Raw genomic sequence first — 51,245 nt, 5'->3', positions numbered from 1 at the left:
TACTCCTGCGACATGGACTACGTGCCCGGCGACTTCGACTGGCCCACGGCCGACCACCCGCCCGAAGACTCGTTCTACGCCTGGGGCCCGAAGGTGCCCGAGGACTTCGTGACCAATTTCCAGACCGAAGCCGCAGCCTGAGCCCGCTTCATCCCTTCTTTTTTACCCGCATCACAAGGATCTTTCCCATGCGTCTCCTCGCCTTCAACCACAACGGCCAGCCCGCCCTCGGCCTGCGCCTCGAGCAGGAAGTGGTCAACCTCACGGCCGAAGGCCTGCCCGCCACGCTCGACGAACTGCTGCGCGGCGGCCCCGACGCCCTGGCGGCGGCCAGGAAGGCCGGCGCCGCCGCGCGCACGCGCCTGCCGCTTGCCGGCATCGACTGGCTGGCGCCGGTGCAGTCGCCCTCCAAGGCCATCGCGGTGGGCCTCAACTACATCGACCACGCCGCCGAAAGCAAGTTCGACCCGCCGACCTACCCGGTGCTGTTCCATCGCTTTCCGTCGTCGTGGGTCGGCCACAACCAGCCGATCGTGCGCCCGCACGTGTCCACGCAGTTCGACTACGAGGGCGAGCTGCTGGTGGTCATCGGCAAGGCCGGCCGCTACATCAAGAAGGCCGATGCGCTGAACCACGTGGCGGGCTACTCGGTGTTCAACGACGGCTCCATCCGCGACTACCAGTTCAAGTCCGCGCAATGGATGATGGGCAAGAACTTCGACCGCTCGGGCTCCTTCGGCCCCGAGTTCGTCACCGCCGACGAACTGCCCGCGGGCGCCACCGGCCTGAAGCTGCAGACGCGCCTGAACGGCACGGTGCTGCAGGACGCCAACACGCGCGACATGATCTTCGACGTGGCCACGCTGGTGTCGGTGTGCTCCGAGCCCTTCGCGCTGCAGCCGGGCGACATCATCATTGCCGGCACCCCCTCGGGCGTGGGCCTGGCGCGCAAGCCGCAGGTGTTCATGAAGGCGGGCGATGTGTGCGAGGTCGAGATCGAAGGCGTGGGCCTGCTCTCGAACCCGGTCGTCGACGGCGACTGACGCGCGGCTGTTTCCACGCCGCGCAGACCATAACTATTCCGGAGACAAAAATGAGCATCGATCGTCGTTCCTTCGTCGCAGCTGTCGGTGCCCTCGGCACCGGCGCGCTGTTCAGCGGCAGCGCCGCCGCCCAGGCCCCGGCGGGCAAGCCCATTCGCGTGGGCGGCACGCTGGCGCTCACCGGGCCGCTGTCGGCCACGGGGCTCGTGCACAAGCTCACGGGCGAGATCTACGTGGAGTCGCTCAACCAGCGCGGCGGCCTGCTGGGCCGGCCGGTGGAGTGGGTGCTGAAGGACGACCAGTCCAAGCCCGACCTCGCGCGCACGCTGTACGAGCAGCTGGTCACGGCCGACAAGGTCGACCTGCTCATCGGCCCGTACGCCACGGGCGCCATTCTTTCGGCCATGGGCGTGGCCCAGCGCTACAACAAGACGCTGGTGCACCACACCTTCGGCATTCCCAGCCTGGCCAAGTACGACCAGCAGTTTCCGGCGTGGTCGCTGGGCCCCGACCCCGAGAAGACGATGCCGGCCATGGTGCTCGACGCACTGGCCACGTCGCCCAAGCCGCCGAAGACCATCGCCATCGTCACCAGCAAGTTCCCGTCGGTGCACTTCGTGGCGCTGGGCGTGCGCGAGGTGGCCAGGCAGCGTGGGCTGCAGGAGGTGCTGTTCCTGGAATGGGACTTCGGCAACCGCGACTTCGGCCCCATTGCCGGCCGCCTGAAAGAGGCCAACCCCGACTTCATCTGGAACGGTGCCATCGGCCTCGAAGGCAACCAGCTGCTCGATGCGATGAAAAAGATCGACTACGCGCCGCTGCACCACTTCTATCACGTGCCCGCGCCCGCGCCCATGCTGAAGGCGCCCGAGGCCAACGGCGCGCTGGCCACCACCATCTTCGAAGACCACTCGCCGTTCACCGACAACCCGACCGCCGCCGCCTTCGTGAAGACCTACCGCGAGCGCGCGGCCAAGGCCGGCCTGCCCGACACGGCGGTGGAAACGCAGGCCGCGGCCTCGTTCTCGGCCTGGCAGATCATCGAGGCGGCCGTGGTCGCCACGCAGGGGCTGGACGACAAGGCCATGGCCACCTGGCTGCGCGCCAACAAGGTCGACACCATCCAGGGCAAGCTGCGCTTCAACGAGCGCGGCAACTTCGGCGACGACCTGGGCAAGGTCAAGCAGGTGCAGAACGGCAAGTGGGTGGTGGTGTGGCCCAGGCAATGGGCGGCCCCCGGCGCGAAGCTGCAGACGCGCGGAGTGGCCAGCTGATGAGCTTCCCCAGTGCGACGCTGCTGGCCCAGGCCGTCCTGGCGGGCCTGTTCACCGGGGCGCTCTACGGCTTGCTGGGGCTCGGCCTCAGCCTGTCGTGGGGCATGCTGCGGCAGATCAACCTTGCGCACTTCGCGCTCGCCTTCCTCGGCGCCTACCTCACCTACGAACTGTCGAGCCACCATGGCGCCGACCCGCTGCTGACGCTGGTGGTCATCGTGCCGCTGTTCTTCGTGCTGGGCGTGGCACTGCACTGGGTGCTCACGCGCTTCAGGGTGAGCCCCTTCAATTCGCTGCTGGTCACCTTCGGCATCACGGTGATCATCGAGGCGCTGCTGCAGTGGACCTGGACGGCCGACTACCGCAAGCTGGAGTCGAGCTACGCCGAGCACAAGCTGCAGATCGGCACGCTGTACCTGCCGCTGCCGGAGCTCATCACGCTGGGGCTGGGCGTGGGCATTTCGCTGGCGGTGTGGCTCGCGCTGCGTCGCACCGACCTGGGCAAGGCCATGCGCGCCGCGGCCGAAGACGCGCCCATTGCCGCCGCTTTCGGCGTGAACCAGAACGCGCTGGCGCTGATGCTCTCGGGCCTGAACGCGGCGCTGGCCGGCGTGGCGGGCGTGTGCATTGCGCTGGCGTACACGCTGTCGCCCTCGCAGATCTACGCGTGGATCGGCGTGGTGTTCGCGGCCGTGATGCTGGGGGGGCTGGGGCGCCCGCTCGGGCCGCTGATTGCCGGCTGCATCATCGGCGTGACCGAGGCCGTGACCATGACCGTGACCGCTCCCTCGTGGGCACCGCTGGTGTCTTTCTCGCTGCTGATGTTCGTGCTGCTGGTGCGCCCGGGGAGGGTGGCATGAAGCGCTCGTTCCTGCTGATTCTTGCGGCCGGCGCGGGCCTGGCCGTGGTGCCGTGGCTCGGGCTGCCGGCGTTCTACGAATCCATTCTCTATCTGGTGCTGCACTGGGTGGCGCTGGCCACGTCGTGGAACCTGCTGTCGGGCTACTCGGGGTATTTCTCGTTCGGGCATGGCGCGTTCTTCGGCATCGGCATGTACACCACGGCCACGCTGGCGACGCGCTTCGACATTCCGTTCCTGTGGACGCTGCCGGCCGCCGCCGTGGTGGCGGCAGCAGTGGGCACGCTGCTGGGCGCGGTCGCGTTCCGCGTGCAGGCGGTGCGCGCCGAGCTGTTCTCGCTGCTCACGCTGGCGGCCACCTTCGTGGTGGCGACCATCATCCTGAACACGCCCATCGACGGCGGGCCGGGCGTGTACATGAGCGCGGTGGCGGTGCCGCAGATCGGCCCGAGCGCCTCGGGCACCTTCTACCTGCTGGCGCTGGGCGTGGCGGTGCTCACGGTGCTGGCCTCGCTGGCGGTGTACCACTCGCGCTTCGGCACGGGGCTGTTCGCCATCCATGACGACGAGGACGTGGCCGAGGTCATGGGCGTGCCCACCTACCGCTACAAGCTCGGCGCCTTCGCGCTCTCGTGCGGGCTGGCGGGCGTGGTGGGCGGGGTGCATGCGCTGTTCATCTCGTACGTGACCACGGGCGACACCTTCACCATCGCGATGCCGCTCACCGTGGTGCTGATGGCGGTGCTCGGCGGCACGCGGCACTGGGCCGGGCCCATCGTGGGCGCGACGGCGATCACGCTGCTGCTGTACGCCTTCACGGGCGGCGACAGCGCCATCGTCGGCAAGGGGCTGACGGGCGTGGTGCTGATCGTGGTGATCCTGTTCATGCCCGAAGGCGTGCTGGGGCAGGCGCTGAAGTGGTGGAAGGCGCGGCGGGGCGCGCCCGCGGCTTTGTCGGCTCCTGCCGCCGTGGCCGTGGCCGCAGAAACCCCTGCGAGCGCGAAGGCCGCCCCGATCACCGGCGAGGTGCTGCTGCGTGCCGAAGGCGTGCGCAAGTCCTTCAAGGGCGTGCATGCGCTGCGCGGCGTGAGCCTGGAGGTGCGGCGCGGCGAGATCCTCGGGCTGCTCGGGCCCAACGGCTCGGGCAAGTCGACCTTCATCAACGTCGCGAGTGGCCACTACGCGGTGACGGCGGGGCGCATCGAGTTCGCCGGGCAGCGCATCTCGGGCGTGCCGGCGCACCGCATCGCGCAGGGCGGCATCGCGCGCACGTACCAGATCCCGCGGCCCTTCGCGCACCTGACGGTGCTGCAGAACGTGGCGCTGCCCGCCATGTTCGGCGCCGCCGCGCTCGACCGGCAGACCGCCGAGGCCGAGGCCTGGCAGTGGCTGGCCTTTACCGGGCTGACCGAGCGCGCGCACGCCTTGCCGGCCGAGCTGAACCTGCACCAGCGCAAGTTCCTGGAGTTCGCGCGGGCGCTGGCGTCGCGTCCGCAGGTGCTGATGCTCGACGAGGTGCTCTCGGGCCTCACGCCGTCGGAAATCGACGAGGCGGTGGCGCTCATTCGCCGCATTCGCGACCAGGGCGCGACCATCGTCTTCGTCGAGCACGTGATGCGCGCGGTGATGGCGCTGTGCGACCGCATCGTGGTGTTCAACCGCGGCGAGGTGCTGGCCGAAGGCGCGCCGCACGACGTCATGCAGCGCCCCGAGGTGGTCTCGGCCTACCTGGGGCAGGCGATGGCGCACGAAGCGCCGCCGCAGCACGCACCGCCGGCGGCAGGCGTCGAAAGGGAGCTGGCCCATGCTTGAACTCGAAGCCATTCGTGTCGCCTACGGGCAGGCCACCGCACTGTGGGACGTGTCGCTGTCCATCGGCAAGGGCGAGCTGCTGTGCATCGTCGGCCCCAACAGCGCGGGCAAGAGCACGCTCATCAACGCGGTGGCGGGGCTGCACCGCATCAGCGCCGGGCGCATGCGCTTCGAAGGGCAGGACATTTCCCGCCTGGCGCCGCACCGCTTCTGCGCCCAGGGCATCGCGCTGGTGCCCGAGGGGCGACGCCTGTTCACCGAGATGACGGTGCGCGAGAACCTGGAGCTGGGCAGCTACCTGCGCGCGGCGCGGCGCGAGCGGGCGCGCTCGCTGGAACACGTGTGCGCGCTGTTCCCCGCGCTGGAAGAAAAGCTGGCGCAGCCGGCCGGCTCGCTCTCGGGCGGCCAGCAGCAGATGGTGGCCATCGGCCGCGCACTCATGGCGCGGCCCAAGCTGCTGCTGCTCGACGAGCCCTCGCTGGGGTTGGCGCCGAGCATCGTGCTGGACATGTTCACCGCCATTCGCCGCATCCATGCCGAAGGCATCGCGGTGCTGCTGGTGGAGCAGAACGTGGGCATGGCGCTGGACGTGGCCGAACGCGCGGCGGTGCTGGAAGAAGGGCGCATCGTGGCGCTGGGCCGGCCCGAGGAGCTGATGGCGCGGCCGGAGCTGCGGCGTGCTTACCTGGGAATAGAGGACGCTGAAGACGTCTTGCTTGAAGGCGCGGGTGCTGCGCCAGGCGCTTAGTCAGGTGCTAAGTCAGGTGCGACGGCGCCGGGTGCCCTGGCCGGCGCGGGCGGCGCAGCGCCAGCCACCACAGCAGCGCGGCATTGACCGCCCAGCTCACGGCCAGCATCAGCAACGCGGTGCTGGCCACCCCCGGCGACAGGCCCAGCGTGAGCAGGCTCAGCGACCAGGGCAGCCCGCCCGCGATGGCCACCAGCATGCCCACGTCGCTGTCGGGCACGACCGCCATCGCCAGGATGCACACCACGCCCGCGACCGTGTAGGCCAGGGCGGCGGTGCGCCATCCGTTGCGTGGGCTGGGCTGCGAATTGGCGGTGGGCATGGCATGAGCATCGCCTATTACGCATGCCGCCGTGAAGGCTTGTTACGCGAAGAAGCGTAGTGTTTTGGCGACGCCAGCCTCAGCCGTTTGCCAACTTCTGCACGGTATGTGAAACAGGTGCTGGCGGCAGGGCGCGCTCGACCCCGAGCGCCAGCGCCAGAAGCGCCGTGTCGGTGCCCGGCGCGCCGGTCAGTTCGAGCCCGGCGGGCAGCCCGTTCGACGCCAGGCCCATCGGCAGGCTCAGTGCTGGCAGGCCCGCCATGCCGGCCGGGCCGGTGTTGCGGATGTAGGTGGAAAAGGCCGGCACCGGGCGCCCGCACAGCGTCACTTCCACGTCTTCGCCGAGGCGCGCCGCGGTCAGCGGGCTGGTCGGGAACACCAGCGCGGCCAGGTCGTGCCGGGCGAAGCAGTCGCGGTAGAGCGCCTGCATGCGCGGGCGCAGCGTGTGCAGCGCGTGGTCGTAGGCCTCGGGCGTGATGGCGGTGGCGCCGAACAGGCGCTCGAAGAGCGGGCGCACGTCGGGGCTCGCCACCGCGTCGGTGAGCGCGCGCGCGTCGAAAGGCCGGCCGTGGCGCGCGAAGTAAGCGGCCAGCGCCGGGAGTATTTCGAACAGCGAGATCGACATGGCGCCCTGCTGGAACAACGCACCCACCTCGCCCAGCTCGCAAGGCACCAGCACCGCGCCCGCCTCGCGCAGCCGCTGCAGGCTTGCGCGCGCCAGCTCGGCCACGGGCGGGTCGACGTCTTCCCAGAAATACGCCTCCGGCACGCCGAGCCGCACGCCAGTCAAAGACAAGGGCGCGATGCGCAGCGGTCCGCCGGCCACCGCGTGGTCGACGAGCACGCAGTCGTCCACGCTGCGCGCCATCACGCCGGCGGTGTCGAAGGTGGGCGATATGGGCACCAGCCCTTCGTCGGGCCAGCGGTGCACGCTCGGGCGAAAGCCGACCAGCCCGCAGTGCGCCGCCGGCACGCGCACCGAGCCGCCGGTGTCGGTGCCGATGGCGGCCGCCACGCCGCGCAGCCCGAGCAGCGCCGCGTTGCCGCCGCTGGAGCCGCCCGTGATGCGCGCCGGGTCGAAAGGGTTGCGCGAGGGGCCGAAGGCATGGTTGTGCCCGGTCACGCCTTGGGACCATTCGTGCAGGTTGGTCTTGCCGAGCACGAGCGCGCCCGCGTCCAGCAGGCGCTGCGTCACGCCCGCATGAAGGCGCGGGCGGTGGTCGGCCATCCAGGGGCTGCCTGCGGTGGTGGGCATGCCGGCGACGTCGATGTTGTCCTTGAAGGCCAGCGGCACGCCGTGCAGGGGCCGCGTCCCGAGTGGCGTGTCTAACAAATGGCGCGGCGCTGCGTCGAGCGCGGCGGCCGAGGCCAACAGCGCGTCGGGCTCGACGTGGAGCAGGGCGCCGAAAGACACGGTGGCCTCGGCGCGGTCCAGCAGCGCCTGGGCGTAGTCGACGGCGCGCAGCTCCCCGCTGGCCATCTGCTCGGCGGCCTGGCGCGCGGAAAGATCGGTCAGCGCATGGATTCGGTTCATGAGGGTTCGAAATTGGGGCAGGAGCTGCACTCGGGTGCATGTTTCGGGCCAATCAGCGGTGTTTGCGCCGGTCGGAGCGCCCAAAACACCCAGAAATTGCCTGGCATGGATACTGCTTAAAGAGTTTTTTGTATTCAAGAGGCTTTCAACATGTCTTTCAAGTCCTTGCGTCTCCTGGCTGCCGTCGCCGCGTCGATGGCTCTCCTGTCGGCATTGCCCGCATCCGCCGCCGAGAAGGTGTCGTTGCGCCTGAAGTGGCTGGCGCAGGCGCAGTTCGCCGGCTTCTACGTGGCCAAGGCCAAGGGCTTCTATGACCAGTCGGGCCTCGACCTGACGATCAACCCCGGCGGCCCCAACCTCAACGTCGAGACGCTGGTGGCCTCGGGCAACGACACCTTCGGCCTGGCCGGCGGTACGGAAACCGTGCTGCTCGCCCGCGAGAAGGGCCTGCCGCTGGTGTGCATCGGCGTGACCGTGCAGAAGACGCCGTTCACCTACGTCACCTACAAGGACTCGGGCATCACCAAGGTGCAGGACTTCGCGGGCAAGAAGGTCGCCACCTGGTTCACCGGCACGCAGTACACGCTGTACTCCATGCTCGCCGCCGGCGGTGTGAAGCAGAGCGACCTCACCATCGTTCCGCAGTCGGGCTCCATGGCCCCGTTCGTGGAGAAGCAGTTCGACGTGGCCGCCGCCACCTACTACAACGAGCTCAACACGCTGAAAGAGCAGGGCCTGGGCGACAAGCTCACGCTCATCAAGCCCGACGACTACGGCGTGGTGGTGCAGCAAGACACGGTGCTGGTGTCCGAGAAGTACCGCAACGAGAAGCCGCAGCAGGTGCAGGCCTTCATGAACGCCACCATCAAGGGCTGGAAGTACGCGCTGCAGAACAAGAAGGAAGCCATTGACATCGTCATGGCGGCATCGCCCAGCCTGAACCGCGCGCACCAGGAAGCCATGCTCGACGAGTTCGAGAAGCTCGTGAAGGCCGGCAAGGGCGGCACCGACGGCATCCTGGCCATCGACCTGCCCACCGTCGAGAAGATGCAGACCCAGCTCGTGGGCTACAAGGCGCTGAAGGCACCGGCCGACCTGTCGAAGGCGTACGACGCCAGCTTCTGGACGCAGGTGCCCGCGGCCGACAAGAAGTTCTGAGCCGCATCCGCATCCGCAACTGCATCCGCACCTCACACGCCATGAAATTCATGCCTCACGAAGTGATGCCGCCGGCAGTGCCCGACACGGCGCCGCCCATGCTCGAACTGGTCAACGTGTGGAAGCGCTTCGGTGAAGCGCAGGCCCAGACCGTGGCGGTGTCGGGCGTCAACCTGCGCATCGCGAAGAGCGAGTTCGTCACGCTCGTGGGTCCCTCGGGTTGCGGCAAGTCGACGCTGTTCAACATGATCGCGGGGCTGCTGCCGCCCGACGACGACGGCTCGCTGCTGTTCGGCGGCGCGCCGCAGCGCGACGGGCAACTGCTGGGCAAGGTGTCGTTCATGCCGCAGCGCGACCTGCTGTTTCCGTGGCGCACCGTGCTGGACAACGCCATCCTTGCGCTCGAGGTGGAAGGCACGCCGCGCAAGGAGGCGCGCGAACGCGCCCGCGCCATGCTGCCCGAGTTCGGCCTGGCCGGCTTCGCCAACCACTACCCGCACCAGCTCTCCGGCGGCATGCGCCAGCGCGTGGCGCTGATGCGCACCTTTATGTTCGAGCGTGACCTGATGCTGCTCGACGAACCCTTCGGCGCGCTCGACGCGCTCACCCGCACCCGCATGCAGCACTGGCTGCTGGAGCTGTGGGCGAAGCACCGGCGCACGGTGCTGTTCATCACGCACGACATCGACGAGGCCATCCTGCTCGGCGACAAGGTGCTGGTGATGACGGCGCGCCCCGGCACGGTGAAGAGCGAGACCGTGATCGACCTGCCGCGCCCGCGCGACCCGTCGGTGGTGCTCACGCCCGAGTTCATCGGGCTCAAGCAGCGCCTGCTCGCCGAGATCGAGGAAGAGAGCCAGAAGACCTTCGCGCAGGAGGGCACTGCCTCGTGAACGCACAGCTGCAGCGCGCCTTGCGCTCGCCCGCATTGGCCTTCGTGGGCCTGGCGCTGGTGTGGGAGCTGTGCGTGCACGCCTTCGCGCCGTCGCCGCGCTACCTGCCGGCGCTGAGCGCCATTGCGCAGGACGCCTGGTCGGTGTGGCCGCAACTGATGCGCGGCTTTGGCCGCACGCTGCTCGAAACGGTGCTGGGCTTTGCCATGGGCGCGGTGTTCGGCTGCCTGTGCGGCACGGTGTTCACCTATTCGCGGTGGATGGAGCGCTCGGTGTTCCCGCTGTTCGTGGTGTCGCAGACGGTGCCGGTGGTGGCCTTCGGGGCGCTCATCGTCATCTGGTTCGGCAACTCGCTGCTGGCGAAGGTGATGACCGCCTTCTTCCTGACCTTCTTTCCCGTGACGGTGAACACGCTGCGCGGGCTGAAGTCGTGCGACCCGCAGCGCATGGCGCTGATGAAGAGCTTCGGCGCCAGCCGCTTCACGATGTTCTTCAAGCTGGCCGTGCCCTCGGCGCTGCCGCAGGTGATGGTGGGGCTGCGCGTGGCCATCGGCCTGAGCCTCATCGGCTCGGTGGTGGGCGAGTGGTTCGGCGAAACCGTGGGCCTGGGCGTGATGCTGATGGAGGCGATGAACGCCGACCTGGTGGTGCGCCTGTGGGTGGTGATGTTTGCCTGCGGGCTGATGGGTGCGCTGCTGTACGGGCTGCTCACCTTCGTGGAAAGGAGGCTCGTATGGTGGCGCAGCGAAAGTTGATGCCTTCCGCCAAGGGGAAGTCGATGGTTTCCGCGAAGGGGAAGTTGCTGGCCTCGCCGGTCGTTCCGGTGGTGCTCGGCGTCGCCGTGCTGCTGGTGGTGTGGCAGGGCGCGATCTGGCTGTTCAAGATTCCGCCGTTCGTGCTGCCCAGCCTGGGCTCCATCGTGCAGCACGCCTTCACCGACACCGGCCGCCTCATGGCCGCGCTGCTGGCCACGCTGGGCGAGGCGCTCGGCGGCTATGCGCTGGGCAGCGTGCTCGGGCTGCTGCTGGCCGTGGCGCTGTTGCTGGCGCCGCCGCTGGAGCGCATCGTGATGCCGCTGGCCGTGGCCGTGAACGCGGTGCCCACGGTGGCCTATGCGCCGCTGTTTCTCATCTGGTTCGGGCTCGGTGCGGCTTCGAAGATCGCGCTGGTGGCGCTGGCGGTGGGCTTCACCATGCTGGTGAACGCGCTGCACGGGCTGAAGCAGGCCGACCAGGCCGCGGTGAACCTGATGCGCAGCTTCGGCGCGGGGCAGATGAAGATCGTGTGGCGCCTGCGCCTGCCGGTGGCCATGCCCTCGGTGGTGACGGCCCTGCGCATCGGCGTGCCGCGCAGCATGATCGTCGCGATCGTCGGCGAGATGCTGGGTGCCTACGCGGGGCTCGGGCGAATGATCTATGAATCGACCCAGCAGGTCGACCTGCTGAGCGTGTGGTCGGCGGTGCTGGTCGCGTCGGTGGCGAGCATGGTCTTCTACGGCCTGCTGGTGTGGATCGATCAAAAACTGGTGTGGTGGCGCTGATGGAAAAAACCAACCCTGCGGCGTACCCGCAAACCGAAGCCGCGCTGCGCGTGCAGCTCGCCGCGTGCTACCGGCTGGTGGCGCACTTCGGCATGGACGACCTCATCTACAACCACATCTCGGCGCGCGTGCCGGGGCCGGAACATCACTTTCTCATCAACCCGTACGGGCTGCTGTTTTCTGAAGTGACGGCTTCTTCGCTGGTGAAGATCGACCTGGACGGCCGCAAGGTCGACGACACCGACGCCGAGGTGAACCAGGCCGGCTTCGTGATCCACAGCGCCATTCACGCGGGCCGGCCCGACGCGCTGTGCGTGCTGCACACGCATTCCGACGCGGGCACCGCCATTGCCGCGATGCCCGACGGCCTCTCGCCCCTGAGCCAGTTCGCGATGCGCTACCAGGGCCACACCGCCTTCCACGACTACGAAGGCGTGGCGCTGGAAACGGGCGAGCGCGAGCGGCTGGTGCGCGACCTGGGCCCGCACAACACCCTGGTGCTGCGCAACCACGGCATCCTGACGGTGGGGCGCACCATTCCGGAGGCCTTCATCCTCATGTACTACTTCGAGAAGGCGGCCAAGGTGCAGCTGCTCGCGCAGGGCGGCGTGGCGCCGGGCCAATCGCTGGTGTACCCGCAGCCCGAGGTGAGCGCGTTGGCCGCGCGCCAGTTCACCGAATTCGCCGGCGACATCCTGCCGCCCGGCACGCGCGAGTGGCCGGCGTTCCTGCGCATGCTGGAGCGCACGCAGCCCGACTACAGGCTCTGAGAGCCGTTCTTTTCACTCCACGTCATTCCTCTTCATTCTTTTCAAGAGACCCGTTTCGACCATGCAACTCGAGAACCTCACCTCCTTCATCGGCACCGAAGTCAAAGGCATCGACCTGCGCGAGCCCGTGAGCGATGCCGACTTCGCCGTGCTGCGCGACACGCTCAACCAGCGCTCGGTGCTGCTGTTTCGCGGCCAGGGCATCGACGAGTCGCAGCACGTGGCCTTCTCGCGCCGCTTCGGCCCGCTGCTGGGCCACGTGCTCACGCAGTTCCTGAAGAAGGAGCACCCCGAGGTGTACGTGCTGTCGAACGTGTCGGAAAACGGCAAGCCCATCGGCAACCACAAGGAGGGCTGGAACTGGCACTCCGACCTGTCGTACAAGGCCGAGCCCTCGATGGGCGCTTTGCTTTACGCGCTGGAAGTGCCGCCGGTGGAAGGCGACACCTTCTTCGCCTCGATGCACGCGGCCTACGACGCGCTCGACGACGACACCAAGGCGCGCATTCGGCCCATGACGGCCACGCACAGCTACGCCAACTACTACGGCAAGGCCTTCGCCGACCGCAACCCGCTCACGCCCGAGCAGCTGGCCGCCACGCCCGACGTGGTGCACCCGCTGGTGCGCACTCACCCCGAAACGGGCCGCCTCTCGCTCTACGTGGGCGAAGACGTGGTCAAGCAGATCGACGGCCTGCCCGCCGAAGAAAGCGCCGCGCTGCTGGCCGAGCTGAACGCGCACGCCATCTCGCCCGCGTTCAGCTACCGCCACAAGTGGCTCGCGGGCGACCTGCTGGTGTGGGACAACCGCTGCACCATGCACCGCGCCACGCCGTACGACGACAACGTGTACCGCCGGGTGATGCACCGCACCACCGTGGCCGGCGACCGGCCGTTCTGATTTTTCCGCGTCACCGCACACACCTGCACACCCACGCACCCGCGCCGCACAGGCCCCGCGTTTGAAGACCGACAAAGACAAGCACAACAAGGAAGGCAACACCATGGAACCGAACGAACCCGAAACGACGGCCGAACCCGCGGCACTGCGCGGACGCGAGCGCCAGCGCGGCAAGGGCGCCACGCTGTCCGACGAGCTGAAGGACACGCTGGAAGACCTGATCGTCAGCGGCGTGATGAAACCCGGCGCGCGGCTGGACGAGGCCGAGCTGGCCGAGCGCTTCAAGGTGTCGCGCACGCCGGTGCGCGAGGCGCTGAAGGCGCTGGCCGCCACCGGCCTGGTCGACCTGCGCAGCCGCCAGGGCGGCGTGTGCGTGGCGCGCATCTCGCTGCCCATGCTCATCGAGATGTTCCAGATGATGGCGGTGATGGAAGGGCTGTGCGCCAAGTTCGCCGCGCGCCGCGCCACCGAGGCGCAGAAGGCCCGCATGGGCGCGCTGCACGACGAGCTGACCAGCATCCTGGCCTCGGGGGACCACTCGCGTTTCTACGACGTGAACCAGGACTTTCACGACGCGTTGTACGAGGCCTCCAACACCCACTACCTGGCCGAGCAGACGCGCGCACTGCGCAAGCGGGTGCGCGTGTACCGCCGCTACGTCACCTTCCAGCCCGGGCGCATGACCGCGACCATCGGCGAGCACGGCGCCATCCTGGACGCCATCCGGCGCAACGACCCGGGAGCCGCGTTTTCGTCGGCCATCGACCACGTGAGCCTGCTCGAGGACGACATCGTCGACCTGATCGCGGCGCTGTCCGAGCAGGACGGCGGCGCGCCCTGAGCCCTTCTCCCGTTTCTCTTTTTCAACGCCCCCTTTTCAGCACGCATCCCTGAACGCATTCCAGGACATCACTTCATCATGAAACTCGAACTCGAAGGCAAGACCGTACTCATCACCGGCGCCTCCAAAGGCATCGGCCTCGCGGCCGCCCATTCGTTCGCAGCCGAAGGCTGCCACCTGCAACTGGCCGCGCGCGACGGCGTGGCGCTGGCCGCGGCCAAGGAAGAGATCGAGAAGATCTACCCGATCAACGTGCGCATCCACCCGATGGACCTGGCAGCGCCCGGCGCCATGCAGCAGCTGGCCGAGGCGGCGGGGCATGTCGACATCCTGGTGAACAACGCGGGCGACATTCCGGCCGGCCCCATCGAGTCGCTGGACTTCGCCGTGGTGCGCCGCGGCTTCCAGCTGAAGGTGCTGGGCTACATGGAGCTCACGCAGATCTACTACGCGCGCATGAAGGCCGCGGGCGGCGGCGTGATCGTGAACGACATCGGCAACTCCGGCGAAAACTGGGACGCCAACTACATCGCCGGCTCCACCGGCAACGCGGCCGTGATGGCCTTCACGCGCGCGCTCGGCGGCGTGAGCCTGGACGACGGCATCCGCGTAGTGGGCGTGAACCCCGGCCCGGTGGCCACCGACCGCATGGTCAAGCTCATGAAGCGCCGCGCCTTCGACACGCACGGCGACGAAGGCCGCTGGGAAGAGCTGTTCGACAACTACCCCGGCGGTCGCCCTGCCACGCCCGAGGAGGTGGCCGAGCTGATGGTGTTCCTGGCCTCACCGCGCGCGGGCTACATCACCGGCACGGTGGTGACCATCGACGGCGGCATCGCGGCACGCGGCTCCATCATCAAGACCAGCAAGAAGGTGGTCGAGGCCGAACAGGCCCGGAGGCTCGCGGCATGAACGCGGCGCTGAACCCCGCAGCCGTGGCGCCCGCAGTGCCCACCGTGACCAGCGACGCCGAAACCCGCAACCAGTATTTCGACCGCCTGTTCACCAACCCCGAGCTGATGTGGCTGGGCCAGAACACCAACCACTTTCCGCTGCACCCGGCCGTGAAGAAGGCGCTGCACGACGCCATCGACGACGAGAGCTTTCACGCCTATGCGCCGCCGCTGGGCATGGAAGCATTGCGCTCGGCCATCGTGAGCGACCTGGGCGTGCCGAACCAGTCGGCGGTGGTGACCGACGGCGCCGTGTCGGCGCTGGCGCTGGCCTGCCGTGCCTTCTGCGTGGCGGGCAAGGGCTTTGTCACCACCGACCCGGGCTGGAAGTGGCCGCTGCAGTTCGCGGCCAAGGCCGGCTCGGCGATCACCGAGATTCCGATCTACGGGCCCGAGTACGGCTTCAAGCTGTCGGCCGAGGCGCTGGCCGCGTCCACCGACGCGAACACCGCCGTCATCTACCTGGTCGACCCCAACAACCCGCTGGGCACCACGTACACCGAGGACGAGATCCGCGCCTTTGCAGACCGCGCGAGGGAAATCGGCGCCGTGCTGATCCACGACTGCACCTACCGCGACTTTGCCGACAGCCACACGCTGGCCTCGCGCTTCTACCCGGAAGGCACGGTGACCATCGTGAGCTTCTCGAAATGGCTGGGCCTGGCCGGGCTGCGGCTGGGCGCGCTGGTGGCCTCGCCCGAGTTGCTCGCGCGCATCCTGCCGCACTCGCAGGCGCCGCTGGGCGCCAGCGTGCTGGCGCAGCGCGCGGCCATCGCGGGCCTGGCCGTCAAGGACGAATGGATGGCCGAGGTGATCACGCAGCAGCGCGAAAACCAGCAAATGATCGTCGACGCCTTCGCCAAGATTCCCGGCTTCGAGGTGCCGGTGTTTCCGTCGCAGGCCAACTTCATCGTGGTCGAGTGCAGCAAGGCGGGCGTGACGCCCGAGGCGCTCGTGAGCGCGCTGGGCGAGCACGACGTCATGGTGCGCCAGGGCACGTACCACACGCCGCGCTTCGGCCACCGCTTCATCAAGATATCGACCACCGTGCCCAGGGCCTGGGCGCAGGCGCTGTGCGACGTGCTGCCGCAAGCCGTGGAGCGCGCGCGCGGCCTGCCGGCCACGGCGGCGCTGTTCTGAGGAGAAACGCAGCATGAGCTTTGCCACCACCCCCGACGGCACCCGCCTGTACTACGAGACCGCCGGCAGCGGCACGCCCATCGTGTTCGTGCACGAGTTCGGCGGCGACCACCGCAGCTGGGAGCCGCAGATGCGCTACTTCGCGCGGCGCCACCAGTGCGTGACCTTCGGCGCGCGCGGCTATCCGCCGTCGGACGTGCCGGCCGACGTGGAGCGCTATTCGCAGGCCACCGCGGCCGACGACATCGTGGCCGTGATGGACGCGCTGAAGCTGGAGCGCGCGCACATCGTGGGCCTGTCGATGGGCGGCTTCGCCACGCTGCACTTCGGCCTGCGCCACGCGAAGCGCGCGGCCTCGCTGGTGATTGCCGGCGCGGGCTACGGCGCGGAGAAGGAACACGAGGACTACTTCAAGGGCGTCTCGCTCGAGGTCGCGAAGCAGTTCGAGGCGCAGGGCTCCGAGAAATTCGCGCGCACCTATTCGCTGGGCGCGAGCCGCGTGCAGTTCCAGAACAAGGACCCGCGCGGCTGGCAGGAGTTCGCGACCTGGCTGGGCGAGCACGACGCCGTGGGCGCCGCCAACACCATGCGCGGCGTGCAGGCGCGGCGCCCGTCCATCTACGACCTGGAAGGCGAGCTGCGCGCGATGGCCGTGCCCTCGCTGGTGGTGGTCGGCGACGAGGACGACCATTGCCTGCAGCCCGGCATCTTCCTGAAGACGACCGTGCCGGCCTGCGGCCTGGCGGTGATGCCCAAGACCGGCCACACGCTGAACCTGGAGGAGCCCGCCGCGTTCAACGCCTTGCTGGCGGAGTTCTTCGCGCAGGTCGAGGCCGGCCAGTGGAAGCCGCGCGACCCGCGCGCGCTGCCCAGCCAGATCATGAAGACCGACTGATGAACGCCGAAGCAGCCACGGTGGTGCCGGTGACCGACCAGGCCGGTGAGCACGCCGGTGAGCACACAGGCATCTGGCGCATCGACGCCGACCGCCTCTGGGACCGCCTGATGACGCTGGCCCGCATCGGCGCCACGCCCGGTGGCGGCGTGGACCGGCAGGCGCTGAGCGCGGAAGACATCGCGTCCTGGCACACGATGATCGACTGGGCGCTGTCGGCCGGGCTGGAGCCTTCGACCGACGCGGCCGGCAACCTGTTCATCGCGCTGCCCGGCGCGGACCGCGACGCACCGCCCGTGCTGGCCGGCAGCCACCTCGACAGCCAGCCCGGCGGCGGGCGCTTCGACGGCGTGTATGGCGTGGCCGCCGCGCTGGAGGTGCTGACCACGCTGTCGCAGCGCGGCGTGCGCCCGCCCGTGGACATCGTGTGCGTGGCGTGGATGAACGAAGAGGGCTCCCGCTTCGCGCCCGGCATGATGGGCTCCGAAGCCTTCGCCGGCGTGCGCAGCCTGGAGGCCGTGCGCGCGGTGCGCGATGCCAAGGGCATGTCGGTGGCCGATGCGCTCGACGCGCTGCACGCGGCGTTTCCGGCGCTGCGCAGGCGGCCGCTCGGCTTTGCGCTCGCGGCGTATGTCGAGGCGCACATCGAGCAGGGCCCGATCCTGGAGGCCGAGCAGCGCGTGATCGGCGTGGTCACCGGCATCCAGGGCAAGAAGACCTTCGACATCGTCATCGAGGGCGAGCGCGGCCATGCCGGCACGCTGGCCATGGCCGACCGGCGCGACGCGCTGGAGGCGTTCTCGCGCATGGCGATGGTGCTGTACGCGCAGATCGGCGGCTACGACGAGGCGGTGAAGTTCACCATCGGGCGGGTGCTGGTCGAGCCCAATGCGCCCTCGGTGGTGCCGGAGCGCGTGTCGCTGCGCATCGACCTGCGGCACCCCGACAACGCGGTGCTCGAGCTGCTGGGCGAGCGCCTGGCGGCGTCGTGCGAGCTGTTCTCCATGCCGTGCCGGGTGACGGTCACGCCGCTGGTCGATGCGCCGTCGAACGACTTCGACCCCGCGCTGCAACGCGCCATTGCGCAGGCGGCCGAGCGCATCGGCGAGCCGCACATGCCCATTCTTTCGGCTGCCGGCCACGACGCGCGCCACATGGCGCCGCTGTGCCCGAGCGCGATGATCTTCATTCCCTGCCGCGACGGCGTGAGCCACGCGGAGCACGAGTGGGCCGAGCCCGCGCACGTGACCGCGGGTGCGAACGTGCTGCTGCGGGTGCTGCTGCCGTATGCCGTGCCCGGCGCAGACACGGGCACAGCCACAGCCACAGCCACAGCCACAGCCACAGCCACAGAGGAGGGCGATGCGCCATGAATGCCACTGTCTTGAATGCCCCTGTCGACATGGCCGACCTGCCCATGCAGCATCCGCGCGCGCCGGCCAGCGCGGCGCAGGCGCGGGCGCGCTTCTTCAACTCGGGCAACGCCTTCAACGTGAAGCTGCCCGAGGTGCCCGCGCGCCTGTTCTCCGCGCCGCCGGAAGACCGCTTCGGCGTGTTCGACTGCGACCAGTCGCGCGCCCTGGAGTGCGGCTTTGCGGCTACCACGCCGCTGATGCTGGCGCGCTATGTGCGCATTGCCGCGCGCGACGCGCTGCTGCCGCTGGACGTGGGCGCCACCGGCTCCGTCTGGTACGTGATTGCCGGCAGCGGGCGCCTGTCGGGCGGCGCGGACGGCTTTGCGTTCGGCACGGGCGACGTGTTTCTGCTGCCCGGCGCGCGCGGCTACCGGCTCGAGGCCGGCGCGCAAGACCTGCTGCTGTGGACCGTGGGCAACGAGCCGCAGCTCGCCTTCGAGCGCGCGCAGCCCGCGCCCCTGGCGCAGGCGACCATCGATGCGGTGCACTACACGGCCGAGGAAATCGAGCGGCAGTTCGCGCTCATCTTCGCCAGCGGCACGCGCGACGACACCTCGGGCCGCGCGCTGATCTTCTCGTCGGACCGGCAGGCCGCGGCACGCAACCTCACGCCCACGCTCACCCTGAGCTTCAACACGCTGCAGCCGCACACGCACCAGCGCACCCACCGCCACAACTCCGCCGCGGTCACGCTGGTGGTGCAGGGCGAAGACTGCCATTCGGTGGTCGGCGACGCGCAGTGCCCGTGGGCGCCGTGGGCCACGCTGGTCACGCCGCCGGGGGCGCCGCACTCGCACCACAACGCGGGTTCGCAGGGCGCGCGCTTTCTGATCGTGCAGGACGGCGGGTTGCACTATCACGCGCGCACGATGGGGTTCGAGTTCCTGGAAGGCGTGGCGTAGGCGTCGAACAGCACGCGAAACAGCGCGTTGAAAGAAGGCGTCACGGGGCTTTCGTCGATTTGTAATTTGCGCAGGCCACCATGCGTGCATGGCAGGCCAACTCATCTCCATCGCACTGACCGTCGACCAACACGACGGCGGCGACTATTTCTGGGTGCTGCTCGAGTCCTTCGACAATTCGATGGAGTTCGAGCCGCTGATGGAGGCCGCCAAGGGCTTCCATACCTACGCCGAGGCGTTGCAGGCGGGTTATGCGGTGCTGCGCGGGTTGTCTGAAGACCTGAACGTGGGGCCGCGTGAAGACGCGGATGGGGGCGAAGGCGCGGACGATGCCGATGTGCCGGGGCAACGCGAAGACAGCGCGGTTCGCGAGCTCGAGTAGCGCTGCCCGGCATGCAGGGGGCGGTCGGGTCGACGAGCTTGCCTCCTTAGGCCAATCGGCAGAACCTCCTCGACGTGCATCCCGGCCACCCGGCGGATGTCCAAAGGCTTTCAGCAAGCGTAGGCTCTGGCCGACATGCTTCGCCATGGCCGGGCGGGAAATTCATGGCTTGCAGACTCAGGTGCCGCTTTCGGCATCCATTGCAGGCCGGTGAATTCGTACTTCGGCCGATCCGACAAGAATCGGGGAGCCCAGATGGTCGAGTATTTCCGGGTAGGCCTGCCCTACATCCGTGTGCGTTTCAAGGTGCCCGCGCGACGCGGCGGGCGCATCGAGTTGCATGGCAAGTTCGGCGTGATCACAGGCGCCAGCGGCGAGTACCTGCTGGTGAAGTTCGATGGCGAGCCCAGCGCGGTCATCGTGCATCCGGTGGAGCCGAACTACGTGGAGTCGGGCGAGGCCACCGAGCCGCCGCCCGCGTTGCCGGAGGACGGTGCGCGGCCGTGTGCCGAGTAGCAGGAGGGCGTGCCTGAATGCGGGCTTATGCTCGTGCCAGTTTTTTTGCGCGACGCGAACCTCCATGAAGAAATCCAAAGCCCCGGCCAAGCCGGCTCCCTACGACATCAAGAAGCAATGGCATTGGGGCCGTGCCATGCGCGAACTCGTCATCGCCGATTTCCTCAAGGACGGCAGGGTGCTGGTGCCCGGCGAGTACACGGGCGAGGGCCCCGCCACCGACGACGGCACCGGTGCGCTGCGCACCGTGGGCGGCATCCAGGTCGGCGCGGCCGACTACGCGGCCGGAACCATGTGGGTGGGCCGCAAGCTGCGGGAAGGCGACTTGCCCGCCGGGCCTGGCGCAAAGGTCGAGGCGAAAGGCACCGAGTCAAAAGCCATCGAGGGGAAAGCCGGCGGCGCACCTTCGGCTGACTAGGGTAAATCCCCGCGATTTTTATCTCCCGGAGGTCTAAGTTGCATTTGTGACCCACTGTTGGAGACAAACATGTTGATGGTTGCAAAGGTAGTGGCGGTCGGCGCGACCGCCCTCGTGATGGGCGGCACGCCCGCACCGGCCAGCGACCGCGACGGCGCTGCGCTTTCGGCCTCGCCCGTCGCCTCCGCCGAGCTGAATTCCACCCAGACAGGCCCAGCATGCCCGAGCGGCTGCAATGTCTGGCGAATGATCTACGACGGGCGGCGCTGAGAGCGGGCGCATCGGGCTTGAGCGGCCTCGCGCGGGCCGCGGGGGCGGCTTGCACTGTCTCGCTCGCAGCCTCCGCGAGACATCTCATTGACACGGCATTTGCACGGGCTGGTTTACTGTGGTCAAAAACTGTATATTCATACAGTCTTTTTTGGCAACAGGCCTTTCACGGGCGCGCCATGCGCTGGAGGCGATGAACCATGAACCAGTTTGAGCTTTTCTTTCCACGGGCTGTCGCCGCGACGGCCATGCCTGCGGCCATGCCGCGTCATGCGCCCGCCGTGACGCGGCACGTGCCTGTGACGGCTCGTCCGATGGCAACGGTGACAGCGATGGCCGCAGTGGCCGAGCCACCCGCATCCATGTCGCCGCCGCCTTCGCGGGCAGCGCGTGAAGCGCCGTTCCGCTTCGAGGACATCGAGGTCGAGCCGCGTGTCACGTACACCGTGCGGCTCGCCGACTACGCGCACCCCGCAGCCGACGCCTCGAAGGTCGCCGAGCAGCGCTTCCGGCGCGAGATCGACCGGCAATTGGGCGACGACGTGGTGCCGGCGCTGCGCGCCTTCCAGAACGCCAGCGAGTCCAGCGAGAGCGACTTGTCGAAGGCCGAGATCGCCATGGCCAAGCGCTGGGCCAAGGCCTACGACGCGGCGCGCACCGCGGGCTTTCGCGACCTGGGGGACACCGACGAGGCCTTCTTCGACGTGCGGCCGGTCTGACCGGCAGACGCGCGCTCGACCGGGCAACGAATCCGTTTCGGGCGGGGCTGCGTAAAGCAGTCTGGAAGGCCCGGTTGCTAGGCGGTGCGTCTGCTTGCAAGACGCCCGCGTCTCCGCATGGCCGTTTCTGTACTCCCCCGATGCTGGAGAAAGCCATGGCGACCTACGAGAAAGTGATCCGCGAAACCGGCCGGTTCCACGTGGTGGATGCCGACGACTGCGAGGGCACGGTCGTCGAGTACACGACCTACTTCCTGCGCCTCAGCCTTCACAAGTCCTACAGCCCGAAGGTCGCGGATGTCTCGTACCGCCTGCTCGACGGGCAACTGGTGAACCGCACGCGCGCCGGGCACTTCGACACGGGCAACGGGCTTTGCAGGTTCTTCGCGGTCGAAGAGGGCGTGCACTGAGGGCGAGCGCCCGGATGCCGGTTTGCCGCGCGCGATCGCTTTGCGCGATGAGGCGTCAGGGCTTTTGAGGTTGCAGGTAGCCCGAGTAGCACTCGGGGCTGTTCTCGCTGCCCTGCGTGCAGTCGGAGAAGCGGTACAGCGCTTCGATCTCGATGACGGGAACCGGCTTGTTCAGCACCGTCTGTTGGCCGGCCACGCGGCCTTCGAAGCTCGCCAAGGTGAACTGGGCGACGAGCTTGCTGTCGTAGTACCCCGCGCCGCAGGCGACGAACTGCTGCTCGTCGCGCGGCCACTGCAGCACGCCTTGCGCGTCGGAGGTGGCATGCAGCAGCGTGAAGCACTGGCGGCCGGGCTCGCGCGTGTCGATGACGTTGATGCCGCCAGTCCATTTCACGCGCTGGCCTTGGGCTTGGGGTGCCAGGGCTTGGGCAGGGGAGAGATTGGCGGCCGGGCTTTTCGGTGTGCGGCCAGGTTGATTGGTTTCGCGGCTCGCGGCGAGTGCTGCGCTTTGCGACGGGGGCGTGTCGTTGGGGGAGGGCGTTGCGCAGGCTGCGAGGAGGGCTGCGGCGCAGAGCGTGGCGGTGATGCGTCGGTCGGGGGAAGAGGGCATCGGTGCAATGTACTGCGGGGGATGCGGGGGACGATGCAGGTGGTCTGGACCGTCGAGGCGTTCGGTGTTGGGCCGAGCAACTGAAGGTTAGAGGAATCGAGATCGGTTGGAGACCGAAATGGCCTGCCCGGAGGGGATCGAACCCCCGACAACCTGCTTAGAAGGCGGCTGAAGATCAATGGCGACAAAGACTTAGCGTTCTGCGACCCGTTTTCGCTACCCGATGAGGCGCGGAAGCTCGGGGCGAAGCCGAGTTCGGCCGCTGTTTGCTGCTTTGCGCCGCCCCGGAGGGGCCGTGAAGGCATGCGCGGCGTCCGGTAGCACCGGGGCCGGTGCACGCTCTGGTGCGGCTCTCAGATTGGCCAGGGCCTGAACGCGCAGGGCCTCGATCAGCGCATCCTCGGGAAAGAGCCAGGCGCGACCGTACTGGACTCCGGGCAACCGGCCGTCGCGCGCGGCGATTTCCACTGTCTGGACTGTGCACTGCAGCAGTTCTGCCACCTGTGCCGCCGTCAAGAGCCGGACACCGCATTCTGCGATGGGGGAGGGGTGTGCTGTCATTGGGTAATACTCATTGCATGGGCAAACCGACACGCACAGCACGCCAGTTGCAGGAAATTCTGATCGAGCGCATTGAAGCGCTGCCGGGCTTGGCCGGCCAGGTCACCGACGTGCACCTCGGCGGCGTGCGGTGGATGAATGGGGGCGAGGGCGGCCCGACGTGGACGGTGCCGATCCTTCGCGACCGCGATCAACACCGGCCCGACATTGCGCGCGTCATCAAGCAAGCGCAGATGGAGTTCGATCTCGATGAAGATTGAGGTCATGCCGTGTCCGTTTCCCGGGAGGCCGCCGGCTCGGGATCGCCGCAGATCCACACCAGCGCGTCGCGCGGCAGCGTGCGCTCGGCCGGGAATGGCCAGCCCGGCGTATGGGTGCGAAGTCGCACGAGGTCGCCGGTGCGCTCGAGCTCGACTCCGAACTCGTCCTCGCCTTTGACCTTGTAGATGCGCGTCATGCCCGGGCCGCCCAACCGGAAGGCTCGTGCAGGCTGCGGATACGGCTGCGCTTCGCGTACAGTGCTGCGCGCGTGAGCGGGGGCCGCGGCATGTTGATGCCCGGGCCTGCGAAGTAGATTGCGACGGGCTTTCCGCCACGCGCTTGGCGCAACCAGTCGCCGATGTGGGCTTCTCGGCCGACCATCACCATCACGCCCAGTTCAACGCTCACGGTCTTGATGCTGCGCTGCACGCGCTGGGCGAGCTGCGCCTGAGTGCCAGGCATCGCGGCGACGAGGACGTCGCGGCAACTCACGGGCGGCCCTTCGCATCGTTGCGTGCGTCGATCGCGCGGCAGACCTCGATGCGGTCGTCGCTCTGCAGCACCGGCTTGTCGATGCCTTCCACGGTGCGCCAGTGGCCGAGCTTCGAGCCGACAGCTCGGCGGCTGTCGAACACGATGGTCTCACCGCAGTAGGTCCAGCGGTTCAACTCCCCGGGCACGGGCTGCATCACATAGCGCGCGGCGTCCGGGTTCGGCTGGCGCACGGGCGCTGGTGCCGACACCGCAGTCGGCGCGGAGGCTTCGAAGAGGTCGAAGGTCATTTCCGCAGGTCCCCGATCAACGCGATGGCTTCCTTGCGCGATTCGGTCTCGCGGATGGCCTCGATGGCCGCCGTGAGGGCGGCGTTGTGCGCCGCAACAAGATTGGGTGCCAGTGCGCCCCCGGACGGCTGGCCGATAGCCTCTTGTGCGGCAGCATTGGGCAGCGTGGTTGTGAGTTCGTAGGTCGCGGCGAAGATGTCGGGCTTGCAGGGATAGAACTCCCCCTTCACCCCCTTGATGATCCAGTCGCACGGCTGCGCCGTCATGGTGCCCTCGAGCGTTTGGATTTCCAGCGTTTCATCGCGACCGGAGGTGAAGTTCACGAAGCCCACTCGCTCGCACCAGTGGTGAAAGGCATCCGGCACGTCCACGCCGGCGGCGGGCAGCTGGAACGCCTCGATTACGACGGGCCTCTTGCGGAAGAGGGTGTTCGGTTCGGTGCTCATGCGTTTTCCTTCTGGTGTTGAGCGATCCACTGCTGCACCGCATGCGCGGCGTCCATGTAGGCATCGCTCGGCGTCTTCGTGATTTCCTGGCCGGGCCGGTACGTGCGCCAGATGTCGTCGCGCAGCGCCTTGGGCAGGGTGAACCAATGCTTACGGCAGCCCCACATGGCCGGGGGCACCTCGGTGGCGCAGCCAGGCCAGTGGCAGGTATGCGCCGGTGCCGGCCGCGGGTAGATGCGCTTCAGGTGCGCGATGAGGTTCTTGACGCCCCGGCCTTCGACTCCGCGCTTGCGGTCCTTCCACAGGCCCGTGCCAGGCCAGAAGTCAGCGACCTCGCGACCGATGCGGATGTGGGCGCCGTCGTTGTGGATGGTGTGCTTCACGCCGGCTTCGGCGAGCAGCTTGGGCGCGTGCTCGCGGTGCGCGGCACGGCGCTCTTGCGATTCCTCTCGCGTGGCCTTGAAGCCGTCGACCATGCCGTCGTCGTCTTCGTCGTTCATGGCTTGACCCTTTTGAATTCGACGACCCAAACCCACGGGTTGGCGGCCCAGTTGCCAGGGACCCGCTGCCTTTCGCGATGCTTTTCACGATCGGCGGAATAAAGCTCGCGGCGTCGAGCGTTCACTGCATCGCGATTGCGCTCGTTCCAAGTCGGCCGTTCCTTCACCGCTGACGGGAAGGGCTTTGTGCTCACGACTTCAGGCGGCGCCATGGGGCACCTCGCGCATACTTTGATTCCATGTTTGGAAGGAGCAGTGATGAAAAAAGAGTTTGGGATCTCGATCGAAAGGGACTTCAAGCCCTTCCCAGTGCTTTGGCATGCATCCGCCTGTCTCCGAGACATCCGGGAAGACGGCGGGACAGGTAGCTACTGGGCAGGGTTGGGTGCGCTTGTCACCTTGGCCTTTGCGATCGAGGGCTTTTGCCAAACAGAAGGTCCGCAGGTGTTCGAGGGCAACTGGCTGAGTGGAAAAAAAGTTGAGCGAGAGCCTGTTTATGAAAAGTTCAAGCTGATCGGTAAGGCCGTGGGGGCGAACGTGAACTACGGAGCCTTGCCATGGAGTGACGTCCGCCGAGTTCTCAGGGCCCGCGATTCGCTGGCGCATCCACGACCGGCGAAAAGACAGGGGTCGGCCCGGTTGGCCATCTCTCCAGATGAACATCCAATCGATGCGGCAGCCCACCTCGTCATGGAACCTTGGGAGCATCTCCTCGAGCTCAAGGCGGCGAAGAAAATCGCTGACAACGTTGACAGTGCGATCAAGCAGATTTGGTCCAGGATGGGCCGCAAGCCTTGGGACCTTCACATGCATGGAACCACGAGCTACGTCATGTCCACTGTGACGAGTGAGTAGAGGCCGCCTGCGCACGGCGCGCTCGCGCTCAGAAGAGGTGTCGAGGAGGTTCAAAATGCGTCTCCTAACTATTTGGGGGAAGCGACATGGGAAAAGCCGAGCCGAATGTGGTCCGACTTGAAATTGAGTGGGGTGCGCAACGAGCCTGCGTGGTGATGCATCAGGACGGGGAGGCAGTCACGATTCAATCGATCGAGCGTCCTGGCCTCGGCCCTCTTCCGGGTGACGGCGAGGCGTATCGCAGCATCACAGAGGCGCACAACCAAGCCTGGTGGCAGTGGAAAGATTCGCTGAAGAAGTAGGTCAACGTAGTGCCCAAGCCCACCCGCACCGCCACCCAGTTGAAGGCCATGCTGATTGCGCGCATCGAAGCGCTGCCGGGCCTGAAAGGCCAGCAGACGGACGTTCACCGCGGCGGGGTGATCAGAATGCCGTCGGAGGAGGGCGGGCCGAACTGGACCGTGCGCGTCGTCACCGACCGCGGCACGCACCGCAATGACATTGCGCAGCTCATTCGCACGCTGCAGGGGCAGTTCGACCTCGAGGACTGAGACCCGCGATACTCCCGCTACCAAACAACAGAGGAGCCGGGAATGTTCGACGGGCCGTGGGGGACCTGCATGCTTGTGCGCGGACTGAATCCGAGCGAGTGCGCGTCTTGGGTTCAGGCGTGGGGTTCGATAGGAGCCATCCTTGCTGCCGTGATGGTTGCCTTTGTCCAGCACAGGCAAAACCTTCGACAGCAGCGCTTGGTCGCAGAGTTGGCGCGCCGGCAGGCAATCGCGGCTCACGTTGCCCGTGGTGAGGCGATGAGCAGTGAACTTGCGGCAGCGACTCCGCTTGCCGTGAGTCCGGCGACTGCGGAATGGGTTTCTGTACTCGGGCACACACAGCGTGTAATGACAGAACTCGGCGTCTTCGACTCGTTGCCGGTGAACAGCTTGCCGGACGGCGAAGCTATCAACGCAGTTCGGCAGATCTCTCGGCATGTGGCTGAGTGGAATGGAGCGCTGCAATACGCCTACGCAGCGCGCAGCGCGGGGCACGATTTGGCCGAAGTCCGCCACCAGTTCGAAATGAAAATTGCGGAAGCTTCGGAGCAACTCAGGCGAGAACTTCAGATCCTGAAAAGCAGTGCCCTTGACCCGGATTAATAGCATCGGTCCGATCGGCGTGGCATGCGCTGAGCCGAAGCGGTCTCGGCCGAGCGCGTTTGCCGCTGCGATGGACATGCTCGCGGCCGTGCTCATGCTGGGTTGCTCGCGACAGTCTCGACGACCTCGCGCACGGCCTCGGGCGTGATGCCCAGGGCCTGCGCGGCGGCGCACGCGGCTGCTTCGCGTTCAGGGTTCAGCTCGAGGGCACGCGCGAAGGCGGCCTTCACTCTCTCGATGGGGTAGACGGTGAAGTCCATCAGGCAGCCTCGGGAGCCTTGAACTTCTTGAACCGCAGCGGCTTGATGTGCTTGCCGAAGTAGCCGCCGATGGAGTCGGCCGCCATCAGGTCGGCGTACACCTTCGCGTCCACGTTCGGGTACTGGTAGACGGTGCCAGGGCCGCGCGTGAAAGTGGCGGCGAGGGTCTTGCTCGCGGCGTCGTAGCCGATGGAGGCCAACTGGCTCGAGTTCACCGGCTGCATCGCGATGACGATCAGGTCGGCGTCGGCGGTTGCAGCCGAGGAGGCGGAAGAGGGTTTGGACATGGATGCTCCCGTCGGTGGTGATCAGGCCGCGAGCGGCTGCAGATGCGCGGCCTTGGCCTCGGCGGCGCGGCGCGCGAGGGCGTCGCAGATTTGCGGGAACTGGTGCTCGTGATAGAGCGTGGCGCCGCGCTCACGAGAGGCGGGTTCGATGCCCAGACCGCGCAGGTGCTCGGCGGTCAAGGCGAATCCGAGCCGCTCAGCGATGACGCCGATGCGCAGCGTGGGTGTGCCGTGGTCGGCGGATTCATTGGCGGCGGGCACAACCGGAAGGGCCTGCTGGATCGGCGCCGGCGCAGCAACCGGTGCGTGCACCGCACGGCGCACGGAGTAGCTGGCCAGCGTCGGCCGCGGGCGTACCGGCTCGGCCTCTTGGCGCTGCTCTTCGTCCTGCGCGGCTGGCGCTTCGGTCGGCTCTGCTGCGGGCGCAGCGGCGGGCTGCTGGCGCTTGAGTTCGTCGAGCTGGGCCTGCAGCCGTTCGTTCTCTTGCCGCAGTTCCTCTGCTGCGGCGCGCTCGCGCGCTTCGGCGATCATCTTTTCCAGAGCGCGAATGGTCGCGTCCTTCTGTGCCGAGGCGCGCACTGCGAAGTCCGCGAAGACCTCCGCGCTCACGTCGATGTCCCGCACGTAGGCCAACCCGGCTTCGATGCGTTCGATGGGCAGCCCCTCGGCCATGGCGACGTAGCCCTCGATCTTGGCGATGGCGTCCAGGTGCTTCTGCTTGCGCTCGGCTTCGATGCGCTCGCGCTCGGCCTTCTCCTCGGCCAGCTTCTTCTCGTGCGCCTTGATCTGGCCGTCGATGAAGGTTTCGACGGGCTCCACGATTTTGATCAAGCGCGTGGCCTCGTCTTCGATGACCTTCTTGCAGTCGTTGAGCTGGTCCTTCGTCTTGTCGCGCAGGCGCTGAACCGCGAACCGACCGGACTCGCGCAGCTCCAGGCGCGCGTCCTTGGCGGCCTTGAAGCCCTTGGGCGTGCTCATGTCGAAGACGACGTTGCGGTGGCGATCTGCCAGCGTGGTGACATCGGTCTCCAGTGGGGAGAAGAGAGCCAGGGCCGCCTGGGCGATGGAGTGCGGCTTGACGGCTACTTCGTTGGGGGTGGGGGTGGATACCTCGGACATAGGGCCTCTCAAAAGGGGTTGTCGACAACTGCATGGCCGCGTGCGGGCGCGGTGGGCTCGGGGAAGAGGGAGGACGTGGGTGCGGGCGCCGGAGCTGGCGCAGCGCTCGCTGCGGGTGCCGCGGGTGCATCCGCCGGCGCGACCTTGGGAGCTCCGGACATCTTTGTGGGCGTGCGCAACACCTCGAGGTGGCTGTCCACCAGCCGCATGAAGCCGATCAGGTCCGCTTCGAGGGCGGTGATGGCGTCCTCGTTGCGGTAGATGCGCTTGACGAACAGGTCCTTGCCGACCGGTTCCAGCCACGGGCAATACACCACCAGGTCGCACCACTGGCGCCCGGTGATCCAGAGGCCGCCGTTGATCTGGTCGATGTATTCGAGGTGTGCGGTTTCAGGGCTGGCCCAGACCTGCCCCAGCTTGTCGCACGCGAACGGACATTTGATTTCGACCATGCCGTCGTCGTCGATCAGGCCGTCGGACGAATACCCGAATCGCTCGTCATCGGTCAGGATCAGGCTGACTTCTTCGACGAGCGCGCCCGTGCGCTTCTCATAGACCACGCGTGCCCTGGGTTCGAGGTCCCGCCCGCGGCGCATCGCATACGTGACGAACGTGTCATCGAGCGGCTCGCGGCTGATCGTTTCGAAGGCCACGAGCCAGGCGTACTTGATCGCCGCGGCGCCGGGCTCTTCAGTCGGCTCGCCGTTCAGCGCCTTCGCGATGCCCCCTGCCACCGGCTTGGTCTTGTAGCCGGCCTTGGCGCGCGCATCAGGCTCATCCATGCCCAGCTGCAGCGCTTCGACATAGACGCGCTGCTGGTCGGTCAGGCCGCCAACCTTCTCGCGCGCCTCGCTGAATCGGGAGGCCGTGGCCACGCCGCAGCGCGCGCGCAGCCAGTCTTCGCTGCCTTGGGTGTAGTTCAGCAGGATCACGACGGGCGACCTCCTGCCTTCAGCTTCCGGCGGTGAGCGATGACCGCGTCCTTGAACTCGGTGTACAGGTCGCGGCGCTTCGTATCCGCCAGCGCGACGCAGCCTTCTGCCCACAGTGCCGCGGCTTCGCCATCGGTCTTAGTGCCCTGGAGGCGATGGAACAGCGAATCGGCGAGGCGATCCGCATCACTGACCTGTCTCGGGTCGTTGGGGCTGGGGCCCGCCCCATTGCCATCGTCGTCGTTTTCGCCGATGGCCACGTTGAAAATCAGCTTCAGCAGGTAGCGCTGGCCGTAGGTCATGGCCGAGCCGGAAGCGTGGGTTTTGGTCATGACGTCGCCGCCCTTGGCGCCCTTGCCGTCGGCGGGCATGTCGCACTTGTAGGTGCGCATGTGGCCGGCCGCGTGAGAGACGTAGCAGAGGATTCGGACGTGGCCCGCCTGGTCACTGGTGGCGGTGTCGAAGCTGAGCGCGAAGCCGTTCTTCGTGTAGATCGGGCGCAGGGCGCGGTTGAGCTGCGCGTAGCTGGCGTAGGTGCTGCGAGTCTGCGGATTGACCGCGTCGGCCGAGATCGGACCCATGGCCGCCTGCGCCTTGGTCATCGCCGCATTGAACTTCTGCTCATTGGCGCGGGCGTGCATGCGCTCGTGCATGCTCAACAGCCGCTCCATCTTGTCAATGTCGACGTTCGGGTCGTTGGCAGCGGCCGTGATGGCGTGCATGACGGTCGCAATCTCGTTGCGCGGCGGGAGGACAACCTGCGATTGCGGCGCGAGAACCTCCGGCTCTGGGCGGGCGAGTGCGGCTGTCACTTTGCGGTGCCCCAGAGAGCGAACCAGGAATCGCGCGGGCCTTCGCCGTACATGGCGAGCAGCACGGCTGCCAGGATCAGCAGGAGCACCAGGGCGGCGACGATCAGGTAGTCGCGACCGGTGGAGGGGAACCAGAGGCCTCCCATGGCCTCATCGTTGGCCGCCGGCGGAAAGCCGGTCGGTGCGGTGGCGCCGGCGTGCGGGCGCGGCGGATGGACAAGGCGAACGCTCACGATGCGATCCTTTCGTAGAGGAGGAGGGCGATGACGAAGAGGCCGGCCAGTGCGCAAGCGGCGGTGACCACCTTGTGCGGGTCGGCGAGGAGGGTGCCGAGGCGGGCGCGGCTCATCGCGTGCCTTTCGTGGCCGCGCGCTCGGCGGTGCGATCGTTGGAGCCCGCGGTCGAGGAGCGCAGCGCGGCGGTTTCCGACTGCTTGCTGTCCATCCAGGCCATGAGCATCAGGAGGACGATGCAGGCGAGGGTGCTCAGGGCCCAGTCCACGGCGTGCTGAGTGAAGGTGCGACGGGCAGTGCTCATGCCGCGCACCATTCGAGCGGAGCCATGGCGCGCTCGCGGCGCACGTCGGCGTAGCGGCGCCGCATAGCGGCGCCGCATAGCGGCGATCTGGCGCTGGATCTCCAGCAGTTGGGCTTGCAGGACTGCCTTCATGCCAGCCTCGCCGCGCGGTTGTGGGACAGATCGAGGTTGACCGCGGCCGCGACCTGCAGTCGGACTAGCGCGCCGGTGTCCTTGGCGACCGCATAGGCGCGGTCGAAGGCGATCAGCTGTTCTTCAGTGAAGTCGTGGCCGGTAGGTGCCACCGCGGTCGGCTTGGCGTGGGCAGTTCGCCCCGGGTTGTTGTGCATTTGCGCTCCTCGCAGCCGAAATGGCCATGGAGTGCATTATGCAGAACTGCATTGCTGTGTCAATGCATAAGTGCATTGTGCTGGCGATCTTGGCTACGACGGACAAGAAAAAGCCCGCTACGAGCGGGCGATGTCTTCCGGATACATGCAGCTTGGCCTAGTAGCCTCGACAGGCAGTCTTGTTCACAGTGAAGTCGTCTAGAAGATAACCGTCGAGGTTCACGTAGCGGTACCTGATCTGGAAGCCGCTCTTGAAAAACTCGTCAGCCCTGAGCATCGAGCAGACTTTTGGAAGTAAGACGCCTCGATTGAAGTCGCGCCAAGTTGCGAGCTCGTGGTTTGGCAGGTTAGGGTTCACCGCCACCACTAATTCGTGAACAAGCGTCGACCCATCCGCATAAGCTCGTCCCGATTGGGCAACTTTGCCAGGCGCCCTCTTGGAAAAGTCGTCGTTGGATACCTTGGCCTGTTCAATGGCATGCTGCTCCGTAGGTGTTGCCGCGTGAATGTTGCCCAGTGAGATCAGCAAAAACGTAGCAACGAGGATTGTTCGCATCAGTATTGCTCGCTCTTCCAGACAGTCAGGATCTTGCCAATGATGTGAAGGTGTGGGTTCTTGGGCGAGATGTCGTAGGGGGGGAAATCGTCCTTGTTTTTGGAGATCACGCGCAACACAAAGCCGGGCCCGTTGAACTCGGGGACGCGCTGCAAGATCTTGATGTAGCCTTCATCGCCCACACGGAAGAAGTACACACCTTCGTGATCGACGCGATTCACGCCGCGATCCATCAGCAGCGGGTCCCCGGGATTGAACATCCCCTTCATCGAAGGGCCGAACCCTGTGACGATACAGAGGTTCGCCAAGCTGGTGTACGAGCGAACATTCAGCTGCAGCCACTCGCGATCCACGCGCCAGCTCTTGATGATGCCTGGCGGTTCAGCCTCGAGCAGCAGCTTTCCCCGGGTGTCCATGCCGCCGCTGACCTCGTACTGGACGATTACCACTTCCCCCGCGTCAACGTGTGGTGCAGGCGCGGGTGGGGTACTGCGAGGCGCTTCTTCCGTTGCATATCCTTCGATCCGCGCCCACTCGCGCTCGGCCAGATCTTCGTCATAGAAAGCGAGCGCATCGACACCCAGAAACCGCGCAGCCAAGTCGAAGCTTTCCGTTCGCCGGGGTTGCTTGATGTCGCCCTTTTTGAATCGGTCGAAGCCCGACTGAGCAGTCGGGCGCTTGATAGCGGCAGCTAGCGAAGTCGGGTTCAGTCCGCGTTTCGCCAAGAGCTTGTTGAAGAGGGTGACTCCGTCCATGCCTCGACTATGCAGAAATACGTAATGCAATACTGCTTGAAATAACAATGCAGAAGTGCATAATCGTCGCATGACCCAAATTCAAGCGGTGATCCGACAGCTTCGCGCCACGCTGTCGCAGTCCGAAATTGCCAGGCGCACCGGCATCGCGCAATCCAAGATTTCGCGCTGGGAAGCAGGGAGGGTGGCGGCTGGCGCCGAAGAGGCTCTCAAGCTGGCGGCACTCGCGCAGCAACTGCCCACGGCGCGATCGAAGAAGGCTGCGTGATGCACGTCAAGCCTCTTTCGTCACTGAGCCACACCGAAGTGGCCGACCTCGCCACCCAGGCTGCCGAGCGGGGCGAAGAGCTCCCCCTGGCGAACCCGTTCCCCGAGGGCGGCTGGCGCCACACCGTCTTCCGCGACGTGTTCGCTGCCCGCGTCGCCGACCTGCAGCCGATCGGCTGACCACTTCACCCCCACCACGAGTTCGAGATGTCCACCATCGACCAAGACCAAGAGCCGGCCTTCGCCAGAGGCATCGCCGGGCCACTCGGAAAGCTGACCGAGGACCTGAAGACCAAGGTTGACCAGACGACTGACGAGGTATTCCGTCGTCATTGCGCTCTGAGCAACACCGACACGGCCACGCTGCTGCGCGACTTCATTTACCTGACCTGCTACGGCAAGACGTGGCGACAAATGGTTGCGGAGAAGTTGATTCATGACGGGGAGCGTACCGACGCGATGCGCAAACTGACAGGGCCTTTTGAGGGCCCCGAATTCGCGCAGCGGGGAGGGCACGCCTGATGGCCCAGATGCAGCTCGATGCTCTGACGACCCAGGCATTGGACGAACTTGTTTCCGGCGCGCGCGCGCCTGAGGCCGCGTCCGCCCCGACCGTCGACAAGGTGACCACGTCAATGGTGAATGCCTACATGGCGTCCGTCTACAGCGAAGCCAATGGCTACGCCTGCCTGTTCGAGGTTGCCAACGGCACCGGCTCGAACGCATCGCGCTCCGCCGACATCGTGGTGCTGAACCTCTGGCCTTCCCGCGGCATGGACTTCAACGGCTACGAGGTGAAGACCGCGCGCTCCGACTGGCTGCGCGAGCTCAAGCAGCCGGAGAAGGCTTGGCCGGTGATGCAGTACATGGACCGCTGGTGGCTCCTCGCCGCGCCCGGCGTGGCCAAGCTCGACGAGATCCCCTCGAACTGGGGCTTCATGGAATTCACCGGTGTGAAGTCTCGCGTCTTGAAGCCGGCGCCGAAGCTGGAGCCCAAGGCCGTGACCAAGACATTCCTCGGCGCGCTGCTGCGCAAGCCGGTGCGCGACATCGAAGGCATGGTGAACCGCGCCAAGAACGCGGCGCTGGCCGAGGTCGATAAGACCGTTGAAGAGCGAATCGCGAAGGAGATGCGCCGGCGCGGCGAGAAGCATCAGGAACTGGTCGACAAGCTCACCAAGCTGCACGACGAGACCGGAATTGACCTACTCGGATGGCAAGCCACCGAGAGCCAAGTGCAGGCCATCAAGTTCGCGCTGAAGGCCGACCCCATGTCTTCGTGGCGCGGCCTGCCCGGCGCTGTAAGGAACGTGGAGCAGGCGCTCGACGCGCTGCGGGAGCTGGAGGGGAAGGTGGCCGAGCAATGACCGTTGCAGAGACCTCCGCCGAAGCCTATCGCTCGCGGTCCCCGGCGCTCTACCTGTCGCCGAAGGAACAGCAGGTCATGCGCCTGTTCCGTTCCGGCGTATCGCTGAGCCGCCAGCAAATCAGCCAGAAGGCGCGCATGCCGATCAACGGCGTGTGCGGCCGCGTCGATTCGCTGCTGGCTGCCGGCCGGCTCGAGGAGCGCGGCTTTCGCATCGATCCCAACACCAACAAGCGCCAGAAGCTGCTGCGCATCCCGCAGCCCGATCAGGCCCAACTATTTCCAAAGGTTCCATGAATGTGGCTCTACATACCATCGAGCTGTGCGCCGGCGTGGGCATGCTCGGAGAAGGACTGCGAGCCGGGCTCGGACATCTGGGCATCGAGACTCGCGCCGTCTGCTACGTTGAGCGGGAAGCTCACGCTGCCAGCGTCCTGGCGGCGCGCATCGAAGAAGGAAGCCTGGACCCGGCTCCTGTCTGGTCCGACATGCTCTCCTTCAACGCTCGAGCGTGGCGCGGCGCAGTGGATTGCGTCGCTGCAGGCTTCCCGTGCCAAGACCTCAGCCTTGCAGGCCGCCGTGCTGGGCTCGACGGCCAGCGCTCCGGACTCTTCTTTCGAGTGGTCGACATCGCTGACGATTGCGGTGCGTGGCTCCTCGTTCTGGAGAACGTCGCAGGCATCGCTTCTGCCACCGCCGCCGCTGTGGACGAAGCCGAGGGTGATGTTTTCGAACGCGCCGCCTCCAGAGTCGTGGGAGAACTGGCCGACCGCGGGTGGCACGCGGAGTGGATCACTCTTTCCGCGTCCGATGTGGGCGCCAGCCACGGGCGCGCCCGTTGGTTCTGCATCGCCTGGCGCATGGCTGACGCCGGCGGGCATGGATCACAAGGGGAAGGCGGAGGCGGGTGGAGAGTTCGCGCAGCAAGCGACCACTTGGGCCACGCCAACGGCGAGCGAGAGCGCCAACCGGACCACGAAGGAAGCCCCGACGCACGGGAACTCGCATGGTCTGGTGTTAGCCGGGCAGGTCGGCACTTGGCCGACGCCGAGGGCCGACGAGCGCAAGCAACACAACAGCCAGGACAACGGAGTAGCGCTTTCGCAGAAGGTCACGCACTGGCCGACGCCTCAAGTGGGAACGGGCGAAAACTCCCACGGGCAGATCAGCGGGGACTTCAGGAACCGGATGGAGGAACTGCTGAAGCAGCCGCAGTGGAGCAGCCCGCGTGCCTCGGACGGCAAGAACGGTGGCCCGATCCAGTGGGACAGCAAGGGCGACCTGATGCTGCCATCGATGGCAGCGCACTGGCCAACTCCGGATGCGCACGCGCGCGAACGGATCAACAAGAGCCAGTCAGCCGGTGCCGCCGAGCGCCCAACGATCGCGCTTGCTGCGTCGTCGTGGCCCACACCAGCTGCTCGGGATGCCAAGGGCGCGAACTCGGAAGAGCATGCGCTTGTGACCGGTGGGGGCAGGAAGCACATGGACCAGCTTGCGAACTTCGTGGCCTATTCGCTCCAGGCCCAGCCGATCCGCGATGGGCAGGAATCCTCTCGGAACACCCTGAACTCGCCCCGGCACTTGAACCCGATTTTCGGTGCGTGGTTGATGGGTTGGCCTTCGGCATGGGTGATAGCCGAGCCGCACGCCTCAAGTGCGTTGGCAACGGCGTCGTGGCGCTCCAAGCTGCGGCGGGAATTGTCGAGCTTGTGCGGCGCGCACGGGGAGTGACGGCATGAACCAAACCCGCCTCGGCTCCCTCATCGAAACGCTGATGAACGTGTGCATCGGCTTGGCCGTGTCCGTCATTGCGAACCAGCTGGTGTTCCCGCGGTTCGGCTTCCACCCTAGCGCGGCCGAGAACGTAGCCATCAGCCTGATCTACACCGCCATTTCGATCGTGCGGCAGTACGTGCTGCGCCGCTGGTTCAACGCTCGGCTACAACGCGCGGCGCACCGCCTGGCAAATGCGGCGCTACGAGAAGGGCGTCCCCAAGCATGAGCCGGCCAGTTCCATACCCCGCAGACACACGCGCGAAGGGCTGGCGCTTTGAGCTCGACCACGAGCGCATCGAGCAGTCAGACACGTGGGCATTGGCGCCAGCGGACGTGAAGCCGTGGTTGCTGATGCTGTGGCTTTCGGCCTGGCGCCAGGAGCCCTGTGGCTCGCTGCCCAACGAAGACGAGCTCATCGCGGTGCGCATCGGCATGCCGATGAAGACCTTCGCCAAGGTGCGCTCCAAACTCATGCGCGGCTGGTGGGAGGCCGAGGACGGCCGCCTGTATCACGACACGGTGACGAAGCGCGTCCTGGAGATGCTGGCCGCTCGCGAGGCGGAGCGCCGTCGGAAGGCCGAGTACCGCCAACGGAAGGAGGCGGAAAGGACGTGTCTGTCCCATGGGACAGACGAAGGACACCAGCAGGACGACACCCGGAGCGACACCGGGAGAGACGGCACCGGAACCGGAACCGGAACCAGTACTGGTAAAGAAGAAAACCACCACCACCCCCGAACTACGGCCGTGGGTGGGGGGGTGGATGGGCAAAGCCCAACGAAGGCAGGGGAGGTCTGCCGCGCGATCAAGGCGAGGAAGGTGGCCGACGTCAATCCGTCGAACCCGGAACTCGTCGCTCTGATCGCGAAGGGTGTACCCGTCGAGACCTTCGAGGCCGCGGCCGACATCTGCGCCAAGTCCACCCCGCCCAAGGGCTTCGCTTACCTGCTCGGCATCGTGAAGCGCCAGCTAGGCGAGGCGGCGCAGATCGCCGCCGGAGTGGGCATGCCCGAGAAGCCTTGGGACGAAAACCGCTCGACCATCGAAGCGAAGGGCGAAGAGCTCGGCCTGGGCCGATGGAACGAGCACGACCTCAGCGTCAGCCGCGAGACGTTTCCCCAGTACACCGCGCGCATTCGCCAGGCGGTGGAGCAACGACAAGGAGTACCCGCATGACAAATGCCGTCACCAACACCCGCGTCGCCGTTTCCGCGCAGCGCATCCTGCACGAGATAGCTGTGTCGGAGAGGCACCTGCAGCAATCCGGCCTGCTGACCTCGCGTGTGAAAGACGGGATCGCAGTCGCCCGCGCCGTCGCGCGCCGAACCCTGAACGACTGCGCCATTCACTTCGCAACCCTCGCGTCGGCCAACGACGGTGCTTTCACCCCGACACCGGAGCCCGAACTGGCATGACGAAGCGCTCTCCTAACATTGAAGTCGATTCTGACGAGGTGTTCGCCTGCATCCGGATGAAGCCCGTTCGGTGGCCCGACCTGGCGCGGACAAGGACCGCGGCCGTGCTCCTGCGCCCCGTCATTGACGGCCTGTTGGCCAGCGGCGCCGTGAAGTTCGTGCGCCTCGGCGGCAGTCGGCACCTCGCTGCAGCCGCGTGGAGCCCGTCGAAGGAGGAGCAACTGGCCGAGATCTATGGGCGTTGCCGCGCGGTCGACGGTTGCATGCTGTGGACCGGCCGCCTTGACCCCCAACGCGGCCCCGCCATGTACGCCGCTTGGGCTGGCACGGAACGCTCTGTGCGCAGGCGCGTCTGGGGAATCCGCAGCCGGAGGCTTGATCGGGCCACCATGGTCGTGATGACCTGCGCAAACCCGGAGGATTGCGTGCTGTTCGAGCACATGCAGCGCGCGAACCGTGGCGTGAAGCTGAAGGGCAAGCCCAAGACGCTGCTGCACCGGAACGCCATTGCGGCAGCGAAGCGAAAGACCACGGGGAAGCTCACCGACGAGAGGGTCGCCCTGATCCTCGCGAGCGAGAAGAGCACCCGGTGTCTCGCGCGCGAAATGGACGTGAGCCAGGCCACGGTGCAGGCGGTGCGGTCTGGCGATCGTTGGCGCAACTACCGCGCCACGCCTTTTACGGGTCTTGACGCCGCCAACGATGCGGAAAGGCGCCGCGCATGACGTGCCCGAACTGCGCCCGCGCGGCTGTGCGCGCTGACTGGCCGGGCTACACCGCCAACTGCCGCGAATGCCTCGCCCGGGGAATCGCCAACGGGCCAGAGTACTGGCGCTCCCGCAAGGATGGCACGCTGCGCGACGAGTACAAGGCGGCGCTGCGAACCATCTGGGGCGAAGAGTGGAAGGACGGGCACGACGCGGTCAAGACCGCGGCCGCGCGCATGGACGCTTTGCGCACCTCGCCGCAAGGAGCGTTGCTGTGACGGTTCACATCCTCGGCATCGACCCCGGCGCAAGCACCGGGCTGGCCGCCTTCGACGGTGGCGCCATCACGTTCCTGAAGACCATCGAGCCTCACTCCATCGAGCACAACCTGCGCCACTACATGCCTGCGCGCGTGGTGTTCGAGGACAGCCGGCTCGAGCGACGTGCCTGGAACGCGCGCACGAAGAAGGACTACGGCGCGGCGCTGGCCACCGCCCGCTCGCTGGGCCAGGTGGATGCCTGGTGCAGCCTCATCACTGCCATCTGCGCCGACCTCGGCATTCCCGCCCACGGCATCAGCCCGACCACCAAGGGCGCCAAGCTGGACGCGGAAGCCTTCGCGCTTGTGACCCGCTGGTCCGCGCGCAGCAACCAACACGAACGCGACGCTGCCATGGTGGCGTGGCCATACCGGAGAACCGCTCGATGACCGACCTCGCCCTCAATGTCGTATGGCCCGACCAGGAGCGGGCCCGCACCAGTTTCCTCGAACGTGTCGCGCCGTGGTGCAAGGAGCAGTGGGCCGCGGGCCGGCGCCTGGAGATCGAGATCCGCCTGCACGAGGACGCGAAGACCGACCGGCAGCGGAAGTACTACCACGGCGTAGTGTTGAAGAGCATCGCGGCCCAGGCGCGGCCGCACGGCGCGCAGGTCTCGCTGGCGGTCTGGAAGGAACATTTCCGCGCCGAGTACCTGGGTCACAAGACCGTCACGTCCAAGAATCCGCTCACGGGCAAGAAGGTGCGCCGCCGGGAGCGCGTGAGCAGCGAGGACCTGGGCGTGAAAGGCTATAGCCAGCTCATCGACAGGGTGAGTGCGTTCGCCGCCACCGAACTGGGCGTGACGTTCTCCGCGAGCTTCGAGCAGTGGGAACGGATGCAAGTGGACCCGGACACGGGTGAAATCATCGGAGCTGTGTTCGCATGACGGTAGTTCCGTTTCCGCGACCGGCGAATGCACAGCTGGACGGCGGCATAACCCACGAGCAGGCGGCAGAAGTGTTTCGCCGCTTCTGCGAGCAAGGGCAGGCCGCGCCAACCATCGCGCACGTCATGAGCGTTCCTTACGAGTCCGTGTGCCAGCTCCTCGGCGGCGCAATCTTTTCCGATCTCTGGCGCCATTGGTGCAATCGGGTCATGCCATGAAGCGTGTCCTCTTCGGCCTGGACTACGACGACACCTTCACGGCCGATCCAGACCTGTGGCGCCAGTTCATTGCGACGGCGCAGGCGCGCGGCCACGCAGTCGTGTGCGTCACCGCGCGCCGGGCGCCGCCCGACTTCTCGCGCGAGCCACGCATGCCTGACAGCGTGCCCATCGTGTGCACGGGCGGCCAGCCTTACAAGAAGCACGCCGCGGCTAAGGCCGGCTATGCCGTCAACGTATGGATCGACGACATGCCGGGCCTGATCGAGCCTTCGTTGGTACTGGACTTCGGCCTATGAAGCGCAGTGCCCCACTCATGCGCACCGAGTTCAAGCGCCGTCGACCCGAGGTCATCGGTGTGGGTCTGGCTTCAGGCCCAGACGTCACGGTGATTGCGAAGGTGCTGCCGGTGTCGGGTCGCATCGTGAGCATGGTTGCGATCAACGACGCCGACTTTCGCGGGGCAATGCCGAAGACCGTGAAGCAGGAGAACCGCACGCTGTTGGACATGGCCAAGGGCCAGCGCTGCCTGCTGCAGGTGCCCGATACGTGCACGGGCGACACTGCCACCACGGTCGCGTGTCACAGCAACTGGTCGGTGCACGGCAAGGCCGGCGCGCGCAAGGCAGACGACCAATGGTCCGTGTGGGGATGCGTGCGCTGCCACCGCTGGCTCGACCAAGGTCCGGCGCCGGCCGCCGAGAAGGTGGAGCGGTTCGCAGCCGCCCACCGCTGGATGGTTGCCATCTGGCAAGACATCGTGGCGGGCATGCAGCCAGCCACACCACGCGAGCGCCGCGCCGCCGAATGGGCGCTTGCTCGCGTCCGGCCCATCGTATAAAGCACCACCCCGGAGAAGGAGACCCACCACATGGACGACGACGACAAAATCCGCCGCAATCTCATTGTCACGAGCGCCGTCATCATCGGCGTTGCTTGGTTCAACGTGTCTCTGCCCGATGTGCTCGAGCGGCTTTTCTCGATCAAGAGCGCGGCGGGCGCGCAGACGGTGCAGGTCGCAGACTGGAAAGTCTGGGTGGCCGCCCTGGCAATGCTCGGCTACATGGCTTGGCGCTACCGTTGGTCAGAGGAAGTTGACAAGGCCTGGAAGCTTTTCGATGAGACCGTCGCCGTGCGCTACGGGGTCCTGTTCCAGCGGATCTACCTGCGCGATGTCGCAAAGTGGTTTCGCGACGGCGCGTATCCCAAAGATGCGCATGAGCAGATGGCGGTCCTCTTCAACCAGGTGTGTCCGCAGACGCTGGTCGATCAGTTGGGCCGGCAACCTGATGCCGTGTCGATCAGGGCTCGCAACGCGCCGTTGCCCTCGAACGGGAACGAAAGCGTTGAAGCCAGCGCCGACTGGAACGATCGGGGGGCTGGAGCGACTGGCAACACCATTCAGGGAAGCATCTACATCGACACGCGCAGGCAGCGGGCGCTGATCTGGCGCTCGAGGGCTTACGCGATGGTGAATTCCAAGGAGTCGATGTCGCTCCTGTGGCCAGTCGTGTTTGCCAGCTCGGCGCTTGTCATCGCGGTCTACAAATTAATGATGTCGCTCCTCTGAGCGATGCCGAGCAATTCACGAGGAGAACAAATTGGCTGATGCCCGCAAATCCACAACCGCCCTGGTGCTCGAAGCCGTGCAGGATCTGTTCAACCAGGAGCAGATCGTCACCCGCGAGACGCTGGCCGAGCTCACCGGCTTGAAGTTGAGCGTGATCGACGACCGCCTGGGCACGCTGGCCGATGACGGCGCTATCCTGCGCGTGCAGCGTGGGGTGTACGTGCCGGCGCCACGGCACCCGCCGGCCCGGCCGATGTCGAAGACCGTGATGCCCGACGGCATGGTCAAGATCGAGATTGGCGACGAGGTGCTCACGCTCACCCCGCGCGAGGACAGGGCGCTCGCGAACCTCATGGCCGGCGCCGCCGCGCAGGCAGCGGCCATCGAGACGGGCAGGAACACGGCGCTCCTGGCGGCCGAAATGGGTGAACAGATCAAGCACCTGCGACGCCAGGTCGCGGCGTTGGAGTCGAAGGTGGACCCGGATCAGCGGCAGTTGTTTGCGATTCCCGACAGGAAAGGGAGGGCGGCGGCCAATGGCTCACGATTTGAGCAAGCGGTGTAGCTCGGCCTGAATGTGGGCTGCGTTGCAGCGGACCGAATCACGGTCCGCTGTCGTACTGTAGGCAGGATGAGCTTGCTAGCTTTCCATGCGATAGTGGTTCATGGCGCTGGTCAGAGCTCCTGCTTGGCTCGCGTTCAGAACCACGTGCCCGAGGCCCAGCGCCACGCTGAACGATTCGCTACGGGGGTTGTAGGTGGCCCCCACGCGGTTCCCTTCGAAGAAGGAAACGATTTCGTCGATGAAGGTGTCGCCAAACCGCTGGCGGAGACCCGCGCTGCGAATTTCCTGCACGGTCAGGCGATACTCGTGATCCATCACGCCGGTTTCCGAGACACGGTTGATGCTCGTAGAGATGAAGGAGTCCAGCGCAGATTCCAGATAGCGCAAAAGATCGGGGCCCATGGTTAACGGTCCTTTAGTGTTGGTGTTAGCGCGATCTTAGTGGTGAATTAGTGGCGTGTCAATCGATGCTTAGTGGGGCGCTAAGCCATTGGCTGTGCCAACGTTGCTGCCCGTTTCGGGCTGGAACTTTAGATCGGCTGAGCGAAGACGGCAGACCAGTGCATATGGCTGCTCTTGTGGTGCCGCATTTCCCGTAGCTGGAACGTGATGCGCATGCGCCCGACGCGCTCGACATCGACTTCGGCGTCCCGCATCTCGGGCTCTCCCTTCACAGGCGGTGGCAGTTGACTCGATGCGGCGGACAGCTCCTCGACCGACACGCTGGCCAGCACGCCGTTCGGGTGGAACGGGTCCTTCAAGTCGGGCATGCGGCCGTCGCCGTACTGCACCAGCATCTTCAGCGCCGTCATCCCGTTGCGGACGCCCTTGTCCTCGTCGCAGTTGTTGAAGATCATGTGCGCATTGCGGGCCTTGTAGGCCAGTCGCACCGTCTCGGCGACGATGCCCTTGAGCTCGTCGTCCGAGTACTCATAGGAGAACCGCTCCGCCGGCGAGGACACCGCCGCGTTGTACGTCTCAGTGTTCCTCCCGTGCAGTCGCACCAGCGCGTAGTTCGGGTTCGTGACCTCCCAGACCTGCGGCACGCTGTTGTTGACGCCCCGCGGCCCGTCGACCACCGTGTGCACGGCGCTCAGCGCGCGCAGCATGGCCAAGGTCTCGACGGTCCGCCTCGTGCCGTCCCACCAGCTGCTGTGCCGGAACTCGATGCTGATCGTGTCCCGCGGCAGCTTCTGGCGGATGGACTCGAGGTGAGTGACCACCCGAGGGCTCGGCACCACGGAAGGCGGGAACTGGAAGTGGATTAAGCCGAGCTTTCCGTTCAGGCGCAGCGGCTCGAGCGATTGGTAGAAGGCTTCCCACAGCGCATCCTTCACCTCGTCGGCGGTGTCGCGGTAGAGGAGCCGCTTCCGGCCAGGCAGCAGTTCCTTGACGCCGCGCGGCAGCACCTGCACGTCGGTCTGGTGCCCGGTGAAGAAGCGGAAGGCCTTGACGTTGAAGACGAAGCCATCGGGAGTGTGGGCCGCCCAGTTGTGCGTGTTCGTCTGGGAGGGGATGGCGTAGTAGCTGCTGTCCACCTCGACCAGCGGAAAGATGCTGGCGTAATAGCGCAGGCGCGCCTCCGGCGTCTTGCAGTCCGGAGGGTAGAAGCGGCCGCAGTCGATCAGTGTCTTCTCGGCCCAGGACGCGTGCCCGACGAGAGTCATGACCCCATTATGGGCACCGCCCGCCAACCCCCTGTAGGGATTCGTCGCATCGACGGCTCGCGCGAACATTCCCTCACCGATCACGGACCCCGAACATGGCGTCAGCCCTGACGTTGGAGTGGGGGGTAAGCCACTCCCGACATTTCCCCTGCTTGTCCCAGGGGGTGCAGGGTAGGACGAGAACCGCACGGTCCAGCGCACATTGCGTGCGTAGTCGGATGGACCGAACCCCCGGCGCCTTCGCCGGACAGTTGTCTCCTCGCGCGGCCTCGACCGCACGTTTGCCCGCCAGGGTACACCTGGCGGGCTTTCTTTTGGGCGTCGCACCAATGGTCTGGGTTCGGGCTTTCAGCTATCCTGACCGCAGGAGTGGGGAATCATGACCGTCTGTGTGGCAGCTATCTGCGAAACAAGCGCATCTGTTATCGGAGCTTCGGACCGCATGCTGACGGCTGGAAATGTCCAGTTCCAGCCGCCGGTTTCGAAGTGCTATGAGCTCACAACTTCAGCGGTGTTGATGGTTGCAGGCGAGATGACCATTCAGGCCGAGATCGTGGCTCTCATGAGAGACAGGATCAATGCGATGCTTAGCGTGGAACCTCCCCCCGAATGGATGCGCATAAGCGAGATCGCGGCCATGTATTCGCAGGTACACAGCGAGTTGCGCGCCAGGCGCGCTGCAAGCGAGTTTCTGGGCCCCCTCGGTCTGACCTTGGAAACGTTCATCTCGCGGCAGACGGAGATGTCCTCGCAACTGGTCTCGAGCCTTGCGACGGAAATGATCACAAAGGCATTTCCGCGTGTGGAGGCAATCATTGCAGGCGTTGATCGAACGGGTGCGCACATCTACGTCGCCGATGGGGCAACAATCTCTTGTCATGACGCTGCGGGTTTCGCTGCGATTGGGAACGGGTGGTATCACTCGAACTCCCATTTGATGTTCTCCAGGCACGGGAAGAATGCGGGCTTTACCAAAACTCTCTGGTTGACCTTCAGCGCAAAAAAGAGGGCAGAGGTAGCTCCTGGGGTTGGAGAGGACACCGACATGTTCGCGGTGCGTGGGCTGGGCCAGCACTTCGAGATCGGCGACCACGTATTGGCTCAGTTCGACACCGTGTACCGCGAGACGGTGGAACTGCACGCCCGAGCTGATGCAGAGTCAGAAAGGAAAGCAGATGAAAGCCTTACAGAGCTTCTTGCGGCAAGGGCCGCTGTCGGGGCCGAAGAGCAGCAGGCTGTTGACACAGCACCGTCCACTGACGGGGCCTCTCCACCAAGCGACGGCAATCAGGCAGGCACAAATGGAGGAAGCTGAACGAAATGCCGCGGGGATGCAGTCGCTCTTCGGACAAGTCTCCAATTTGGCTGTCGCCACATCAATGCCTCTGACTGGCGAAGAGGTCGCTCCAGAGGTCTCGTCAGCCGCCGATTCGCGGAGCCCTTCTATCCCCCTCTAGGGTTCGACCGGCTCGCTGGCGCGCGGAACACTCGCGCGCATGGCAACTCGCAAGCCTGCCAAGAAGCAGGCACCCGCACCGAAGAAGACCACCACCAAGCCCGCGGCCCCCAAGAAGGCCGAGGGCGCACTTGCGCGCAAGAAGGCTCCGCCCGCCAAGACGAAGAAGAAGAAGCCGGCCCGACCTGCTCGACCAGCACCAGCATCCCAACCTGCCCAGATCGTTGTCACTGACCTGCAGCAGCGCTTTGTAGACGAGTACTTGGTGGACCTGAACGGGACACAGGCTGCCATCCGAGCCGGCTACAGCCCGGACAGCGCCCGGCAGATGGCCTCCGAGAACCTGTCAAAACCGTACATCCAGGCTGCCATTGCTGCCGCACGGAAGCTGCAACAGGAGCGCACCCAAGTCGATGCCGATCGCGTGGTGACGGAAGCGTGGAACATCATGCTGGCCGACCCGCGAGAACTGGTCCAGGTGAAGGTCGGCTGCTGCCGGCATTGCTGGGGCGAGGGCTTCAAATTCCAGCGCACCGTGGGCGAGTTCAACCACGATCGCGAGCAGCACGCCCTGAAGGCTGGCAACCTGGCCGACTTCGACGAGAAGGGCGGCATCGGCTTCGATCCGCTCAAGCCACCGCATCCATCCTGCCCAGACTGCGGCGGCGATGGACACGCGCGCGCCGTGCTGGCCGACACGCGGCGCCTGTCGCCACGTGCGCAAGCCCTCTACGCCGGCGCCAAGATGACGAAGTTCGGCATCGAGATCGCCATGCACGACAAGGGCGCGGCGATGGAGAAGCTGTTCAAGCACCTCGGTCTCTACGAGAAGGACAACCAGCAGAAGACCGACCCGCTGGCCGCGCTGCTGCACAGCATTGCGAATGGAAACGGCAATGGGTTCCGACCGGTCGCCAACGACCCGGAGACGCCTGAGGCCCCGACGGGCCCCAACAGCCTGATGCCGCGGGAGGATGTCGACGATGGCCGCCCAGGCTAAGCAGGCCGCGCGCCTGGCCGACGCGGGCACGCTCGACGAAGACGACACTGCGCTGGACGTAGAGGCCGGCCGCGCGGTCGACGTGCAGCTGGGGCATCGCTGGGACAACCGGCGCCGGCCCAAGCGCGGGCCGCACATCGCCAAGCACGCCGAGCTCCTGCCCACCAACGCGGCGGAGCTCGAGCGCTGTCTGCGCGACCCGGAATGGCGCCTGTTCAGCGGCTGCCTGTACCAGATCATCGTCAAGGGCGAGCCGGTCAAGAACGACGAGGGCGAGATCATCGACGAAGGCGATTCCTTCGTCATGCCGTTCAAGCCCAACCGGGCCCAGCGGCGCTTCATCACGCGGCTCTGGCACCGCAATGCCATCCTCAAGGCCCGGCAACTCGGCTTCACCACGCTGATTGCCATCCTCTGGCTCGACCACGCCCTGTTCAATGGGAACCAGCGCTGCGGCATGATCGCCCAGGACCGCGAGACGGCCGAGGCCATCTTCCGCGACAAGGTGGTCTTCGCCTACGACCACCTGCCCGAGGAGATTCGCCAGCGCTTCCCGCTTGCCCGGGCCAGCACGAAGGAACTGCTGTTCGGCCACAACAACAGCAGCATCCGCGTGGCCACCAGCGTGCGCGGCGGCACCATCCACCGCCTGCACGTCTCCGAGTTCGGGAAGATCTGCGCCAAGTTCCCCGCGAAGGCCAACGAAGTCGTCACGGGCTCGTTCCAGGCCGTGCCGCTGTCGGGCATCCTGGTCATCGAGAGCACCGCCGAAGGCACCGAGGGCGAGTTCTATGAGATATGCCAGCGCGCGCAGGCACTGGTGGCAGGAGCGCGAAAGCTCACGCCCAGCCAGTACCGCTTCCACTTCTACGCCTGGTGGCAGGACCCGAACTACTCGATCGACCCGGTCGGTGTTCCGATCAGCGCCGAGCAGCACGACTACTTCGACGAGCTGGAGACGAAGGTCGACGTCAAGATCGACCCGGGCCAGCGCGCCTGGTACGTCGAGAAGCTGCGCAACGACTTCTCCGGTAAAGAGGAGCGCATGTGGCAGGAGTACCCCTCGACTCCCGAGGAGGCATTCCAGCAGTCCACCGCCGGCCACTACTACGCGAAAGACATGGTGCTGCTGCGCAAGCGCGGCGCCATCTGCCAGGTGCCGCTGCTGGACCTGCCCGTGTTCACTTTCTGGGACATCGGGAACAGCGATGGCACGGCGATCTGGTTCATGCAGATGCTGCGCAACGAAGACCGCTTCATTGGCTACTACGAGGAGCACGAGGAGGACCTGCGCCACTATGCGCGGCACCTTCAAGAGCGCGGCTACCTCTACGGTGGCCACTTCCTGCCCCACGACGCCGACCACAAGCGGCTCGGCGACTACAACCGCAGCACCCGAGAGCAGCTGCAGCTTCTGATGCCCGGCCAGGCATTCTTCATCGTGCCGCGCGTCACCGAGCTGATGACCGGCATCTACAGCGTGCGCAAGCACATCAAGGGCGCCTTCTTCGACCTCGATGGCACGAAGCAGGGCATCGAGCGCATCCAGGGCTACAAGAAGAAGTACAGCACCTCCGAGAACCGCTTCATCGACCAGCCCGACAAGAGCAACGGCTGCACCGAAGGCGCGGACGCGCTACGGCAATGGGCCCAGGCCAAGGAGCTGGGCCTGCTGGCCAACCTCACCCAGAACACCGCCTACGTCGAAGCACCCGTCTCCGACTGGCGCGCGTAGGAGCACCCAATGAACATGAACAACAGCACCACCACCCCGAGCATTGAGGAAGAGATGGACGCCAACGGCGCGCTCACCCTGGAGGAATACCGCCAGTTCATCTACGAGATCGAGCAGCAGCCGCCGTGGCGCGGGGTTGCAGACAAGGAGCTCGACTATGCCGACGGCAACCAGCTCGACACCGAGCTGCTGCGTGCACAGAAGGACCTTGGCATTCCGCCGGCGAAGGAAGACCTCATCGGGCCCGCGCTGCTGGCCATTCAGGGCTACGAGGCCACGGTGCGAACCGATTGGCGTGTCTCGCCCAACGGGCAGCCGGACGGCCAGGACGTCGCCGACGCCCTGAACTTCCGACTCAACGAGGCCGAGCGCCACTCGAAGGCCGACCAGGCGTGCTCGAAGGCTTTCCGCCCTCAGGCGGCCGTCGGCCTTGGATGGGTGGAGGTCTCGCGTGAGTCGGACCCCTTCAAGTACCCGTACCGGTGCTCCTCTGTGCACCGCAACGAGATCCACTGGGACTTCTATGCCAAGGAGGATGACCTGAGCGATGCGCGATACCTGCGGCGCGAACGCTGGCTGCAACCGAGCCGCATCGCCAAGGTGTTCCCGAAGCATCGCGAGCTCATCCTCGAATGCGGTCGGCATGGCCAGTCCTGGTGGGTGAACCTCTCTCCGGAAGCGCTTGACGGCGGTGGCTCGACCGGGCTGACGACCGGCGCCTGGGATGCAGCGCGCGGTTGGACTGTGGCCGAGCACAACTGGTATGACCCGGTCAGCAAGGACATGAGCGTGGCAGAGGTCTGGTACCGCCGCTGGGCGGAGGCGACGGTCCTGCGGTCTCCCGACGGCCGCGTTGTGGAGTACGACGCCGAGAACCCAGTGCACAACTACTCGCTGGCGCGCGGTTTCGTGCGGCCGCAGCACGCGGTCATCCCCCGCGTGCGCCGCAGTTTCTGGCTCGGGCCGCACCGGTTGCATGACGGCCCCAGCCCGTACACCCATCGGCACTTCCCCTACGTGCCGTTCTGGGGGTACCGCGAAGACGGCACGCGCGTGCCGTATGGCCTGGTGCGCGGCATGATCTTCCAGCAGGACCGGCTCAACAGCGGCACCGCGGCGATGACGTGGGGCATGACCGCATATCGCGTTGAGCGCACCAAGGGCGCGGTGGCGATGACCGATGAGCAGCTGCGTCGGCAAGTCGGGCGCCGCAACGCCGACATCGTGCTGGACCCCGCACACATGGCGCAGCAGGGCGCGCGATTCGAGGTGAAGCGCGACGTGCAGCTCACCGACCAGCAACTGCAGATGCTCAACGATGCGCGCATGGCGCTGGAGCGCGTGTCGCCGGCGGCCGCCTCGGCGTTCTCCGGCCGGCGCGGCACCGCCACCAGCGGGGTGCAGGAAGAGACGCAGGTGGAGCAGGCGAACCAGGGTCTCGCGCACCTGATGGACAACTTCAAAGCCGCGCGGTCCCAGGTCGGCGAACTGCTGCTGGCGATGATCGTGGAGGACATGGGGCGCGAGCCGCACACCATCGTCATCGAGGGCGATGCCATCACGCCCGATCGCACAATCCTCATCAACAAGCCCGAGACCGATCCGAAGACGGGCGTGGCCTACCTGAGCAACGACCTGCAGCGCACGCGCCTGAAGGTCGCGCTTGAGGACGTGCCAAGCAGCTCGAGCTACCGCGGTCAGCAGCTCAACGCTATGAGCGAGGCCGTGAAGAGTCTGCCGGCACAGTACCAGGCCGCGGCAATGCCGTTCCTGGCCAGCCTCATGGACGTGCCGTTCAAGCGGGACCTGGTGGAAGCGCTGCGCGCCGCTGGCCAGCAGGCCTCGCCGGAGGACATCGAGAAGCAGATCCAGGAGCGCGTGGCGCAGGAGGTCAAGCTGGCTGGCCACGACCTGAAGGCCCGCGAGCTCGACATGAAGGAGCGCCTGACCGATGCGCAGATCAAGCAGGTGATGGCGCAGGCAGTGCAGACCGGTGTGCAGGCAGCGTTCGCGGCCATGCAAGGCGGCGCGCAGGTGGCGCAGATGCCGATGATTGCGCCGATCGCCGACGCCATCATGCAGGGCGCCGGCTACAGGCGGCCCACCCCAGGCGGCGACGACCCCAACTTCCCGACGCCGGCGCAGACCGCGGCGATGAACATCAAGGACCCGTATATCCAAGGCGAGGGGCCGGCGATCGTCGCACCCGAGGCGCAGGAAGAGGCAGGAGCGGCACCGCCGCTGCGCGAGAACACCAGCCCAACGTTCCCGGCGCGAGCGGGCGAGGGCGGGCAGGGCATGGATGGCATCGAGACGGCGCGCACTACCGACAATGTGCCGGCCTGAACTGCACCGTCTACCCAGGTGTCGAAAAGGTCGCGAGGAGCATTCGCGTGAGGTCCTTCACGGGGATGTCCTTGAACTCGACGTCATCCAGATAGGCCGCCTGTTGATTGCCGGCCAGGAAGCGTTCGACGGCCTCGTGCAACACCTTGTAGCCACGCAACCAGTCGGAGACCAGCGAAACGGGTTCGATGCAGACTGCTTTGTCCCCCTCCAGACGGAAGAACACGATGCACGGGAGATGCTGATCCGCAGGTAGACCGAGCTTGCCCATCATGACTTCGTTGAACTCGTCTGCGGAGTACCGGTCCTTCGGGGACCACAGGAAGAAGATGGTGAGGTCTGAGCCGGACAGCCGATGCAGTTCTCGATTGCATGCGTGATCGGAAATGATGTCCAGGGTCACGCCATCGGTGAAATTTGCGAACACGAACGCAAATGCTTTCGCCCGACCGGTTTCCAGGTGCTCCTTGCACACGCGAGCGACCTCCATCTCAAACGATCCGATGGAGTGACCTGCAGGTCCGTGGCTTTTGGGTTCGACGATAGGGCTCATGGGGAAGGAGGCAGTTGGATCTCGGCGCATTCTGCCGCAGCGCTCCCCTTGCAGGGTTCGCTGCGCACGCCGCGTCAACCGTTGGCGGTCGTCTGCCTCAGCCGTGTCTCAGCCGTGTCTCAGCCGTCGCGATGCTGCTTGTCTCACGCTTTCTCCGGCGGTAGAAGTCCAATCTGCCTGCACCAATGGCGCCCGCGAAAGGTTGCGTGGGATTCATACAGCAGTGAACGCAAGCGGACCGATTCAATGCCCAATTCTTGTAGTAGCAACAGGTGATAGATAAAGCCAAGGACTTCGGACAACGCTTGGGCCTCCATCGTCAGTGATTCGCTATCTGCGTCGCGGCGTCCTCCGAAATGTGAAATCAAATTTCGAACATCGGCGCATCGCTTTGCAAACTCTCTTGTCGCATTTTTCTCTACGTCCAGAGGAGAAAGGAGGGAGTCGAAAAGCTCGAACAAGCGCTCTTCAAGCGATGGCTCAGCTGCGTAGGCCAGCCTCCCACTTAGCCACCTTTTGTCTTTCGCCAGTTGGATGTCATTGAGAATCCGTTCAATCTTTTTGTCGAGGGCCGTGATTTGGGATGGTTTACTGCGCCGATGCAGTGCTTCTAAGCCCCAAACCAGACTTGCAAAACGATGCTCAACGTAAAAAGTCATGCCTCTTCGCGTTGCCAGATAGAGATAGATGCCAGGCCCAAGGTCGCGGCGCATCTTGACAAAACGCTGATAGAGCGCTCCGAACTGAAGTTCGATATGGTCGAAGAGCGTGAAAAGGTCATGCAAACGAGGCGCGTCGGACTTTCCTCCCAGTCGATAAAAGTAGGCAGTCGCAATGCGCCTTTTTGGTGAGCGTCCAGTTCACCCATCTTGAGTTCCCCTCCCGCGCGTAGGAGCCTCGTATCCACTTAACTTAGGTGGATAC

74 protein-coding genes and 1 pseudogene (1 of these 75 running past the window's edge) are annotated in these 51,245 nt (G+C 66.2%); 52 read left to right on the top strand and 23 right to left on the bottom strand.

Annotated features, from left to right (window positions below):
* The 6 genes in view from AB6807_RS25020 to AB6807_RS24995 are tightly spaced (at most 50 nt apart) and all read left to right on the top strand, a layout consistent with a single transcriptional unit that may run on beyond the window.
* Window positions 1-141, top strand: the end of a protein-coding gene (locus tag AB6807_RS25020; protein ID WP_371086666.1) for a VOC family protein. It extends 834 nt beyond the left edge of the window; only the last 141 of its 975 coding nucleotides appear in the window; its start codon lies off the left edge, out of view; the stop codon is at window positions 139-141.
* A gap of 47 nt (window positions 142-188) precedes the next feature.
* Window positions 189-1,043 carry a fumarylacetoacetate hydrolase family protein gene (locus tag AB6807_RS25015; RefSeq protein WP_116907341.1) on the top strand — a complete coding sequence of 285 codons (855 nt, stop codon included), beginning with the start codon at window positions 189-191 and terminating at the stop codon, window positions 1,041-1,043.
* A 50-nt stretch (window positions 1,044-1,093) separates the two neighbouring features.
* Complete coding sequence (locus AB6807_RS25010; protein ID WP_371086665.1) at window positions 1,094-2,317, top strand: amino acid ABC transporter substrate-binding protein; 1,224 nt, start codon at window positions 1,094-1,096, stop codon at window positions 2,315-2,317.
* Window positions 2,317-3,177 (top strand): branched-chain amino acid ABC transporter permease, encoded by an 861-nt coding sequence (locus AB6807_RS25005; protein ID WP_165840259.1) that lies wholly within the window; start codon window positions 2,317-2,319, stop codon window positions 3,175-3,177. Before AB6807_RS25010 ends, AB6807_RS25005 begins: the two co-directional genes overlap by 1 nt.
* Window positions 3,174-4,988, top strand: a complete 1,815-nt coding sequence (locus AB6807_RS25000) for an ATP-binding cassette domain-containing protein (RefSeq protein WP_371086664.1) — start codon at window positions 3,174-3,176, stop codon at window positions 4,986-4,988. The genes AB6807_RS25005 and AB6807_RS25000 overlap by 4 nt, the downstream gene beginning before the upstream one ends.
* Window positions 4,981-5,736 (top strand): ABC transporter ATP-binding protein, encoded by a 756-nt coding sequence (locus AB6807_RS24995; protein ID WP_371086663.1) that lies wholly within the window; start codon window positions 4,981-4,983, stop codon window positions 5,734-5,736. The genes AB6807_RS25000 and AB6807_RS24995 overlap by 8 nt, the downstream gene beginning before the upstream one ends.
* Window positions 5,737-5,743: 7 nt before the next feature.
* Here AB6807_RS24995 and AB6807_RS24990 read toward each other — a convergent pair whose 3' ends face one another.
* Both AB6807_RS24990 and AB6807_RS24985 read right to left on the bottom strand, forming a co-directional pair.
* Window positions 5,744-6,058 (bottom strand): hypothetical protein, encoded by a 315-nt coding sequence (locus AB6807_RS24990; RefSeq protein WP_371086662.1) that lies wholly within the window; start codon window positions 6,056-6,058, stop codon window positions 5,744-5,746.
* Between the two features lie 79 nt (window positions 6,059-6,137).
* Complete coding sequence (locus AB6807_RS24985) at window positions 6,138-7,592, bottom strand: amidase family protein (protein ID WP_371086661.1); 1,455 nt, start codon at window positions 7,590-7,592, stop codon at window positions 6,138-6,140.
* Between the two features lie 150 nt (window positions 7,593-7,742).
* Here AB6807_RS24985 and AB6807_RS24980 point away from each other — a divergent pair, with 150 nt between their 5' ends.
* The 18 genes from AB6807_RS24980 to AB6807_RS24895 all read left to right on the top strand — a co-directional run bounded on the left by AB6807_RS24980 (window position 7,743) and on the right by AB6807_RS24895 (window position 21,715).
* Window positions 7,743-8,750 carry an ABC transporter substrate-binding protein gene (locus AB6807_RS24980; protein ID WP_116907347.1) on the top strand — a complete coding sequence of 336 codons (1,008 nt, stop codon included), beginning with the start codon at window positions 7,743-7,745 and terminating at the stop codon, window positions 8,748-8,750.
* A 41-nt stretch (window positions 8,751-8,791) separates the two neighbouring features.
* Entirely contained in the window at window positions 8,792-9,643 is an 852-nt protein-coding gene (locus tag AB6807_RS24975; RefSeq protein WP_371086660.1) for an ABC transporter ATP-binding protein, read from the top strand.
* Window positions 9,640-10,398 (top strand): ABC transporter permease, encoded by a 759-nt coding sequence (locus tag AB6807_RS24970; protein ID WP_371086659.1) that lies wholly within the window; start codon window positions 9,640-9,642, stop codon window positions 10,396-10,398. Before AB6807_RS24975 ends, AB6807_RS24970 begins: the two co-directional genes overlap by 4 nt.
* 23 nt (window positions 10,399-10,421) lie before the next feature.
* Window positions 10,422-11,183 (top strand): ABC transporter permease, encoded by a 762-nt coding sequence (locus AB6807_RS24965; RefSeq protein WP_371086658.1) that lies wholly within the window; start codon window positions 10,422-10,424, stop codon window positions 11,181-11,183.
* A complete protein-coding gene (locus AB6807_RS24960) occupies window positions 11,183-11,953 on the top strand; it encodes a class II aldolase/adducin family protein (protein WP_116907842.1) in 771 nt (256 codons plus the stop codon). The genes AB6807_RS24965 and AB6807_RS24960 overlap by 1 nt, the downstream gene beginning before the upstream one ends.
* Before the next feature lie 61 nt (window positions 11,954-12,014).
* Complete coding sequence (locus AB6807_RS24955; protein WP_371086657.1) at window positions 12,015-12,854, top strand: TauD/TfdA dioxygenase family protein; 840 nt, start codon at window positions 12,015-12,017, stop codon at window positions 12,852-12,854.
* Window positions 12,855-12,957: 103 nt separating this feature from the next.
* Window positions 12,958-13,695 carry a GntR family transcriptional regulator gene (locus tag AB6807_RS24950; protein ID WP_371086656.1) on the top strand — a complete coding sequence of 246 codons (738 nt, stop codon included), beginning with the start codon at window positions 12,958-12,960 and terminating at the stop codon, window positions 13,693-13,695.
* A gap of 78 nt (window positions 13,696-13,773) precedes the next feature.
* Entirely contained in the window at window positions 13,774-14,607 is an 834-nt protein-coding gene (locus AB6807_RS24945) for an SDR family oxidoreductase (RefSeq protein WP_116907351.1), read from the top strand.
* On the top strand, window positions 14,604-15,788 hold the full coding sequence (locus tag AB6807_RS24940) for a pyridoxal phosphate-dependent aminotransferase (RefSeq protein WP_371086655.1): 1,185 nt from the start codon (window positions 14,604-14,606) through the stop codon (window positions 15,786-15,788). The genes AB6807_RS24945 and AB6807_RS24940 overlap by 4 nt, the downstream gene beginning before the upstream one ends.
* A gap of 13 nt (window positions 15,789-15,801) precedes the next feature.
* Window positions 15,802-16,683 (top strand): alpha/beta fold hydrolase, encoded by an 882-nt coding sequence (locus AB6807_RS24935; protein ID WP_371086654.1) that lies wholly within the window; start codon window positions 15,802-15,804, stop codon window positions 16,681-16,683.
* Entirely contained in the window at window positions 16,683-18,056 is a 1,374-nt protein-coding gene (locus AB6807_RS24930) for a Zn-dependent hydrolase (RefSeq protein ID WP_371086653.1), read from the top strand. The genes AB6807_RS24935 and AB6807_RS24930 overlap by 1 nt, the downstream gene beginning before the upstream one ends.
* Entirely contained in the window at window positions 18,053-19,000 is a 948-nt protein-coding gene (locus AB6807_RS24925; RefSeq protein WP_371086652.1) for a cupin domain-containing protein, read from the top strand. The genes AB6807_RS24930 and AB6807_RS24925 overlap by 4 nt, the downstream gene beginning before the upstream one ends.
* A gap of 88 nt (window positions 19,001-19,088) precedes the next feature.
* Window positions 19,089-19,382: a hypothetical protein gene (locus AB6807_RS24920; protein ID WP_371086651.1), complete on the top strand. Its 294-nt coding sequence runs from the start codon at window positions 19,089-19,091 to the stop codon at window positions 19,380-19,382.
* 255 nt (window positions 19,383-19,637) lie between these two features.
* The gene (locus tag AB6807_RS24915; RefSeq protein WP_371086650.1) at window positions 19,638-19,898 is read left to right on the top strand and encodes a hypothetical protein; all 261 of its coding nucleotides are present in this window, start codon (window positions 19,638-19,640) and stop codon (window positions 19,896-19,898) included.
* A gap of 64 nt (window positions 19,899-19,962) precedes the next feature.
* Window positions 19,963-20,316 carry a hypothetical protein gene (locus AB6807_RS24910; protein ID WP_371086649.1) on the top strand — a complete coding sequence of 118 codons (354 nt, stop codon included), beginning with the start codon at window positions 19,963-19,965 and terminating at the stop codon, window positions 20,314-20,316.
* Between the two features lie 69 nt (window positions 20,317-20,385).
* Window positions 20,386-20,586, top strand: a complete 201-nt coding sequence (locus AB6807_RS24905; RefSeq protein ID WP_371086648.1) for a hypothetical protein — start codon at window positions 20,386-20,388, stop codon at window positions 20,584-20,586.
* Between the two features lie 314 nt (window positions 20,587-20,900).
* On the top strand, window positions 20,901-21,305 hold the full coding sequence (locus AB6807_RS24900; RefSeq protein ID WP_371086647.1) for a hypothetical protein: 405 nt from the start codon (window positions 20,901-20,903) through the stop codon (window positions 21,303-21,305).
* A 140-nt stretch (window positions 21,306-21,445) separates the two neighbouring features.
* The gene (locus AB6807_RS24895) at window positions 21,446-21,715 is read left to right on the top strand and encodes a hypothetical protein (protein WP_371086646.1); all 270 of its coding nucleotides are present in this window, start codon (window positions 21,446-21,448) and stop codon (window positions 21,713-21,715) included.
* Window positions 21,716-21,770: 55 nt separating this feature from the next.
* On the opposite strand, the gene AB6807_RS24890 is transcribed toward AB6807_RS24895, so the two are convergent.
* Window positions 21,771-22,109: a hypothetical protein gene (locus AB6807_RS24890; RefSeq protein ID WP_371086645.1), complete on the bottom strand. Its 339-nt coding sequence runs from the start codon at window positions 22,107-22,109 to the stop codon at window positions 21,771-21,773.
* A gap of 432 nt (window positions 22,110-22,541) precedes the next feature.
* A complete protein-coding gene (locus AB6807_RS24885; RefSeq protein WP_371086644.1) occupies window positions 22,542-22,886 on the bottom strand; it encodes a helix-turn-helix domain-containing protein in 345 nt (114 codons plus the stop codon).
* Window positions 22,887-22,903: 17 nt separating this feature from the next.
* Between AB6807_RS24885 and AB6807_RS24880 the strand changes: the two genes are divergently transcribed.
* The gene (locus AB6807_RS24880; RefSeq protein ID WP_371086643.1) at window positions 22,904-23,146 is read left to right on the top strand and encodes a hypothetical protein; all 243 of its coding nucleotides are present in this window, start codon (window positions 22,904-22,906) and stop codon (window positions 23,144-23,146) included.
* Between the two features lie 2 nt (window positions 23,147-23,148).
* Here AB6807_RS24880 and AB6807_RS24875 read toward each other — a convergent pair whose 3' ends face one another.
* From AB6807_RS24875 to AB6807_RS24855, 5 genes are read right to left on the bottom strand one after another with little or no spacing between them, the layout of a single operon-like run.
* Window positions 23,149-23,343 carry a hypothetical protein gene (locus tag AB6807_RS24875; RefSeq protein WP_371086642.1) on the bottom strand — a complete coding sequence of 65 codons (195 nt, stop codon included), beginning with the start codon at window positions 23,341-23,343 and terminating at the stop codon, window positions 23,149-23,151.
* Window positions 23,340-23,639: a hypothetical protein gene (locus tag AB6807_RS24870; RefSeq protein ID WP_371086641.1), complete on the bottom strand. Its 300-nt coding sequence runs from the start codon at window positions 23,637-23,639 to the stop codon at window positions 23,340-23,342. Before AB6807_RS24870 ends, AB6807_RS24875 begins: the two co-directional genes overlap by 4 nt.
* Entirely contained in the window at window positions 23,636-23,929 is a 294-nt protein-coding gene (locus AB6807_RS24865) for a hypothetical protein (RefSeq protein WP_371086640.1), read from the bottom strand. The genes AB6807_RS24870 and AB6807_RS24865 overlap by 4 nt, the downstream gene beginning before the upstream one ends.
* A complete protein-coding gene (locus tag AB6807_RS24860) occupies window positions 23,926-24,375 on the bottom strand; it encodes a hypothetical protein (protein WP_371086639.1) in 450 nt (149 codons plus the stop codon). Before AB6807_RS24860 ends, AB6807_RS24865 begins: the two co-directional genes overlap by 4 nt.
* Window positions 24,372-24,875: a hypothetical protein gene (locus AB6807_RS24855; RefSeq protein WP_371086638.1), complete on the bottom strand. Its 504-nt coding sequence runs from the start codon at window positions 24,873-24,875 to the stop codon at window positions 24,372-24,374. The genes AB6807_RS24860 and AB6807_RS24855 overlap by 4 nt, the downstream gene beginning before the upstream one ends.
* A gap of 258 nt (window positions 24,876-25,133) precedes the next feature.
* Here AB6807_RS24855 and AB6807_RS24850 point away from each other — a divergent pair, with 258 nt between their 5' ends.
* The 4 genes from AB6807_RS24850 to AB6807_RS24835 all read left to right on the top strand — a co-directional run bounded on the left by AB6807_RS24850 (window position 25,134) and on the right by AB6807_RS24835 (window position 26,884).
* Window positions 25,134-25,730: a hypothetical protein gene (locus tag AB6807_RS24850; protein WP_371086637.1), complete on the top strand. Its 597-nt coding sequence runs from the start codon at window positions 25,134-25,136 to the stop codon at window positions 25,728-25,730.
* Window positions 25,731-25,816: 86 nt separating this feature from the next.
* Window positions 25,817-26,032 (top strand): hypothetical protein, encoded by a 216-nt coding sequence (locus tag AB6807_RS24845; RefSeq protein WP_371086636.1) that lies wholly within the window; start codon window positions 25,817-25,819, stop codon window positions 26,030-26,032.
* Between the two features lie 9 nt (window positions 26,033-26,041).
* Window positions 26,042-26,281 carry a hypothetical protein gene (locus AB6807_RS24840; RefSeq protein WP_371086635.1) on the top strand — a complete coding sequence of 80 codons (240 nt, stop codon included), beginning with the start codon at window positions 26,042-26,044 and terminating at the stop codon, window positions 26,279-26,281.
* A 42-nt stretch (window positions 26,282-26,323) separates the two neighbouring features.
* Window positions 26,324-26,884 (top strand): hypothetical protein, encoded by a 561-nt coding sequence (locus AB6807_RS24835; RefSeq protein WP_371086634.1) that lies wholly within the window; start codon window positions 26,324-26,326, stop codon window positions 26,882-26,884.
* 92 nt (window positions 26,885-26,976) lie between these two features.
* On the opposite strand, the gene AB6807_RS24830 is transcribed toward AB6807_RS24835, so the two are convergent.
* From AB6807_RS24830 to AB6807_RS24785, 10 genes are all read right to left on the bottom strand, one after another.
* On the bottom strand, window positions 26,977-27,144 hold the full coding sequence (locus tag AB6807_RS24830; protein ID WP_371086633.1) for a hypothetical protein: 168 nt from the start codon (window positions 27,142-27,144) through the stop codon (window positions 26,977-26,979).
* Entirely contained in the window at window positions 27,144-27,431 is a 288-nt protein-coding gene (locus AB6807_RS24825; protein ID WP_371086632.1) for a KTSC domain-containing protein, read from the bottom strand. The genes AB6807_RS24830 and AB6807_RS24825 overlap by 1 nt, the downstream gene beginning before the upstream one ends.
* 21 nt (window positions 27,432-27,452) lie before the next feature.
* Complete coding sequence (locus AB6807_RS24820; RefSeq protein WP_371086631.1) at window positions 27,453-28,550, bottom strand: hypothetical protein; 1,098 nt, start codon at window positions 28,548-28,550, stop codon at window positions 27,453-27,455.
* 8 nt (window positions 28,551-28,558) lie between these two features.
* Window positions 28,559-29,482 carry a lambda exonuclease family protein gene (locus AB6807_RS24815; RefSeq protein WP_371086630.1) on the bottom strand — a complete coding sequence of 308 codons (924 nt, stop codon included), beginning with the start codon at window positions 29,480-29,482 and terminating at the stop codon, window positions 28,559-28,561.
* Window positions 29,479-30,294 carry an ERF family protein gene (locus AB6807_RS24810; RefSeq protein ID WP_371086629.1) on the bottom strand — a complete coding sequence of 272 codons (816 nt, stop codon included), beginning with the start codon at window positions 30,292-30,294 and terminating at the stop codon, window positions 29,479-29,481. The genes AB6807_RS24815 and AB6807_RS24810 overlap by 4 nt, the downstream gene beginning before the upstream one ends.
* Window positions 30,291-30,527 carry a hypothetical protein gene (locus AB6807_RS24805; RefSeq protein WP_371086628.1) on the bottom strand — a complete coding sequence of 79 codons (237 nt, stop codon included), beginning with the start codon at window positions 30,525-30,527 and terminating at the stop codon, window positions 30,291-30,293. Before AB6807_RS24805 ends, AB6807_RS24810 begins: the two co-directional genes overlap by 4 nt.
* Before the next feature lie 112 nt (window positions 30,528-30,639).
* Window positions 30,640-30,963: a hypothetical protein gene (locus AB6807_RS24800; RefSeq protein ID WP_371086627.1), complete on the bottom strand. Its 324-nt coding sequence runs from the start codon at window positions 30,961-30,963 to the stop codon at window positions 30,640-30,642.
* Window positions 30,960-31,160, bottom strand: coding sequence for a hypothetical protein (locus AB6807_RS24795; protein ID WP_371086626.1), 201 nt, complete (start codon window positions 31,158-31,160; stop codon window positions 30,960-30,962). The genes AB6807_RS24800 and AB6807_RS24795 overlap by 4 nt, the downstream gene beginning before the upstream one ends.
* A gap of 157 nt (window positions 31,161-31,317) precedes the next feature.
* Complete coding sequence (locus AB6807_RS24790) at window positions 31,318-31,716, bottom strand: hypothetical protein (RefSeq protein WP_371086625.1); 399 nt, start codon at window positions 31,714-31,716, stop codon at window positions 31,318-31,320.
* Window positions 31,716-32,471, bottom strand: a complete 756-nt coding sequence (locus AB6807_RS24785; protein WP_371086624.1) for a helix-turn-helix transcriptional regulator — start codon at window positions 32,469-32,471, stop codon at window positions 31,716-31,718. The genes AB6807_RS24790 and AB6807_RS24785 overlap by 1 nt, the downstream gene beginning before the upstream one ends.
* 70 nt (window positions 32,472-32,541) lie before the next feature.
* On the opposite strand from AB6807_RS24785, the gene AB6807_RS24780 reads away from it, so the two are divergent.
* The 19 genes and pseudogenes from AB6807_RS24780 (at window position 32,542) to AB6807_RS24690 (ending at window position 41,564) form a co-directional block, all read left to right on the top strand.
* Window positions 32,542-32,739: a helix-turn-helix domain-containing protein gene (locus AB6807_RS24780; protein ID WP_371086623.1), complete on the top strand. Its 198-nt coding sequence runs from the start codon at window positions 32,542-32,544 to the stop codon at window positions 32,737-32,739.
* On the top strand, window positions 32,739-32,918 hold the full coding sequence (locus AB6807_RS24775; protein ID WP_371086622.1) for a hypothetical protein: 180 nt from the start codon (window positions 32,739-32,741) through the stop codon (window positions 32,916-32,918). Before AB6807_RS24780 ends, AB6807_RS24775 begins: the two co-directional genes overlap by 1 nt.
* A 27-nt stretch (window positions 32,919-32,945) precedes the next feature.
* On the top strand, window positions 32,946-33,260 hold the full coding sequence (locus tag AB6807_RS24770; RefSeq protein ID WP_093303713.1) for a hypothetical protein: 315 nt from the start codon (window positions 32,946-32,948) through the stop codon (window positions 33,258-33,260).
* Window positions 33,260-34,105, top strand: a complete 846-nt coding sequence (locus tag AB6807_RS24765) for a hypothetical protein (RefSeq protein ID WP_371086621.1) — start codon at window positions 33,260-33,262, stop codon at window positions 34,103-34,105. Before AB6807_RS24770 ends, AB6807_RS24765 begins: the two co-directional genes overlap by 1 nt.
* Window positions 34,102-34,401 (top strand): hypothetical protein, encoded by a 300-nt coding sequence (locus AB6807_RS24760; protein ID WP_371086620.1) that lies wholly within the window; start codon window positions 34,102-34,104, stop codon window positions 34,399-34,401. The genes AB6807_RS24765 and AB6807_RS24760 overlap by 4 nt, the downstream gene beginning before the upstream one ends.
* A pseudogene (locus AB6807_RS24755) lies at window positions 34,398-34,904 on the top strand (DNA cytosine methyltransferase); the annotation flags it as partial. The gene AB6807_RS24760 and the pseudogene AB6807_RS24755, both read left to right, overlap by 4 nt.
* Window positions 34,905-34,983: 79 nt before the next feature.
* A complete protein-coding gene (locus AB6807_RS24750; protein ID WP_371086842.1) occupies window positions 34,984-35,838 on the top strand; it encodes a hypothetical protein in 855 nt (284 codons plus the stop codon).
* 4 nt (window positions 35,839-35,842) lie between these two features.
* Window positions 35,843-36,109: a hypothetical protein gene (locus AB6807_RS24745; protein ID WP_371086619.1), complete on the top strand. Its 267-nt coding sequence runs from the start codon at window positions 35,843-35,845 to the stop codon at window positions 36,107-36,109.
* Complete coding sequence (locus AB6807_RS24740) at window positions 36,106-37,059, top strand: hypothetical protein (RefSeq protein ID WP_371086618.1); 954 nt, start codon at window positions 36,106-36,108, stop codon at window positions 37,057-37,059. Before AB6807_RS24745 ends, AB6807_RS24740 begins: the two co-directional genes overlap by 4 nt.
* Entirely contained in the window at window positions 37,056-37,298 is a 243-nt protein-coding gene (locus AB6807_RS24735; RefSeq protein WP_371086617.1) for a hypothetical protein, read from the top strand. The genes AB6807_RS24740 and AB6807_RS24735 overlap by 4 nt, the downstream gene beginning before the upstream one ends.
* Window positions 37,295-38,023 (top strand): hypothetical protein, encoded by a 729-nt coding sequence (locus tag AB6807_RS24730; RefSeq protein WP_371086616.1) that lies wholly within the window; start codon window positions 37,295-37,297, stop codon window positions 38,021-38,023. The genes AB6807_RS24735 and AB6807_RS24730 overlap by 4 nt, the downstream gene beginning before the upstream one ends.
* The gene (locus AB6807_RS24725) at window positions 38,020-38,283 is read left to right on the top strand and encodes a hypothetical protein (protein WP_371086615.1); all 264 of its coding nucleotides are present in this window, start codon (window positions 38,020-38,022) and stop codon (window positions 38,281-38,283) included. The genes AB6807_RS24730 and AB6807_RS24725 overlap by 4 nt, the downstream gene beginning before the upstream one ends.
* Window positions 38,280-38,714: a hypothetical protein gene (locus AB6807_RS24720; protein WP_371086614.1), complete on the top strand. Its 435-nt coding sequence runs from the start codon at window positions 38,280-38,282 to the stop codon at window positions 38,712-38,714. Before AB6807_RS24725 ends, AB6807_RS24720 begins: the two co-directional genes overlap by 4 nt.
* Window positions 38,711-39,211, top strand: a complete 501-nt coding sequence (locus tag AB6807_RS24715) for a recombination protein NinB (protein WP_371086613.1) — start codon at window positions 38,711-38,713, stop codon at window positions 39,209-39,211. Before AB6807_RS24720 ends, AB6807_RS24715 begins: the two co-directional genes overlap by 4 nt.
* Window positions 39,208-39,429 carry a hypothetical protein gene (locus AB6807_RS24710; protein ID WP_371086612.1) on the top strand — a complete coding sequence of 74 codons (222 nt, stop codon included), beginning with the start codon at window positions 39,208-39,210 and terminating at the stop codon, window positions 39,427-39,429. The genes AB6807_RS24715 and AB6807_RS24710 overlap by 4 nt, the downstream gene beginning before the upstream one ends.
* The gene (locus AB6807_RS24705; RefSeq protein ID WP_371086611.1) at window positions 39,426-39,728 is read left to right on the top strand and encodes a hypothetical protein; all 303 of its coding nucleotides are present in this window, start codon (window positions 39,426-39,428) and stop codon (window positions 39,726-39,728) included. Before AB6807_RS24710 ends, AB6807_RS24705 begins: the two co-directional genes overlap by 4 nt.
* Before the next feature lie 17 nt (window positions 39,729-39,745).
* Complete coding sequence (locus AB6807_RS24700) at window positions 39,746-40,270, top strand: nuclease domain-containing protein (RefSeq protein WP_371086610.1); 525 nt, start codon at window positions 39,746-39,748, stop codon at window positions 40,268-40,270.
* 30 nt (window positions 40,271-40,300) lie between these two features.
* Window positions 40,301-40,999, top strand: coding sequence for a hypothetical protein (locus tag AB6807_RS24695; protein WP_371086609.1), 699 nt, complete (start codon window positions 40,301-40,303; stop codon window positions 40,997-40,999).
* A 31-nt stretch (window positions 41,000-41,030) separates the two neighbouring features.
* Entirely contained in the window at window positions 41,031-41,564 is a 534-nt protein-coding gene (locus AB6807_RS24690) for a hypothetical protein (protein WP_371086608.1), read from the top strand.
* A gap of 75 nt (window positions 41,565-41,639) precedes the next feature.
* Here the strand turns inward: AB6807_RS24690 and AB6807_RS24685 are convergent, their stop codons facing one another.
* A complete protein-coding gene (locus AB6807_RS24685) occupies window positions 41,640-41,966 on the bottom strand; it encodes a hypothetical protein (protein ID WP_371086607.1) in 327 nt (108 codons plus the stop codon).
* Between the two features lie 128 nt (window positions 41,967-42,094).
* The gene (locus AB6807_RS24680; RefSeq protein ID WP_371086606.1) at window positions 42,095-43,231 is read right to left on the bottom strand and encodes a DUF72 domain-containing protein; all 1,137 of its coding nucleotides are present in this window, start codon (window positions 43,229-43,231) and stop codon (window positions 42,095-42,097) included.
* A gap of 379 nt (window positions 43,232-43,610) precedes the next feature.
* Between AB6807_RS24680 and AB6807_RS24675 the strand changes: the two genes are divergently transcribed.
* The 4 genes from AB6807_RS24675 to AB6807_RS24660 all read left to right on the top strand — a co-directional run bounded on the left by AB6807_RS24675 (window position 43,611) and on the right by AB6807_RS24660 (window position 49,768).
* Window positions 43,611-44,546 carry a hypothetical protein gene (locus AB6807_RS24675; RefSeq protein ID WP_371086604.1) on the top strand — a complete coding sequence of 312 codons (936 nt, stop codon included), beginning with the start codon at window positions 43,611-43,613 and terminating at the stop codon, window positions 44,544-44,546.
* 181 nt (window positions 44,547-44,727) lie between these two features.
* Window positions 44,728-45,687, top strand: coding sequence for a terminase small subunit (locus AB6807_RS24670; protein ID WP_371086603.1), 960 nt, complete (start codon window positions 44,728-44,730; stop codon window positions 45,685-45,687).
* Window positions 45,671-47,422 carry a terminase gene (locus AB6807_RS24665; protein ID WP_371086602.1) on the top strand — a complete coding sequence of 584 codons (1,752 nt, stop codon included), beginning with the start codon at window positions 45,671-45,673 and terminating at the stop codon, window positions 47,420-47,422. Before AB6807_RS24670 ends, AB6807_RS24665 begins: the two co-directional genes overlap by 17 nt.
* 9 nt (window positions 47,423-47,431) lie before the next feature.
* On the top strand, window positions 47,432-49,768 hold the full coding sequence (locus tag AB6807_RS24660) for a hypothetical protein (protein ID WP_371086601.1): 2,337 nt from the start codon (window positions 47,432-47,434) through the stop codon (window positions 49,766-49,768).
* Window positions 49,769-49,778: 10 nt separating this feature from the next.
* On the opposite strand, the gene AB6807_RS24655 is transcribed toward AB6807_RS24660, so the two are convergent.
* A complete protein-coding gene (locus AB6807_RS24655) occupies window positions 49,779-50,321 on the bottom strand; it encodes a hypothetical protein (RefSeq protein ID WP_371086600.1) in 543 nt (180 codons plus the stop codon).
* Between the two features lie 143 nt (window positions 50,322-50,464).
* Window positions 50,465-51,106 (bottom strand): HEPN domain-containing protein, encoded by a 642-nt coding sequence (locus AB6807_RS24650; RefSeq protein ID WP_371086599.1) that lies wholly within the window; start codon window positions 51,104-51,106, stop codon window positions 50,465-50,467.
* Window positions 51,107-51,245: the final 139 nt, after the last annotated feature.

Source organism: Variovorax sp. RCC_210 (assembly GCF_041355175.1).
In the GTDB taxonomy this organism is placed as follows: Bacteria; Pseudomonadota; Gammaproteobacteria; order Burkholderiales; family Burkholderiaceae_C; genus Variovorax.
The sequence above is the reverse complement of the archived record's forward strand: the minus strand, read 5'-3'. Positions and strand labels throughout refer to the sequence as shown.

Coding starts and splice junctions, on each gene's coding strand:
- AB6807_RS25015 (WP_116907341.1), top strand. CDS start 189: ATGCGTCTCCTCGCCTTCAACCACAACGGCCAGCCCGCCCTCGGCCTG.
- AB6807_RS25010 (WP_371086665.1), top strand. CDS start 1,094: ATGAGCATCGATCGTCGTTCCTTCGTCGCAGCTGTCGGTGCCCTCGGC.
- AB6807_RS25005 (WP_165840259.1), top strand. CDS start 2,317: ATGAGCTTCCCCAGTGCGACGCTGCTGGCCCAGGCCGTCCTGGCGGGC.
- AB6807_RS25000 (WP_371086664.1), top strand. CDS start 3,174: ATGAAGCGCTCGTTCCTGCTGATTCTTGCGGCCGGCGCGGGCCTGGCC.
- AB6807_RS24995 (WP_371086663.1), top strand. CDS start 4,981: ATGCTTGAACTCGAAGCCATTCGTGTCGCCTACGGGCAGGCCACCGCA.
- AB6807_RS24990 (WP_371086662.1), bottom strand. CDS start 6,058: ATGCCCACCGCCAATTCGCAGCCCAGCCCACGCAACGGATGGCGCACC.
- AB6807_RS24985 (WP_371086661.1), bottom strand. CDS start 7,592: ATGAACCGAATCCATGCGCTGACCGATCTTTCCGCGCGCCAGGCCGCC.
- AB6807_RS24980 (WP_116907347.1), top strand. CDS start 7,743: ATGTCTTTCAAGTCCTTGCGTCTCCTGGCTGCCGTCGCCGCGTCGATG.
- AB6807_RS24975 (WP_371086660.1), top strand. CDS start 8,792: ATGAAATTCATGCCTCACGAAGTGATGCCGCCGGCAGTGCCCGACACG.
- AB6807_RS24965 (WP_371086658.1), top strand. CDS start 10,422: ATGGTTTCCGCGAAGGGGAAGTTGCTGGCCTCGCCGGTCGTTCCGGTG.
- AB6807_RS24960 (WP_116907842.1), top strand. CDS start 11,183: ATGGAAAAAACCAACCCTGCGGCGTACCCGCAAACCGAAGCCGCGCTG.
- AB6807_RS24955 (WP_371086657.1), top strand. CDS start 12,015: ATGCAACTCGAGAACCTCACCTCCTTCATCGGCACCGAAGTCAAAGGC.
- AB6807_RS24950 (WP_371086656.1), top strand. CDS start 12,958: ATGGAACCGAACGAACCCGAAACGACGGCCGAACCCGCGGCACTGCGC.
- AB6807_RS24945 (WP_116907351.1), top strand. CDS start 13,774: ATGAAACTCGAACTCGAAGGCAAGACCGTACTCATCACCGGCGCCTCC.
- AB6807_RS24940 (WP_371086655.1), top strand. CDS start 14,604: ATGAACGCGGCGCTGAACCCCGCAGCCGTGGCGCCCGCAGTGCCCACC.
- AB6807_RS24935 (WP_371086654.1), top strand. CDS start 15,802: ATGAGCTTTGCCACCACCCCCGACGGCACCCGCCTGTACTACGAGACC.
- AB6807_RS24930 (WP_371086653.1), top strand. CDS start 16,683: ATGAACGCCGAAGCAGCCACGGTGGTGCCGGTGACCGACCAGGCCGGT.
- AB6807_RS24925 (WP_371086652.1), top strand. CDS start 18,053: ATGAATGCCACTGTCTTGAATGCCCCTGTCGACATGGCCGACCTGCCC.
- AB6807_RS24920 (WP_371086651.1), top strand. CDS start 19,089: ATGGCAGGCCAACTCATCTCCATCGCACTGACCGTCGACCAACACGAC.
- AB6807_RS24915 (WP_371086650.1), top strand. CDS start 19,638: ATGGTCGAGTATTTCCGGGTAGGCCTGCCCTACATCCGTGTGCGTTTC.
- AB6807_RS24910 (WP_371086649.1), top strand. CDS start 19,963: ATGAAGAAATCCAAAGCCCCGGCCAAGCCGGCTCCCTACGACATCAAG.
- AB6807_RS24905 (WP_371086648.1), top strand. CDS start 20,386: ATGTTGATGGTTGCAAAGGTAGTGGCGGTCGGCGCGACCGCCCTCGTG.
- AB6807_RS24900 (WP_371086647.1), top strand. CDS start 20,901: ATGGCAACGGTGACAGCGATGGCCGCAGTGGCCGAGCCACCCGCATCC.
- AB6807_RS24895 (WP_371086646.1), top strand. CDS start 21,446: ATGCTGGAGAAAGCCATGGCGACCTACGAGAAAGTGATCCGCGAAACC.
- AB6807_RS24885 (WP_371086644.1), bottom strand. CDS start 22,886: ATGACAGCACACCCCTCCCCCATCGCAGAATGCGGTGTCCGGCTCTTG.
- AB6807_RS24880 (WP_371086643.1), top strand. CDS start 22,904: ATGGGCAAACCGACACGCACAGCACGCCAGTTGCAGGAAATTCTGATC.
- AB6807_RS24875 (WP_371086642.1), bottom strand. CDS start 23,343: ATGACGCGCATCTACAAGGTCAAAGGCGAGGACGAGTTCGGAGTCGAG.
- AB6807_RS24865 (WP_371086640.1), bottom strand. CDS start 23,929: ATGACCTTCGACCTCTTCGAAGCCTCCGCGCCGACTGCGGTGTCGGCA.
- AB6807_RS24860 (WP_371086639.1), bottom strand. CDS start 24,375: ATGAGCACCGAACCGAACACCCTCTTCCGCAAGAGGCCCGTCGTAATC.
- AB6807_RS24855 (WP_371086638.1), bottom strand. CDS start 24,875: ATGAACGACGAAGACGACGACGGCATGGTCGACGGCTTCAAGGCCACG.
- AB6807_RS24850 (WP_371086637.1), top strand. CDS start 25,134: ATGAAAAAAGAGTTTGGGATCTCGATCGAAAGGGACTTCAAGCCCTTC.
- AB6807_RS24845 (WP_371086636.1), top strand. CDS start 25,817: ATGGGAAAAGCCGAGCCGAATGTGGTCCGACTTGAAATTGAGTGGGGT.
- AB6807_RS24835 (WP_371086634.1), top strand. CDS start 26,324: ATGTTCGACGGGCCGTGGGGGACCTGCATGCTTGTGCGCGGACTGAAT.
- AB6807_RS24830 (WP_371086633.1), bottom strand. CDS start 27,144: ATGGACTTCACCGTCTACCCCATCGAGAGAGTGAAGGCCGCCTTCGCG.
- AB6807_RS24825 (WP_371086632.1), bottom strand. CDS start 27,431: ATGTCCAAACCCTCTTCCGCCTCCTCGGCTGCAACCGCCGACGCCGAC.
- AB6807_RS24820 (WP_371086631.1), bottom strand. CDS start 28,550: ATGTCCGAGGTATCCACCCCCACCCCCAACGAAGTAGCCGTCAAGCCG.
- AB6807_RS24800 (WP_371086627.1), bottom strand. CDS start 30,963: ATGAAGGCAGTCCTGCAAGCCCAACTGCTGGAGATCCAGCGCCAGATC.
- AB6807_RS24795 (WP_371086626.1), bottom strand. CDS start 31,160: ATGCACAACAACCCGGGGCGAACTGCCCACGCCAAGCCGACCGCGGTG.
- AB6807_RS24790 (WP_371086625.1), bottom strand. CDS start 31,716: ATGCGAACAATCCTCGTTGCTACGTTTTTGCTGATCTCACTGGGCAAC.
- AB6807_RS24785 (WP_371086624.1), bottom strand. CDS start 32,471: ATGGACGGAGTCACCCTCTTCAACAAGCTCTTGGCGAAACGCGGACTG.
- AB6807_RS24780 (WP_371086623.1), top strand. CDS start 32,542: ATGACCCAAATTCAAGCGGTGATCCGACAGCTTCGCGCCACGCTGTCG.
- AB6807_RS24775 (WP_371086622.1), top strand. CDS start 32,739: ATGCACGTCAAGCCTCTTTCGTCACTGAGCCACACCGAAGTGGCCGAC.
- AB6807_RS24770 (WP_093303713.1), top strand. CDS start 32,946: ATGTCCACCATCGACCAAGACCAAGAGCCGGCCTTCGCCAGAGGCATC.
- AB6807_RS24765 (WP_371086621.1), top strand. CDS start 33,260: ATGGCCCAGATGCAGCTCGATGCTCTGACGACCCAGGCATTGGACGAA.
- AB6807_RS24760 (WP_371086620.1), top strand. CDS start 34,102: ATGACCGTTGCAGAGACCTCCGCCGAAGCCTATCGCTCGCGGTCCCCG.
- AB6807_RS24750 (WP_371086842.1), top strand. CDS start 34,984: ATGGATCACAAGGGGAAGGCGGAGGCGGGTGGAGAGTTCGCGCAGCAA.
- AB6807_RS24745 (WP_371086619.1), top strand. CDS start 35,843: ATGAACCAAACCCGCCTCGGCTCCCTCATCGAAACGCTGATGAACGTG.
- AB6807_RS24740 (WP_371086618.1), top strand. CDS start 36,106: ATGAGCCGGCCAGTTCCATACCCCGCAGACACACGCGCGAAGGGCTGG.
- AB6807_RS24735 (WP_371086617.1), top strand. CDS start 37,056: ATGACAAATGCCGTCACCAACACCCGCGTCGCCGTTTCCGCGCAGCGC.
- AB6807_RS24730 (WP_371086616.1), top strand. CDS start 37,295: ATGACGAAGCGCTCTCCTAACATTGAAGTCGATTCTGACGAGGTGTTC.
- AB6807_RS24725 (WP_371086615.1), top strand. CDS start 38,020: ATGACGTGCCCGAACTGCGCCCGCGCGGCTGTGCGCGCTGACTGGCCG.
- AB6807_RS24715 (WP_371086613.1), top strand. CDS start 38,711: ATGACCGACCTCGCCCTCAATGTCGTATGGCCCGACCAGGAGCGGGCC.
- AB6807_RS24710 (WP_371086612.1), top strand. CDS start 39,208: ATGACGGTAGTTCCGTTTCCGCGACCGGCGAATGCACAGCTGGACGGC.
- AB6807_RS24705 (WP_371086611.1), top strand. CDS start 39,426: ATGAAGCGTGTCCTCTTCGGCCTGGACTACGACGACACCTTCACGGCC.
- AB6807_RS24700 (WP_371086610.1), top strand. CDS start 39,746: ATGCGCACCGAGTTCAAGCGCCGTCGACCCGAGGTCATCGGTGTGGGT.
- AB6807_RS24695 (WP_371086609.1), top strand. CDS start 40,301: ATGGACGACGACGACAAAATCCGCCGCAATCTCATTGTCACGAGCGCC.
- AB6807_RS24685 (WP_371086607.1), bottom strand. CDS start 41,966: ATGGGCCCCGATCTTTTGCGCTATCTGGAATCTGCGCTGGACTCCTTC.
- AB6807_RS24680 (WP_371086606.1), bottom strand. CDS start 43,231: ATGACTCTCGTCGGGCACGCGTCCTGGGCCGAGAAGACACTGATCGAC.
- AB6807_RS24675 (WP_371086604.1), top strand. CDS start 43,611: ATGACCGTCTGTGTGGCAGCTATCTGCGAAACAAGCGCATCTGTTATC.
- AB6807_RS24670 (WP_371086603.1), top strand. CDS start 44,728: ATGGCAACTCGCAAGCCTGCCAAGAAGCAGGCACCCGCACCGAAGAAG.
- AB6807_RS24665 (WP_371086602.1), top strand. CDS start 45,671: ATGGCCGCCCAGGCTAAGCAGGCCGCGCGCCTGGCCGACGCGGGCACG.
- AB6807_RS24660 (WP_371086601.1), top strand. CDS start 47,432: ATGAACATGAACAACAGCACCACCACCCCGAGCATTGAGGAAGAGATG.
- AB6807_RS24655 (WP_371086600.1), bottom strand. CDS start 50,321: ATGAGCCCTATCGTCGAACCCAAAAGCCACGGACCTGCAGGTCACTCC.